The organism is Algibacter marinivivus (assembly GCF_003143755.1).
GTDB lineage: Bacteria > Bacteroidota > Bacteroidia > Flavobacteriales > Flavobacteriaceae > Algibacter_B > Algibacter_B marinivivus.
Genome location: NZ_QFRI01000001.1, coordinates 748,406 through 806,076 on the forward strand (window position 1 = coordinate 748,406; position 57,671 = coordinate 806,076).

The window sequence follows — 57,671 nt, forward strand, 5'->3', positions numbered from 1 at the left end:
AAAAAAGCATGTTGCGCTGCAAAAGAAGCATAACTTTAAGTTTAAATAAATTACCAAAAAAGGCTTCTCATATGATGAGAAGCCTTTTTATTTCCAAGTAATAGTTTCCATGATACGTTTTATATCCTTTTGCAAATAATTAGCAGCAGGCAGTATAGAATCATAATTAGGTTTAGCATGAAAATACAATGATCCTGTTAAAAAATGATTCAAACTATCAGTAACATAAAACTGGGCTGGAGATGCTACATTTCCTTTAACTTCTGATAGCATTCCGTAAACTTTTCTTTTAGAATCCTCAAAAGGATAAGCAGGAATCTCGTCTGCTTTTTTAGTATGTTCTAACGTGAATTTTTGAGCATCTCTTAAAAACGCTTTGAAATTTTTTTCATCTTTTTCTATAGCCTTATAAGTTAAAAAGATAGTCCCTTTTAAAGCTGGATATTCTAAATTTATACCAAAACTTTTAGTGGGAGATTTCAATTCTTTTGAAACGACTTTAGTTGCCAATAAATTTTTTTCAAAAGCAAATGGTAATTCTAAATTAGCATCAACATACTTAGCTCTTGGATATTCCAATCTCAATTCTGCTTTTGGCTTGGGTGTGTAATCTTCATTTCCACACGAAAAACAGAAAACAACTAGCAATAAAAGAAATAGATATTTCATCATTATTTTATAGTGAATTTTACAAGCTTGATACGTTTCTTATCCATAGCTTCAATAGTAAAAACGTAATTTTCAAAATTTATTTTACTATTAAGTTTCGGAAAACTACCAGAGATTTCTAAAACAAAACCAGCTATAGTTTCAGCTTCACCTTTATTTTCTTCAAAAATAGTGTCATCTTCAAGCCTAATAATTTTATAAAAGTCTTTCAATGCTGTTTTACCTTCAAACACATAATTATTATCATCAAGCTTAGAATATGTTAAATCTTCATCATCAAACTCATCACTAATATCACCTACAATTTCTTCAATAATATCTTCTAAAGAAATCAACCCCGAAGTACCACCATACTCATCAACAACAACAGCAAGATGCACTTTCTTTTCTTGAAATTCTGCCATTAAATCATCTAACTTTTTATTCTCAGGAACAAAAAATGGTTCTCGCAATAGAGTCGTCCAATCAAATTGTTTTCTATCAATATATGGCAGTAAATCTTTCACGTATAAAATCCCTTCAATAGTATCCATACTATCACGATAAACTGGGATTCTGGAATATCCGTTTTCAATAACTTGTGGCATAATTTCTAGATATTTCTGCTCAATATTCAATGCAAAAATATCTATCCTCGGACGCATCACTTGCTTAGTATCTGTATTTCCAAAAGACACAATACCTTGTAAAATTTTGTGTTCTTCTTTAGTGGTATCTTCCTCACTAGTAAGTTCTAGAGCTTGTGATAATTGATCGACACTAAGGTTAGATTTTTGTTTCCCTAACTTATTATGAATACCTATAGTTACACTACGCATTGGTAAACTTATAGGTGATAAAACAACGTCTAAAACCTTAAGCGGATAAGCCATAAATGTGGCGAACTTTAAATTGTTTCTACTGGCATAAATTTTAGGAAGAATTTCGCCAAAAAGCAGAATCAGAAACGTAACTACAACCACTTCAACTAAAAATTTAATTTTTGGGCTGTCTATGTTACCAAACATAAAGTCTCCTAAAAAGGCAAACAAAATAACTATAGCAATATTGATAAAATTATTAGCTACTAAAATAGTGGCAAGTAGTTTTTTAGGGCGCTCTAAAAGTTGTTCTAAAACTTCAATGCGCTTCGATTTTTGTTCTAAACCATCTTCAAGATCACCTCTATTTAATGAAAATAAAGCCACTTCAGCTCCAGAAATAAGTGCAGAACAAACCAAAAGCACAAAAAGCAATGCAAAACTTAAAACAACCGAAACATCAGTTGCTCCAATTAAAAGTATAAAACTCGCGGGATCAGGATCCAATTACAACTGGTTTAGTTAAACATAGAATTCTCGAAAAGTTATCGAGCATATTATTAAAATGGAAGATCATCATTGTCTTCTGCAATAGGTTGACTACTTGGTTGTGGATTTTCAGCAGGCTTTTGAGCTGCCGGTGATTCAGCATTTGATGCATTATTAGCACTTTCTTTTTTAGTTGAAAGGAAGGTAAAATCATTACATTGAATTTCAGTTGAATACCTATCATTCCCCTTATCATCTGTCCATTTTCTGGTTTTCAATCTGCCTTCAATATATACTTTATCGCCTTTGCTTAAATATTTTTCGCAAATTTCAGCACCTTTATTTCTAACTACTATATTATGCCATTCGGTATTTGTAATACGCTCATTAGTTTGCTTACTTGTATAAGTTTCACTGGTAGCTATTGGAAACCTACCAATACAGCCACCACCTTCAAAATAATGCATTTTAACATCATCACCTAAATTCCCTATAAGCATTACTTTATTTAACGATCCTGACATAATTTTTGTTTTTTAAGAAGAAGCAAAAGTAAAGAATTGCTTCGCATTTTTTTAAAATTAATAAAAAAATATGAGTGTTGGCATTAAACCACTAGAAATTAAACGATTCAATAAAATTTCCTATCAAAATAGGAACTGCAAAATCTCTTATTTTTTCAACCGAAACACCTTCTATTGGAAGTCTATTTGTATTAATAACCCAAAACTTGGTATACAAATGTTGGTGTGATAATTTGTGTACAATGTCTTCCTTATTATATAGTACCAACTCAAAATTTAAATCTTTCAATAAACTGTAATTATCAGCTTCTTCTTTAAAAGATTTATAAGTCATACTTTTACTAGTTTCAATCAAAGGAAACTGATACAAGTTTTGCCAAATACCCTTACGCTCTCTTTTTTCTAAAATTGTTTTTCCATCTTCAGAAATAAAAACTAAAAAATTGAAATACTTCTTTTTCGCTTTCGCGGATTTAATTTTTACTGGTAATTCGGAAATTCGGTTTTTATTAAAAGCTATACAACCATCCTTAAAAGGACATATATTACAATACGGATTTTTGGGTTTGCATTGCGTAGCACCAAATTCCATAATAGCTTGATTAAATTCAGCAGGCTCTTTTTTATCAATCAATTCTTGAGCAAGCGATTTAAACTCTTTGGCGCCTTGTGATGAATTTATAGGTGTATCCATTCCAAAATAACGAGACAATACTCTATACACATTGCCATCAACAACAGCAGCAACCTCGTTAAAACAAATAGAGGCTATAGCACTAGCCGTATAATCTCCAACTCCTTTAAGTTTTAGTAAGTCTTTATAATTATCAGGAAACTTCCCTCCCAACGCACTAACAACATATTTTGCAGAGGCATGTAAGTTTCTTGCACGGGAATAATACCCAAGTCCTTGCCATAATTTAAGCACATCGCTTTCATCTGCATTAGCCAAATCAAAAACGGTAGGATAATTACTAACAAAAGCTTCATAATAAGGTAAACCTTGTTTTACTTGGGTTTGCTGTAAAATAATTTCCGAAAGCCAAATATAATATGGGTTTTTGGTTTCACGCCACGGCAAATTTCTCTTATTGTTTGAGTACCAATGTGTTAAGGTTTTTGAAAATATCATGAATTCATTTAATCGAGGAAACAAAAATAAACGTTTATAATATTAAATTTTAGTGAATTAGGTTTGAAATATTGAATATTAAATGCATATATTTGCATCCCTTTTAGAATTTATAATAACATAAAAAATAATATATTAAAATGACGAAGGCTGATTTAGTAGCAAAGATTTCTGAGAAATTAGGAATTGAAAAAGGTGATGTTCAAGCAACTGTTGAGACATTTATGGAAGAAGTAAAAACTTCTTTAGAAGGTGGTGATAATGTTTACCTAAGAGGTTTTGGAAGCTTTATAATTAAAACTAGAGCTGAAAAAACTGGTAGAAACATTTCTAAAAACACAACTATCAAGATACCTGCTCATAATATCCCTGCATTTAAGCCTGCAAAAGTATTTGTAGAAGGCGTTAAAACAAATGTAGACGTTAAATAAAACATCAAAGTGCTGTCCCGATAGCTATCGGGATCAGTGTTAAAACGAATTATTAATTTAAAAAGACACTATTTATGCCAAGTGGTAAAAAACGTAAAAGACATAAGGTAGCGACGCACAAGCGAAAAAAACGTAGACGCGCTAACCGTCACAAAAAGAAAAAATAAATCAAAAAAGTAGTTAGATTAGCTACTTTTTTTGGTTTTAAAAACAACAAGTTCATTGAAATGAGTTCATTAATTTTTTAACACTTTAATAAGTGTTGTTTGAACTCCACGGATTAAAATCCTGTGAAAAAATAATGTTTAATCCATCCCGATTTATCGGGACAAAAATTAACTAAATGGATAAAGAATTGATCATTCGATCTAGTTCCGACAATGTTGATTTTGCCTTATTAAAAGATGGAAAACTTATTGAATTACAGAAAGATGAAGATAGTAACGACTTTGCTGTTGGTGATGTGTTTATAGCCAAAATCAGAAAAGCCGTTCCTGGACTAAATGCTGCATTTGTTAATGTAGGTTATGAGAAAGATGCATTTTTGCATTATCATGATTTAGGTCCAAAACTGCCTTCGCTTTTAAAATTCACAAAACGTGTAAGCACAGGTAAACTAAAAGATTTTTCTTTAAAAAATTTCCCATTTGAAAAAGATATTGATAAAGACGGTAAAATTACCGACGCATTAAAATCTAATCAATCGCTATTAGTACAAATTGTAAAAGAACCTATATCAACTAAAGGCCCTAGAATAAGCTCTGAGCTTTCTATTGCAGGTAGATATATTGTTTTAGTTCCTTTTTCTAGCAGAATTTCTATTTCTCAAAAAATAGAAGACCGCGAAGAAAAAGACCGATTAAAACGCTTGGTAAAGAGTATAACTCCCCAAGGTTTTGGCGTAATTGTACGTACCGTAGCACAAGGCAAAAAAGTAGCTGAACTAGATAAAGATTTACAAAATTTGCTTAGTCGTTGGACGGCAATGTGTAAAAAGCTACACAGAGCACATCATCCTAGTAAAGTATTAGGAGAAATGAATAAAGCCTCGTCAATTTTACGAGACATATTTAATGATTCCTTTACGGGAATTACAGTAGATGATGAAGAGCTCTATTACCAAATTAAAGATTACGTGCAAGAAATTGCACCACAAAAAGAATCAATAGTTAAACTGTATCAGTCTAAAAATCCAATTTTTGAAAAATTTGGAATTGAAAGACAAATAAAAACCTCCTTTGGAAAAACCGTATCTATGGCAAAAGGTGCCTATTTGGTTATCGAACATACCGAAGCCCTACATGTTATAGATGTAAATAGCGGAAATCGCTCAAACAAAGCAAATAACCAAGAGGATACAGCATTAGAGGTTAACTTAATTGCAGCTACAGAAATGGCGCGTCAGTTACGCTTGCGTGATATGGGCGGGATCATCGTAGTAGATTTTATAGACTTAACCAGTGCAGAAAACAGGCAAAAATTGTTCAATCACCTTCGAGATGAAATGAAGGACGACAGAGCAAAACACAAAATATTGCCTCCAAGTAAATTTGGATTGATACAAATAACAAGACAACGCACAAGACCAGAAATGAACATTAAAACGCGCGAGGAAAATCCAGACGCAATAATTAATGGCGCAGAGGTTGAAGCACCAATAGGGTTGATACAAAAAATCAATCAAGATCTTGAAAGACTAATTAAAAAAGACTATAAGAAGTTGACTTTAAACACACATCCTTTTATAGCAGCCTTTTTAACAAAAGGTGTTCCATCTATACGTTCTAAATGGTTATTAGAACATAAAAAATGGGTGAAAATTTTACCAAGAGATGCTTACACATACTTAGAATATCATTTTTTCGATAAAGATGGTAATCAAATTAAATAATTAAAAAACCCGCTACTTTTATAGTTAGCGGGTTTTTTGTTTTTATATGTCATTGCGAAACCTATAGGTTGTGGCAATCTCATTCAAACATCAACTACTCTTAATTTTTATTTGGCGTTACCAAAAGGGTCGGGCTATCCGTTACAAGTCCTCGCACCTCTACCGATAGCTATCGGGATCAGGCTATGGGCTTTTCTCTACTATCCCTAACGCGAATTTAGTACTTCCAAAAAACTTATTGAAAATGACACTTTTTCAACCATCATTATTGTTCTCCAGAATCAAAATATTCAAACTTCTTTACAATATCATTTTCAAAATACAATTTTAAATCTATTAAATTGAAGTCTGCCCATGATCTTCCAACTAACTTGTATTGAAAAATTTTCCCGTCTTCTAATACCATTTCGGGTTCGCCAAAAACATCATTAATCTTGTTTTTTGATTTCCCAATTAAGTATTCAGATTCAAGCAAATCATCTATCATCTTATGTCTTTCAGTTATATTTTCTTTCCAAACTATTTCATCAAATTTCTCCTTTGGTATTTTAGTTAAATTATTGAAAAATAAAACCGAAATAAAACTGTATATAAGTATTGCTGATAAAACTGAAATAATATTTTTAAAGCCCTTTTTTTCTTTAAAATAATTTAATTTATTTAAAATTAACTTTATAAAAATGAAGATTATTGTAATCTCTATTATAAAGTATATTATACCTAAAATCATCTCTATATAAGTTTATTAATCTGTTGGAACTGATTGTCCTAAGTTATTAATATATTCCAATTCCCTCATCATTTAATGCTTGTATTATCGCAGTACAAATTACAGGATCTCTACTTAAAAAATTACTGTGGAAAACTAGTAAAATTTATATTTACAGCACTCGTTTGTAACGAGTGCTAGCAGCAAATTTAGTGTACAAATCATGATTAAGATAACTTGGAATCTTTAGCATAAAAGCTACCTCCAACTACCAAAGCCGCAGAAATTATCATTAAATTCTTAATAATATATTGGCCTTCCATAGTTGGTAGAAATAAATTATTGTTTTGATACACTACATCAGGCAAAAATATTAATGGCATAAAAGTACCTCCCATTTGTAAAAACAATAACCCTATGGCAATACGTGTCGTTTTTTTAAATAAAAATAAAATACCAATAACAACTTCCCACCAACCAATAATATGTACCCAAACATCTGCCTCTATAAATGGTAACCATGCTACTGTTGCTTTAAGTAAAGGGATTGCTGCTGATACTTCCAAAGGTTTTAAAATTCCAAACCAAAAAAAGATAATTGCAAAAGAAATTCTTAATGCATGAACACCCCATAATTTCATGAATTTGGCAATATTCTGGTCAATTTGTTCTAGTTTGGATTTCATTGCTATAATTTCAATATTTATGAATTATATTAACTAAAATTTATGGCGCTGGATTAGGCATTGCCTCATGTACCTCATCAATCTGCTCTAAAACTGCATCACTTAAAGTTACATTAATACTATCAATGTTTTCTTTTAGCTGTTCTAAGTTGGTAGCTCCAATAATGGTACTTGTAACAAAAGGTTGCTGGTTTACAAACGCTAAACTCATTTGAGCTAAAGTCATATTATTATCTTCAGCAATTTTTAAATAGCGTTTTGCAGCCTCTGAAGCTTTTTCACCGCTATATCTAGCAAACCTTGGAAATAATTTTAAACGGGCATTATCAGCTGCAGTGCCATTTACATACTTACCCGAAAGTACTCCAAATCCCATTGGAGAATAGGCTAATAAACCAACGTTTTCTCTTAACGCTACTTCTGCAATATCAGTTTCAAAAGTTCTAGTTAGCATTGAGTATGCATTTTGTATAGTTGCAACTCTCGGTAGATTATGGCTTTTTGATTCTTCTAAATAACGCATAGTTCCCCAAGAATTTTCGTTAGATAATCCTATATTTCTAATCCTACCAGCTTTGATTTCATTATCTAAACTATGTAGAATGTCATTAAAATTATCTTCCCATTTGGTGTCCAATTTAAAATTTCTAACACCAAATCTGTTAGTATCACGCTCTGGCCAATGCAGTTGATATAAATCTATATAATCGGTTTGTAGCCTTTTTAATTCTAAATCGATAGCTTCTTTAATGGAGGCTGGACTAAACCCTGTAGTTCTAATATGTGCTGTATAATCTCCTGTTCCAGCAATTTTTGATGCAATAATAACCTTATCTCTATTATTTGTTTTTTTCAACCAAGTACCTATTATTTTACTTGTTCTGCCACTTATTTCTGCTGTGGCTGGTACAGGATATAATTCGGCAGTATCAATAAAATTCACACCTTGGTCTATGGCGTAATCCATTTGTTTGTGGCCTTCTGCTTCAGTGTTTTGGTTTCCCCAAGTCATTGAGCCTAAACATATTTTACTAACTTTTATATCGGTATTTGGTAGTGTAGTGTATTTCATTAATTTTTCTTTTTTTTAGAAGTGTAAATATAAAAAACCTAAAATCGCTTTTTGAACTGAAACCCTTAAATATGTGTTAAGACCAATAAAAAAACCATTAAAAGTCAATAAGGCTTTTAATGGTTTTTTGCGTTAGGGATTAAGGCATTTGTTGAAGCTCCCCGACGAAGAAGGGAGCGACTGCCGAAAGCGCGACCCTTTTCGGGTAACGCCCTAATTATTTTACTCGCTTAACAATTTAGAAAGCTCATCTAACTTTGGTGTTAAAATAACTTCTATACGTCTGTTTTTTGCTTTACCTTCTGGGGTGCTGTTGGATGCCACAGGAGCAAACTCGCCACGACCAGCAGCTGTTAAATTTTCTGGATTGATGTTGTTATTTTGACGTAAAATATTAACGATTGCCGTGGCACGTTTGGTTGACAAATCCCAATTACTGGTTAATGTTCCGTTGCCTTTGTATGGCACATTATCGGTATGGCCTTCGATTAAAACGGCAATATCTGGATTGTCTCCAAGCACGTTACCGAGTTGCTTAACCGCTCTTGTACCCTCTGAACCTACCGCCCAACTTCCTGAGCTGAAAAGGAGTTTGTTTTCCATGGACACATAGACTTTTCCGTCGCGTTGCTCTACGGTTAAACCTTTGCCTTCAAAATCAGTTAAAGCTTTGGAAATGGCGTTTTTAAGCGCCGTCATAGCTGCATCTTTTGAGGCGATAACTTGCTCTAATTCTGCCACACGATTGGAACGATCTTCCAGCTCTTTTTTAAGTTTTGCAAGTCTTGCGTTTTCTTCGGCTAAGGCTTGTTCTTTAGCTTCTAATTGTGCTAACAACTCTCTGTTCTTTTTAGAATTGGCTGCAATAGCTGCAGAACTATTTTTCTCTAAAGCATCATACGAGGCTTTTAAGTTATCTAAATTGGATTTTGCTGCGTTGTATTCAGCTTGTAATTTATCGCGTTGTGCAACAGCTTCATCATAGACAGATTGCAATTGCTTTAATTCGTTTTCAGCTGCTGTTTTGGCACTTAACAATGCCTCGTTATCTATTGATAGTTTTTTGTTTTCTTGCTTTAAATCGGCATATTTAGCTTCAAGATCTTTATACACTTTTGGCGATACACAAGAGGCTAAAAGGACAAAAGTTAATAAGGTGAATAGACTTTTTTTAATCATGTTGTTTGGGTTCATTTATTATTTATTTTCTATTTCTACTAGTATAGGACAATGGTCACTATGTACTGCTTCGGATAGTATAACGGCTCTTTTTATGTTTTCTTGTAGGGGTTGAGAAACCATGGCGTAATCTAATCGCCAACCTTTGTTATTCGCTCGTGCATTAGCACGGTAACTCCACCAACTATATTGCTGTAATTCGGGGTTAATAAACCTGAACGAATCAATAAAACCACTATTAATAAAACTTCCAATCCATTCCCGCTCTACGGGCAAAAATCCTGAAACACCTTTCATTTTTGGGTTATGGATATCCATTTCTTCATGACAAATATTATAATCGCCACAGATAATTAGGTTTGGAATGTCTTTTTTGAGATTGTTGATATACTCTTGAAACAGGTCCATATATTCTAACTTATGGTTTAATCTGGCATCGTTTGTTCCTGATGGCAAATACAAACTCATTACAGAAAACCCATCATAATCAGCACGAATATTTCGGCCTTCAAAATCCATTGATTCTATGCTTGTACCATATTCAACATGCTTTGGCTCCGTTTTACTTAAAATAGCCACACCACTATAGCCCTTCTTTTGTGCACTAAACCAATAATTGTATTTGTAACCAGCTTCTTCAAAAAGACTTAAATCTAATTGCTCTTTCATGGCTTTAATTTCTTGCAAACAAACTACATCTGGATTTGCTGCTTTTAACCAATCGATAAAACCTTTATTAATGGCTGCTCGAATACCGTTTACGTTATAGGATATTATTTTCATTTGATTAAATAAGTATATCAGCTAAAATAAATAATGCGTTACTTTTACACTATAAAAAGTAGCAGGAGTTTTAACGAAGCTATTAACAAAATATTTTAAACGATTTACAGTTTAAGTATCTGATGAAGTTTTTTACATGCATTCTTATGGTTTTAATTGGTTTTTGTGCGTTTTCGCAGAATCCATCTTCGAACTATAAAACTAAAAAAGTAGCAGTAAATGACACCATTAAAATTGATAGCGTAAGTATTAATTCCAATTCGTTTTCCGTTAGAAAAAAAGATAACTCCATTATTGATTCTACTTATTATTCTGTTGATTTTGCAAAAGCTGTTTTAAGATTTAAAAAACCTATTGAAACAGACTCAATTATTATAAATTATCTGAAATTTCCCGAGTTCTTAACAAAAACCTATCAACAATTAGACGAAAACATTATTGTTGAAAACAACAGCACTAATCAAACACTTTATAAATTATCTCAACCCAATACAGATAGAAATTTCATTCCTTTTGATGGTTTAACCACTTCTGGTAGTATTTCTCGTGGTGTAACAGTTGGTAATAATCAAAACTCGGTTTTAAATAGTGAATTAGACCTTCAAATTACGGGGAAACTTAATGATAAAGTATCATTAAGAGCTTCTATTCAAGACGCCAATATCCCTTTACAAGAAAGTGGTTATAGCCAGCGTTTGGATGAATTTGACCAGGTGTTTATCGAACTATTTAGCGACCGCTGGAATGTGCGTGCTGGAGATATTGATTTACTAAATACCGAATCTTATTTTGCTAGTTTTTCTAAACGTGTGCAAGGATTAAACTTCAATTTAAAATTGGGAGAAGAAGATACTCGAACTAATTTATTTGCAGCAGGCGCCATTGTTCGTGGGCAGTTTACCACTAGTCAGTTTATTGCTCAAGAGGGTAACCAAGGGCCTTATAAACTTCAAGGACCTAATGGCGAATTGTTTGTACTTATTGTTTCGGGTAGTGAGACTGTTTATGTAAACGGAATTCCTGTAAAACGTGGTGAAGATCAAGATTATATTATTGATTATAATGCTGGTGAAATTATTTTCAATTCCACATTTCCAATCACTTCTGAAATGCGAATTACGGTAGATTATCAATTTAGCGACCGGAATTATTCAAGGTTTGTTGCTTATGGTGGTGGGAATTATACTAGTGAAAAGTTTAAAATTGGAGTTTCTGTATATTCTGAAAACGATGCTAAAAATCAACCCCTACAACAAAATTTGTCTGAAGAACAGGTTGATATTCTTACGAATGCTGGTGATGATAAATCTCAAATGGTAGCACCTTCTGAAATTAGAGATGAATTAAACGATAATAGAATTTTATATAAAAAAGAACTGATTAGTGGCGTTGAAGCGTTTGTGTTTTCAAATGATCCTGATGATGAATTGTATCGGGTTACTTTTACTTTAGTAGGAGAAAATCAAGGCGATTATACTTTAAGTAACATTAATGCTATTAATAATATTTATGAGTTTGTTGGAGTTAATCAAGGAAATTACGCGCCAGTTGTTCAGTTAGTAGCTCCTACTAAATTGCAAATTGCTGTTTTAAACGGAATTTATAAACCCTCGGATAAAACAAATATTAGTTTTGAAGCTTCTGGGAGTAAAAATGATTTAAACTTATTTTCTAATACTGACGATGATGATAATGATGGATTTGCTGGAAAAATAAATATGAATCAAGCGCTTATTAAAAGAGATAGCCTGTGGAATTTAGATGCTTATTTTGATAGTGATTATATCAGTTCTGATTATAGAAATATTGAAGGCTTATACAACCCAGAATTTAATCGTGATTGGAATTTAGACCAAAACAACATCAACGGTATTGGTTTAAATTTAGGAAACCAATGGCTCGTAAATTCTGGATTTAGACTTTTTCATCATAAAAAAGGGAGTTTAAATTATCAATTTGAGCATTTAAATTTCTCAGATGGGTTTAATGGAAATCGACATATAGCTTATGCTAATTTACTTTTAAATCGTTGGAACATTGTATCTTCCTCTAGTTTTTTAAATGCCGACTCTAACATCAATACTTCATCGTTTTTAAGGTCTTACAATCGTATTACTTATAGCATGAGGAAAAGTTGGATTGGTACTAGAATAAGTATTGAAGATAATGAGCAACGTAATAATTCAACACAAGAACTCACTCCTTTAAGCCAACGATTTAAATCTTACGAAGTGTTTTTTGGCGTTGGAGATAGCACTAAAATATTTACTGAAATAGGTTATAAAAACAGAGTAAATGATAGTATTAGAAATAACCAATTAGAAAAAGTAAACACCTCTAACACCTTTTATTTAGATTCTAGATTTATTCAAAACAAAAACACAAACTTGTCTTTATACGCTAACTACCGTACACTAAAAAATACAGATGATGCCATTGAAGATGAAAACTCTATAAACTCTAGATTACAGTTTAATCAGAAACTATTTAATCAAGTTATCCAATGGAATACCATTTTTGAAACCAATTCTGGACGACTACCTCAACAAGATTTTACTTATGTAGAAGTTGAAGCTGGACAAGGCACATACACATGGAATGACTATAATGAAAACGGGATTCAAGAGCTTGAAGAATTTGAAATTGCGCAGTTTCAAGATGAAGGCAGATTTATTCGGGTGCTTCTACCAAATCGTGTGTTTATAAAAACGCATCAAAATAGATTGAGTCAAACTTTTACTATTAATCCAGCACAGTGGTCGGTTTCAGAAAGTAAATCCAAAAAGTTCTGGTCTCATTTTTATAACCAAACCAGCTATTTAATTGATAGAAAGATTAAACGTGAAGGCAGTAAATTCAATTTAAATCCTTTTAATAATAATGAAGAGGACCAATTGGGATTACAATTAAACTTTAGAAATGTTCTGTTTTTTAATAGAGGAAAACAGCGTTACACCACATCATATACTTTTTTGGATAACATAACAAGAAATGTATTATCCGTTGGTTTTATTGAAAATAGCTTAAGAAGCCATCAGCTTAATTTTAATCATAAACTATCTGAAAATTGGTTAATTAATATGCTTTCTGCTTTTGATAATAACGAAAGTATTAGCGAGAATTTTGCTAGTAAAAACTTCAATTTTGATGAAACTAGATTTAACCCAAAACTATCCTATCTTTTTAATGATAATTCTAGTTTTGATGTCTTTTACCAATATGCTAGTAAAAATAATTCTGTTGGTGAGATGGAAACTTTAAAGCAACAGAATTACGGCGTGTCTTTTACTTTAGGAGGCAGTCAAAACAGTGCTATTAATGGAGAATTTAACTATTTTTCAAATGATTATACTGGGAACCCTAACACACCTGTAGCCTACCAAATACTTGAAGGTCTGCAACCTGGAAAAAACTTTACATGGAGTTTATTAGCTCAAAAAAAACTAACTAAATTTTTAGATTTAAACCTAAGCTATTTTGGAAGAAAAACAGAGACTAGTAGAGCTATTCACTCTGGATCTATTCAATTAAAGGCGTATTTTTAAAATTTGGAAGAAGAATCAATTTTTTCAAATACTGAAATAATTGTTTTAACAGCTTCAGTATAAAACTCTGGGTGAATATTTTCATAATCATCAGTAGGTTCATGATAATCTTTGTGGTCTTCTACTCCGAAATATAAAAACGGAATGCCTCTTTTATGAAAATTAGCGTGATCTGAAGAATATGTCCAATTATCTAATCCGTCATAACCATCATGACCTCTTACAAGTTTGATTTTACATGAATGATTAAAATCAGTGATTAGTTTTTTTAATCCCTTATTTTCAGATGTTCCAACAACATATAATTCTTTATTATCACTTCGGCTTATCATATCCATATTTAGATTAATGACAATATCTTTTGAATTAATGATCGAATTATTTACATAATATTTAGACCCTTGTAAACCAAGCTCTTCACCATCAAAAGCCGCTAAAATAACAGAATGCTTTGGTGGATGCTTTTTAAAATATTCGGCAAAAGCAAACAACGCACCTATTCCTGAAGCGTTATCATCGGCACCATTATATATTTTACCATATTTAACACCTTCATGATCGTAATGTGCACTTATAACTATATATTTTTTCGAGAATTCTGAGCCTTTAATAACACCCATAACATTTACCGCATTAAATGCTTTTCTTTTTTTTATAAATGAAAATGGTTGCTCAAAAGACTTTCCTAAAGGCTTTACCTTAAGAGTATGTAATTGATTAATTATATATTTTCTAGTTTTAGCAGCACCTTTTGTTCCGGTTCTTCTGCCTTCAAATGCATCAGAAGATAAAGACTTAACATGTTTCAATAAAGTCTTTTCATCAAATGTGGAACATGCTTTTGATTCTGTTTGAGCGAAAATTTCTTCACCTTGAAATGTTAGGAAGAAAACTATTAATAAGAGAAATCTTTTCATAAATGCTATTAGTCACTAAATATACTTAATTTATTTTATTCACTTCTTTAAATAACAAAGCCCATACCAAAAATGATACGGGCTTAAAGTATTATAGTTTTAAGCTTCTTATTTAATAGTAGCTTTCATTAATTCTCTGTTCATTCTTGCAATGTTATCTAACGAAATTCCTTTAGGGCATTCCACCTCACAAGCTCCTGTATTTGTACAATTACCAAAACCTTCTAAATCCATTTGAGCTACCATGTTTTGCACACGATCTGCTGCTTCTACTTGTCCTTGTGGCAATAAAGCATATTGAGACACTTTAGCACCTACAAATAACATAGCACTTGAGTTTTTACAAGTAGCGACACAAGCTCCACAACCTATACATGTTGCAGCATCCATAGCCTCATCTGCATCGTGCTTAGAAATAGGAATTGAATTCGCGTCTTGTGTATTACCAGATGTGTTTACAGAAATATAACCTCCTGCTTGCTGAATACGCTCAAAAGCAGTTCTATCAACTACTAAATCTTTTATTACTGGAAATGCAGCTGCTCTAAATGGTTCGATAGTAATAGTATCTCCATCATTAAACATACGCATGTGTAATTGACATGTTGTGATACCTCTATCTGGTCCGTGTGCTTCTCCGTTAATGTACATAGAACACATACCACAAATACCTTCACGACAATCATGATCAAAAGCTACTGGCTCTTCACCAGAGTTTACTAACTGTTCATTCAATACATCCATCATTTCAAGAAATGACATATGTTCTGAAATTTCAGTTACTTTATAATCGACCATTTGACCCTTTGCATTTGAGTCTTTTTGTCTCCAAATTTTAAGTGTTAAATTCATAGGTCTTTCTTATTTGTATGAACGTTGTTTAAGTTCAATATCTTTAAATTCTAATTGTTCTTTATGTAATACTGCATCTGCAGGTTCTCCTTTATATTCCCAAGCTGAAACAAACGCATAATCTTTATCATTACGTTTTGCTTCTCCTTTTTGTGGTCCAGATTCTTCAGCAGATTCTTCTCTAAAGTGCCCTCCACAAGATTCATTTCTTGTTAAAGCATCCTTAGCAAACAATTCTCCTAATTCTAAGAAATCAGCAACACGACCTGCTTTTTCAAGTTCAGGGTTCATTTCATTTGCTGTACCAGGAACTGAAACTTCTTTCCAAAATTCTTCACGAATGGCTTTAATTTCTACCATGGCTTCTTTTAAGCCTTTTTCGTTACGAGACATTCCGCACTTATCCCACATTATTTTACCAAGCTTCTTATGGAAATAGTCAACAGACTTTGTGCCTTTGTTAGTAACAAAGAAATCTATTTTAGCTTTCACTTCTTTTTCTGCCTCTTCAAATTCTTCAGTGTCCGTTGAAATTTTACCAGTTCTAATATCATCAGAAAGGTAATCTCCAATTGTATATGGCAACACAAAATAACCATCAGCTAAACCTTGCATTAAAGCAGAAGCTCCTAGTCTGTTCGCACCATGATCAGAGAAGTTAGCCTCACCTATACAGTACAATCCAGGAACAGTTGTCATTAGATTATAATCAACCCAAACACCTCCCATAGTGTAATGCACCGCTGGATAAATCATCATTGGTGTTTTGTATGGATTTTGATCTACAATTTTCTCATACATTTGGAATAAATTCCCGTATTTAGCCTCAACAATTTTCTGACCTAGTTCGTATATTTTTGCATCTGAAGCATTTTCAATATTATGAATCTTCGCTTGCTCTCTTCCGTAACGTTCAATTGCTGCAGCAAAATCTAAATACACAGCTTCACCTGTTGCATTAACACCATAGCCAGCATCACAACGTTCTTTAGCTGCACGAGATGCAACATCACGAGGCACCAAGTTACCAAAAGCTGGGTAACGACGCTCTAAGTAGTAATCTCTTTCGTCCTCAGATAAATCTGTAGGCTTTTTACGCCCCTCTCTAATTGCTTTTACATCGTCTAAACTTTTAGGTACCCATATACGTCCGTCATTACGTAATGATTCAGACATTAAGGTTAATTTAGATTGGTAATCGCCTGATCGCGGAATACACGTTGGATGAATTTGAGTATAGCAAGGATTTGCAAAATAAGCACCCTTTTTATGAATTTTCCATGCAGCAGTAACATTACTACCCATAGCGTTTGTTGACAAGAAATATACGTTTCCGTAACCACCAGTTGCAACCACCACAGCATGCGCAGAATGGCGCTCTATCTCTCCAGTAATTAAGTTTCTAGCAATAATACCTCTTGCTTTGCCATCAACCTTTACAACATCAAGCATTTCATGACGATTGAACATCTCAATCTTACCACGCGCAATTTGACGATTCATTGCTGAATAAGCGCCTAACAATAATTGCTGTCCCGTTTGGCCTTTAGCATAAAATGTTCTTGAAACTAATACACCTCCGAATGAACGGTTATCCAATAATCCACCATAATCACGAGCAAAAGGAACCCCTTGTGCTACACATTGGTCAATTATATTTGTAGACACCTCAGCTAAACGATATACATTAGCCTCTCGGGAACGATAATCACCTCCTTTTACAGTATCATAAAATAATCTATAGGTTGAATCACCATCTCCTTGATAGTTTTTTGCCGCATTAATTCCTCCTTGAGCAGCAATGGAGTGCGCACGACGTGGAGAATCTTGATAAGCAAATGCTTTTACGTTATATCCTAACTCCGCTAAAGTAGCAGCAGCAGAACCTCCTGCTAAACCTGTACCTACAACAATAATATCTATATGACGTTTATTAGCAGGATTTACTAAATCAATTTTATTTTTATAATCTGTCCATTTATCTTTAATTGGACCCTTTGGAACTCTTGAATCTAAAGCCATACTATATTAAGATTAATGGTTGTGTGTTAAATGATGAAAAAGCGCAATAACTATAAAACCTAGAGGCACAATAATTGAGTAAGCTTTACCAATAAGTTGTAAATTCTTTTTTCGTCCTGCAGTAGCTCCCATAGATTGGAAAGCAGATGTAAAACCATGTGCTAAATGTAATCCTAAAAGGATAAACGAAACAACATAAGCACCAACTCTTAAAGGACTATGAAATTTTTCAACTAATTCATGAAAGTATCTATATTCTCCATTATGCATTCCAGACATATCACCTACAATGTATTTAGTATTTATTTCTGGTATCCAAAAATCTATAAAATGTAGAACAATAAAGGCTAATACAACTAGACCGCTATAAATCATATTTCTACTCGTCCAAGTTGAATTAGCAGCTCCATTATTTTTAGCATAGGATACACCATTAGCTTTCTTATTTTTTAATTCAAGTATAAACCCCATTATAAAATGAAATACAACAGCAAAAATTAAAACTGGTTGCAAAGCAAATTGAACAAGTGGGTTTGTACCCATAAAATGTGATACTTCATTAAATGCTTCTGGACTAAAAACAGATAATAAATTTATAACTAAATGCTGAAGTAAGAAAAACATGAGAAAGAATGCAGAAAGCGCCATGGCCACTTTTCTTCCTATCGAAGACTTAAAAAATCCGCTCATTATTTTGAAGTTGTTATTAGGTTTTTAACAAAGGTAGTTATGGACACATTCTTAGGCAAATAACAAATGTCATGTTTTCATTATTTAGAATGATTTTAAAGACTAATCAAATTCTTATTTATTATTTAAAAAATTAAGAATTCATAAAATATTTTAACTCTTTTTTAAATAATTAATAAATATTTTGTTAATTTACGAATATTAACTAATTAAAATTTAATAAAATGGAAGAGTATTTACCTTTAATTATTCAACTAGTTAGTGGAGCAGTTGGCGGAAACATTGCTGGCTCTCTTATGAAAAACTCATCACTAGGAACATTATGGAATTCTGTAGCAGGAATTTTAGGCGGCGGACTTGGTGGCAGCTTACTTAGTATGATTGGCCTAGGAACAGATGGCGGTATGGACTTATCAGGTATTGTTGGAAGTATAGCTGGCGGTGGCGTTGGCGGTGGCGTAGTGATGGCTATAATTGGAATAATTAAAAAGGCTATGAACAAATAGTTATTTAATATCATAATAAAAAAGGAGGCATTTAAAAATGCCTCCTTTTTTATTGTTTTATCTTTTATCTAATTAATGATGAGTTTCTTAGTAATAAATCTTCCTTCAGAATATATATTAACAAAATAAACACCTTTAGAAGCATTATGCATATTAATGGTTTTTGTTCTAGCAGTTTCTGAAACATCAATATCAGAAACTAATCTACCGCTAATATCATATATTTCAACTTTATCTAAATTTAAATAAGCAGATTTAATAAAGAATTGTTGTTTAGCAGGGTTTGGAAATAAAGAAATCCCACCATCTAATTCATTATCTTCAACACTTAAACCACATGTGCCTGCGTAATCTGTCATGAGCCCTTTAATTGGGGTACCACAAATTTGATTAGTTGTACTTCTTGATTGCACATCATTTGCTCCAGCTATACTATTAACATCTAGCACAGAATTAGAAAAGTTTGGAGGAAGTGCATAATGCATAACATTACTTGAATTGATGACATGACCTAGTTGATGTCCATGACCTAACTCATGAAGCGCTACAGTTTCAAAATCAAACTCTCCTGAGTCAAATGTTTCTCCACTTTCACCAAAATACCAGTTTGTTCCACTATCGAAAACAATGTCTAAATCTGCAACCCACCATACAATAGCAGCACACCCTCTTCCAGAGTACCATGAATAACAAGTCCCTAATGTTCCTGAAGCCAATTCAGATCCATTATCAAATCTTATCACATTTTCTCCATCAGCATCTAACTCTCCATCAAAAGGAGCGACCAAATCAGCTACTCCAATTACATCTGTAGTTGTTGCTGTTCCACTTACTTCCCAGTTAACTTTAGTTTCACATCTCCAAGAATCAAATGCTCTCATAAAAGATGCTTTGGCTCCAGGATGCTCAGAATCATCAAAAAAGTCGGTTTGCATTTCCCAAGTATAGCCACCAGAAGCATTGTCATCATAATGCTGTACCTGATAACTCTCTATCCCACTACCAGGATTAAAAGGTAAATTAATTTGTGCATAACTTACCGTCAAAGACGCAGCTGATGTATTACTTCCACTTGAGGCATCTGTTACACGAATCGTACCATTTCCCGCATGACTGGGCACAGTAACTGTAATTTGCGTATCAGACCAAGTTAAAACTTCAGTATCTAAAGCATCTAGAAATGTAGCGCCTCCATCATCAGCATCTCTAAAACCCACCTTACCTTTTGTTGCTCCAAAACCAGTACCATTTATTGTTAATAAAGATTTAGTCCCAGCCGTAATTGTTGTTGGAGTAAATGTTATACTTGCTGGTGGTAATGAATTATTTTTTTGTGAAAATTTTCTTTGTTCATCTAAAACGTCAAAAGCAGATACTTCTTTGTAATTTACTTTAGTAATATTATTTATATCACTGTAGAGAGTATTTTGGATTCCTTTTCTTTGACTAAATTTGTTAATTACTGTGTTGTTATCTAAATCATATTCATAAAATCCCTGCACACCACTGTATGCTCTAAACTGTTTTTTATCTGTTATATCAACAGTAGCAATTGGAACATCATTATTATGCAAAGTAAATACACCTATATTCCCTTCATGAAGTTTTAATGCATGTGAAGATACTAAAGCTGTTAAACCAACTGTTCCTCCAACAGTTAGCACCTCTATAGTTTCAACAACATCTCCTTTAAAAACTTTGTATACTTCAACAGTGTTTGCTGTATAAATTAATTTATGGTCTGCATCCCAAAACGATCTTTGAGCTACAACTTTTCCTTCTGCAACCAAACTAGAATTATCAACCTGCTCTTTTAAAGATATTTCTCTTAAAGAAACTTGTGCAAAAATAGTAGGTATATTTATTAAAAAGGTTAATAATAAAAAGGTAAACTTTAATGGTAATTTTCTAATCATAATTTAGATTTTTCTTAATAAAATGTGACTGAGGGATTATCAAATATAGGAAATAAAAATCTACTTTTTATTTATACTTTTACATCAATCTTAAAAATTAACTTTAGTTAGCATGAAATATTTACAAATAGATAAGTCTCTTTTCATAAAAAACAGAAAAAAATTCATGACAAACATAGCGCCTAAAAGTTTGGCTGTTTTTAATTCTAATGATGTTTATCCTATAAGTGCAGATAGCACCATGCCATTTGAGCAACACAGAGATATCTTCTATCTAAGTGGTGTTGATCAAGAAGAAAGCATCCTTGTTTTATTCCCAGATTGTCCAAAAGAAAAACACCGTGAGATTCTTTTTTTGAGAGAAACTAATGCGCATATTGCTGTTTGGGAAGGCGAAAAGTTAACTAAAGAAAAAGCATTTGATGTTAGTGGTATTAAAACGGTTTATTGGCTACAAGACATGGAAAAAGTGATGTTCGAAATTATGACTCAATGTGAAACTGTATATATTAATACTAACGAACATTATCGTGCAAATGTAGAAACTGAAACACGTGAAGATCGTTTCACAAAATGGTTAAAAAATAAATACCCTGCGCACAATGTAGCCAAAAGCAATCCAATAATGCAGCATTTACGTTCTGTAAAAGAAACTAAAGAGATTGATTTGATTCAAAAAGCATGTGATATAACAGAAAAAGGTTTTCGAAGAGTTTTAGAATTTGTTAAACCTGGCGTTTGGGAGTTTGAAATTGAAGCTGAATTTATGCACGAGTTTTTACGAAATCGTTCTAAAAAATTTGCTTACACACCTATTGTTGCTTCAGGGAATAATGCCAATGTTCTCCATTATATAGAAAACAACCAACAATGTAAATCAGGCGATTTAATACTTATGGATGTGGGAGCTGAATATGCCAATTACTCTAGTGATATGACTAGAACTATTCCTGTTTCTGGTAGATTTTCTCAAAGACAAAAAGACGTTTATAATGCTGTACTTAATGTTAAAAATGAGGCAACAAAAATGCTTATTCCAGGTACAGATTGGGCAGAATACCACGTTGAAGTTGGAAAAATAATGACGAGTGAGTTACTTAATTTAGGTTTACTTGATAAAGCTGATATTAAAAATGAAAATCCAGATTGGCCAGCTTATAAAAAATACTTTATGCATGGTACAAGTCATCATATGGGATTAGACACACATGATTATGGTATTTTAACTGAACCCATGCAAGCCAATATGGTATTTACTGTAGAACCAGGAATTTATATTCCTGATGAAGGTTTTGGAATTAGACTTGAAGATGATGTTGTTATACAGAAATCGGGATCACCATTTAATTTGATGAAAAATATTCCTATTGAAGTAGATGACATTGAAGATATAATGAATTCATAAAATATAAAAGGGTCGTTAAAAAACGACCCTTTTTGCCATAAATACTAATATTATAATTATAGAGTGACTAATTCAAATAAATAATCGTTTAGTTTTTGTAGCGTATTAATTTTATCCTGCGAGTCAATTAACAGAGATATATTGTTTTTACTTCCTCCATAAGAAATCATTCTAATTTTAACATCTTGTAAGATTTGAAATAATTTATATGTGTCTTGGTGATTTACTACTGAATGTCCAACCAAACAAACAATACTTTGGTTTTTATCAACTTCAATTGAAGCAATTTTTTCTAATTCAGTTATTATTTGCTCAAGATTCTTATCATCATCAATAGTTAAAGATACAGCAACCTCAGAAGTTGTAATCATATCTATTGATGTTTGATACGTCTCAAAAATTTCAAAAACTTTCTTTAAAAAACCATGAGCTTGTAACATTCTAGCCGACTTTATTTTTATAGCTATAATATTATCTTTAGCAGCAATAGCTTTTATACCATTTTCAGAAGTACTATCAGAAATTAATGTTCCGTGAGCTTCTGGTTTCATAGTGTTTTTTAAACGCACAGGAATACTATCTTTTCTAACAGGAGTAACTGTTTGCGGGTGCAATATTTTAGCTCCAAAATAAGCTAACTCAGCAGCCTCTTCAAAAGATAGATTAGAAATTGCTGAAGTATTTTCTACATATCTTGGGTCATTATTATGCATCCCATCAATATCAGTCCATATTTGAACTTCTTCAGCTTTTATCGCTGCTCCAATTATAGTTGCTGTATAATCACTTCCGCCACGTTGAAGATTTGAAACATTATTCTTATCATCTAAACAAATAAAACCTTGAGTAATATATATTTCTGAATCTTCAGCAGCATTTAAAACACTTTCAAAATTGTTTTTTATATAATCTAAATCTGGTTCTTTAAAAGCATCAATTCTCATAAAATCTAAAGCAGGAAGCAATGTTGCTTTAATTCCTTCTTGTTTCAAATAACCAGTAAACATATAAGTTGAAAGCAATTCACCTTGAGCCAAAATTTGGTTTTCTACTATTTCAGAAAAGTCTTTATTTGTTAATTCAACTAAAATCTCAAAAATACTAGAAACATAATTTTTTACATCACTATTTAATAACGAGTTACTTAATAACTCATCAATAGTATTAAAGTAAGTTTGATGTAATTTATTAATCTTATCAATAGCATCATTTGAATTTCCTAAACTAATATCTTGAGCTATTGATACCAATTTATTTGTAGTACCAGACATTGCAGAAAGCACTACAACTTTTTTGGCCCCATCATTTATAATATGCTTAACATTACACATATTTTTAACAGACCCGACCGATGTACCTCCAAACTTTAATACTTTCATTATCATTAATTTGAAGGACAAAATTATAATTCATTTGTCTAACTACTATGTTTTTATTAAAAAAGAGTTATTTTTACACAAATTGTTAAATATTTAACATTAAGTAATTATAGAAATGAAAACGGTATCAAATTGTGTTGAAGATATCTTAATAACACAGCCATATTTAGAAGAAGCACTATCTAGAAACATTATAAATTTTAGCGCTCTAGCTATCGAGCTTGTAGAGCCAATTAGTAAAATGCTAAAAAAAGATGTAAAACCAGGTGCTATAATGATGGCATTAAGGCGCTATAATCCACCTGTTACATTAGGTAATTCTATAAAAATGAAACGGGTTATCCAAAACCTTGGAGATATAACGGTGCGTTCAAATTTAACCGATTTTACTGTAAAAAATTCAACAACTTTAATTGATAATCATGCCAAAATATTAGAGCGCATTAACAAAGAAGACAAACTATTTTACGCTTTTACAAGAGGTATTCACGAAAGTAATATTGTGGTATCAAGCAGTTTAAACGATTTTATTAACCAACATTTAGAAAACGAAACGTTTATTGCTGTACAAGAAAACTTATCAGCTATCAGTATAAATCTACCTCAAGATAACTCAAAAATAGCGGGTTTATATTATCATTTTTTTAAACGTTTAGCTTGGGAAGGTATTGTTTTATATGAAGTATTATCTACCACAAATGAATTTACTATACTTGTTGAAGATGAATTTGTTGATAAAGCTTTTACTGCAATTAAAAGAGTAAAATCTTAATGACTTGCTTTCAACTTTTCGAATAAATTTACCAATATAAAAGTAGTGACAGCAGGCAAAATCCACCCTAAATTTTGATTTGCTAAAGGAATTATTGATTTAATAGGCTCTAAATCTTCAGTAGATATCACAAATCCTAAAAAATCTGGAATACTAAAAACAAAGGCTATTAAAACAACCCATTTAAACACAAGTTCTGATGCAAATTTTTCCGGAATAACATTTAATAAAATAAGCACAATACACAGTGGATAAATAAACATTAAGGCTGGTAATGCTATGTCAATGATATATTCTACATTCATTTGCCCAACGCCAACACCAACTATACAGCAAAAAACAGCAGTTAATAAATACGCATTTTTAAAGGTCTTAAAATGAGCTTTAAAAAAATCTGCAAAACTAACAATAATAGCTACTGCCGTTGTAAAACATGCCACAGCTATTAGAATACTTAAAAAAGTTGAACCAATATTACCTAATGTTTTTACGGCTAATCCAGAGAGTAAATCGGTTCTGGATATATTTTCATAAAATTGTCCATTATAAAAAGCCCCAACAGCAATTAAACCTGAGTAAATAATCAATAATCCAAACATGGCAATTAAACCAGATTTTGCAACCATTATTTTTTTCTCAGTAAACGACATCTCATTTTTAGAATTATTAATGGACACTAACACAACACCACCCATAATAATTCCCGCCATAGCATCATAAGTCTGATACCCCTCCAACAAACCACTTATCATAGGTAATTCAAAACTTGATGGATTCATATCGATTGCTGGGGAAAGAACACCAATAGCAATTATAGTCAATACTATTAAAACAATTATTGGAGTTAAATATTTGCCTAGTATACTTAATACTTTATTTCTGTTCATTACAAAAACGAATACTAATACAAAATATACTACACTAGTAAGCAATGAACTTGTTCCAAAAAATGGAGCAACTGCCATTTCATGAGTAACTGCCGCAGTACGTGGACATGGTAAAGCAACCGTAATAGCAAATAGGCAAAAACAAAAGATTAAGCTAAAAATTGGTGACACTTTTTTTCCAAAATCAAACATCGTGCCTTGCAATCTAGCATGAGCAAAAATAGCTAACAAGGGAATTATAGTTGCAGATATTATAAATCCTATAGTTACCAACCACCAGTCTGCCCCAGATTCAAAACCGAGTAACGGCGGTAAAATCAAATTTCCAGCGCCAAAAAAGCCAGCAAATAATGCAAAACCAAACACAAAGGTTTCTTTAGTTTTATTCATAGTATGATGATATCTTTGCCTAAGATAAATTAAAAATGATTTTAGAGCACAAGGGCATCAATATTTTTTACACAGACGAAGGTAAAGGAGATGTCATCGTTTTGCTTCATGGTTTTTTAGAAAACGCCTCAATGTGGCGCCCTTTTATTCCAGAACTCAGTTTAAACAATCGTGTTATAGCATTGGATTTATTAGGGCATGGAAACACAGAATGTCTGGGTTATATCCACTCTATGGAGCTTATGGCAGAAGCTGTTGAAGCGGTTTTGAATCATTTGAAGATTAAAAGCGCAACCTTTATTGGGCATTCTATGGGTGGTTATGTGGCGCTCGCTTTCGCGGAAAGAAAGCCTAAAGTTGTTAATGGCTTATGTTTGATGAATTCTACTGCCAGCGATGATACACAAATAAAAAAAGAAAACAGGGATCGGGCTATTTTAGCTGTAAAACAAAATCATAAAACATTTATTAGAATGGCTGTTTCTAATTTATTTATGCCAAAAAATAGAACGGTTTTTACTAATGATATTAATAATACTATTGAAGAAGCTTTAAAAACCCCCCTACAAGGAATTATTGCTGCACTTGAGGGCATGAAAATTAGAAAAGATAGAGTAAACTTATTCCAGTCAGCGTTATTTAAAAAAATGCTAATTGTTGGTAAAAACGACCCTGTTTTAGATTATAATAAATTGCTTTCGCAAGTAAAAAACACCAACATTGAATGGGTTGAATTTCCTGATGGGCATATGAGTCATATTGAAAATAAAGATAAATTCCTACAATATATAATGTATTTCATCGAAAAATAATTACTTTTTGTCGAATTATATAATTTTTATTTATACTTTTAAGCTCCCAAATGATTATATCATGAAAAAACCTACTAACAAACCTACTCTTTTACCTAAAATGTATTGTAATCTTTTTGGACATGATTATGAGGTAACAAAACGAGTTACATATCATGTAAAAGAGTATACATGCAGACACTGCAAAAAAGAACTAACAACAAATAGCAACGGCAAATTGATAGAACTTACCCCTAAGTTCAAAGAGATAAATGCTATTTTAGAACGCATTCACACCTCAAGAAATGCACGTTTAAAGAAAAAAACTCTCGCTTCGTCGATTTATTAACTACTTGTTAACATAATACATTGAATTTTAATACTTTTAAGCTTCTCTCTTAAATTTATTAATATGCAAACAACATGAAAAGCATTCATTGTATAGTATTTGGTCATGACTTTAAAGTAACTAGACAGGTTACCTATCATGTTCAAGAATACACTTGTAAAAACTGTAAAAAAGAGCTTACCACTAGCAGTAACGGAAACCTAATAGAGCTTACTCCAAAATTCAAAGAGATAAATGACGTCCTTGAACGTATTCACCACAAGCGTCTTGTCAGAATTAACAAAAGAAGAAAGTTTAATAAAACTCAGAAAGAAGCAAAATTAATGATTGCCTAATCATTAAAATTCTTCCAGCCTTGTGCTTTTATTGGAATCCTTGTATCAGCTCTTGTTACAAGATGAATGCCTTCTTTTTCTTCTTTCATGAAACCTATAATGGATAAATTAGGATTTGCTTTTATTTTTGGAAAATCGTCCTGAGAAACTGTAAAAAGAAGCTCATAATCTTCACCGCCATTTAAAGCAACTGTTGTACTATCTATATTAAACTCTTCACAGGTTGAAATAACTTGAGGGTCTAGCGGAATTTTATTTTCATATAAATCACATCCAACTTTACTTTGTTTACATATATGTATAATCTCTGAAGATAATCCATCACTAACATCAATCATAGATGTAGGCTTCACATCTAAGTCTTCCAATAATTTAATAATATCTTTTCTTGCTTCTGGCTTTAATTGTCTTTCAATAATATATGAATATGCTTCTAAATCTGGTTGACTATTTGGATTAACCTTATAGACTTCTTTTTCACGTTCTAAAACTTGCAAGCCCATGTAAGCAGCTCCCAAGTCTCCAGAAACAACTAACAAATCATTTGGTTTTGCACCACTTCTATAAACTTCGTTTTTTGGTTCTATCTCTCCAATTGCTGTTACAGAAATCAATAAGCCTTTATTTGAAGAGGTGGTATCTCCACCAATAACATCAATACCGTAAATATTTGCTGCAGTTTCAATTCCAGCATACAAATCTTCCAAGGCTTCCAAAGGAAACCTATTAGACACAGCTATTGAAACAGTTACTTGAGTTGCTTTAGCATTCATAGCAAAGACATCAGATAAGTTTACAATAATAGCTTTATAACCTAAATGTTTTAAAGGCATATAACTCAAATCAAAATGCACTCCTTCAACAAGTAAATCAGTAGTAACTATTACTTGTTTATTATCAAAATTTAAAACAGCTGCATCATCTCCTATACCTTTAACAGTTGACTTTTGATTTAGCTTAAAATTTTTTGTTAAATGCTCAATTAAACCAAATTCTCCAAGATCATTTAATTGTGTTCTTTGTTGATTCTTATCTTCTATCATTTTGCAAAAATAAGAAGCTAATTTTGTTTTTACTATCTTTATACTAAAACTAAATCTTTTAAGTTATAACTATAAATCTTCCTATGAAATTTTCACGTCCTTTCTGCGCCATATTTTTGGCGACTTTTTTTGTTTTTACCATTCATTCTTGTGATGATGAACCTGTTGAAATAATACCAGTAGTTGATACTGACAGTGATGGTATTGAAGATAATGCTGACAACTGTCTTTCAATAGCAAATCCTAATCAAGAAGATAATGATAATGATGGTATAGGTGATTTATGTGACGATGATGATGATAATGATAATATCCTAGACACAGTAGATAATTGTCCATTAATTGCAAATCCAGACCAAGCAGATGATGATAATGATGGTATTGGTAACGTTTGTGATGATGATACTATTGACCCTAATGCTCCTTTAGCCGTTTGCGAAAATGGTTTTGCCGATATATACCCTTGTAATGATTACGATTTAATGGCGAATATCCCTTTAACAACTTTTGGCGCTGCTGAAGGAACTGATTGTTGGGGATGGACAGACAGCTCCACTGGAAGAGAATATGCTTTAATGGCAACTTCTCACAATACATCTTTTGTTGATATCACAAAACCTAACGAACCAATATATTTAGGAAACTTACCTACTGCTACTACAAGTAGCCCTTGGAGAGACGTAAAAGTTTATAAAGATCATGCCTTTATAGTTGCAGATTGTAGCCTTGGAAGAGATCCATCTTGTAATGATGATCATGGTATGCAGGTTTTTGATTTAACTCGTTTGAGAAATGTAACTAATCCTCCTGAGACATTTACTGCAGATACCCACTTTACTGAATTTGGAAAAGCGCACAATATCGTAATCAACGAAGATTCAGGTTACGCTTATGTAGTTGGAGCTAACCGAAGTTCTACTTATGCTGGCGGACCAATATTTATAAACATACAAGATCCAAAAAATCCAGTTTCTGAAGGCGGATTTCTTCAAGGAGGATATTCTCATGACGCTCAAGTAGTTACTTATAATGGTCCTGATGCAGATTATACTGGTAAAGAAATATTAATAGGTAGTAATGAAAATGAAGTTGTTATTGCTGATGTAACCGATAAAGCTAATCCAACAATTATTTCTACCATAAGTTATGATAATGTATGGTACGCGCATCAAGGTTGGTTTACTGAGGACATGAAATATTTTATACTTGGTGATGAAGTTGATGAGATAAGAGTTGGTGCTAATACAAGAACTATTGTTTTTGATTTTACAGACCTAGATAATCCTGCTTATCATTTTGACTATTTTGGAAACAGTGCAGCAATAGACCATAATGGTTATGTTCATAATAGCACATACTATTTTGCTAGTTACAGAGCTGGAGTTAGGATGATAAATATATCTCAGATAGCCGGAAAATCTTTTACTGAAGTTGGTTTCTTTGACACATATCCTGCAAACGACGCCACCGAATTTAATGGTGCTTGGAATGTTTATCCATATTTTGCTAGCGGAAATATAATTGTTAGTGATATTGACAGAGGGCTATTTATTATTAGAAAAAGTGGTACATAATTTTTTAAAATATTAACTCTTTTGAAGAAACTCACATTTGCCCTAAGTCTTGTTTCTGTTGTCCTTCTAGTTTTCAATTGTAATAAAAAAGATGACGATAATGGAGGTACTTCAAATTCTACAAGAGTCGATTTTGTTAAAACTTTAGGTGGCTCAAAAAACGAAAGTGCTCAAGCCATAGTTAATACTATAGATGATGGCTATGCTATTTTAGGTCATGCTCAGAGTTTGGATGGAGACATCTCAAATAAATCAAATGAATCTTTTGATTACTGGCTTCTTAAATTTGACCAGAACGATACTTTAGAATGGCAAAAGACTTATGGTGGAACTGATGATGACAGAGGAAATGACGTTCTCCAAACTTCAGATGGTGGTTATGCCATAATTGGTTTCAGTAAAAGCATTGATGGTAATGTAACAGAAAACAATGGCGCGCATGATTATTGGATCTCAAAACTAAATGCTTCTGGAACTATTTTATGGCAAAAGTCTTTTGGTTTTTTAGGTGCAGACATAGGTAACTCCATAATTCAAACCAACGATGGTGGTTTTCTATTAACTGGTGTTTTAGATGTTTCAGCTTCTAATGGAGAAGGAAATAGTAAAAGTTCTAAATCGAAATTTTCTAGTAGACATGCTGGAGGTGACTATTGGGTAATTAAAATAGATTCATCAGGAGAAAAGCAATGGAGCAGATTTTTTGGAGGCACATTTACAGATACACCTTATGATGCCATACAAACTAATGATAATGGATATTTAATAGTAGGTTCTTCTGATAGTAATGATGTAGATATTAAAAACAGTAAAGGCTCATATGATTTTTGGGTTATAAAAATTTCTGAAACTGGTAATTTAGTTTGGGAAAAATCTTTTGGAGGCTCTCAAACTGATGAAGCCAGAGCAATTGCAAAGTCAAACGACGGCAATTATATAATTGTAGGAGATACTAGAAGTAATGACTTAGACGTTAAAAATAACAAAGGTGCTGCCGATTTATGGGCTATTAAAATCTCACCTTTAGGTGAACTTATCTGGGAGAAAACTTTTGGAGGTAACAGTTTTGATGTAGCTCGGTCCATCTCAAAAACTCAAGAAGGTAGTTTTATCATTTCAGGAAGTTCTAGAAGTATTGATGGAAATTTAACAGATAATAATGGACAGAATGATGCTTGGGTTATAAAAATAGACAACAATGGTAATTTAAAATGGCAAAAATCAATAGGTGGTTCAGAGATTGATTTTGCATATGATGCTGTTGAACTCAATAATAAAGACATTATAGTTGTTGGTGATTCTAGCAGTTCGAATTTAGATGTTTCAAATAATAACGGATTCTCTGACTTACTTATTTTTAAAATAAAACAATGAAAAAAATAACGCCCATATTCTTAATTTTTCTATTATCAATAATATCTTGTTCAGAAGATAATGATGACAACGTTTCACAAATAACTACAACATTCAACTTTAGCCATAATTGGGATGGAACACCAGTAACAAATTCAGATTTCAATGCTATTAAATTTACTAATGCTAATGGTGAACAACTGAGTATTGAAAGATTAAGATACCTTGTTTCTAAAATTACTTTTACAACTAATAATGCTGAGAAACTGGTTTTAAATGGTTATAATTTAGTAGATGTAACTAATAATCAAAATTTATCTTTCTCTTCATCTACATTAATTCCTATAGGTTCATATAGCGATGTCACTTTCACTTTTGGTTTTAATAATGAAGACAATAGTGGCAACTACGAAGATTTAAATTCAACCTCATGGTTTGTTCCTGCCATGTTAGGCGGTGGTTATCATTATATGCAATTTGATGGTAAATTTTTAAATACTTCAGATACAGAACAAGGCTTTAATTACCATGCCATTAGAGCTGCAGATAACCCTGGAGATAATCCAACATTCCCTCAAGATACTTTTTTTAATGTTAGCCTTGGTGAGGTTATAATATCAAACAACGCTACTTTTAATATTGAAATGAATATTGCCGAATGGTTTAAAAATCCAAACACTTGGGATTTAAATGTTTTAAATCAAATGTTAATGCCAAACTCTGATGCTCAAATCATGATGTTTGAAAACGGGCAAAATGTTTTTAGCTTGAAATCAATTGACCAATAAATTCTATTTTTTGAAACCTTGGAAACTACATATTATATGTTTGTTTATTGTTTGTTTTTCATGTGAAAACGAAACTATAGAACAATATATAGCGACTCCAAGTCCTCTTGAAATTCCAAAACTTTTTAAAGACAACATATTAGCTCCAATAATTCCTGTTGATAACCCTCAAACCGAACAAGGTGTTACTTTAGGTAAAAAATTGTTTTTTGATCCTATTTTATCAATAGACAACTCAATTTCTTGTGCAGACTGTCATGCTCCAGAAAATGCTTTTTCAGATTCAGATAGATTCAGTGATGGTGTAGATGGAATTTTTGGAAACAGAAACTCTATGCCTTTGTTTAATTTAGCTTGGAATTATGATGAAAAATTCTTTTGGGATGGTAATACGTTTAGTTTAGAACACCAAGCTTTTGTTCCTGTTTCAGACCCTATTGAAATGAAAAGCAGCTGGGTAAATGTTGAGCAAAAGCTGCAACAAGACCCTGAATATCCTAATCTGTTTGAGCAAGCTTTTGGTACTTCAAAAATCGATTCTACTTTAATCACTAAAGCTATTGCTCAATTTGAGCGTACTTTAATTTCCTCAAATTCAAAATTTGATAAATTTTTATTAGGCGAAACTACACTTACTAATCAAGAGCTAAATGGGTTTAATATATTTATGGATGAAGCCAGAGGAGATTGTTTTCATTGCCATGGAAGCGATAAAAACCCACTTTGGACAGATAATATTTTTCATAATAACGGATTAGATGAAACCTTTTCTGATTTAGGCTTAGGAGCTGTAACAGGTGATCCCGCTGATAACGGAAAATTCAAATCGCCATCACTCAGAAACCTAGCGTTCACAGCGCCATATATGCACGATGGAAGATTTGCAACTTTAGAAGAAGTTATTAATCATTACAGTGAAGGTTTGAAAAATTCGTCAACAATTGACCCTTTAATGAAAAAAGTTTCAGAAGGTGGAGTTAATTTATCTGAGAATGATAAAACAGATTTAAAAGCTTTTCTTTTATCGCTTTCAGATTATGAATTTATAAATGATTCAAATTTTAAACAAGAATAATACTACATAGAAAATGTATTTCGTCGAAAAAAATATGATTTTTATCTGACATTTTATATTTTTATCTACATTAACCATCGAACCAATATATTTTATGTCTAGAACATTAACATCTAACCTTTTTTGCTCAACTTATGGGCATAATTATTTTCGTTTGAGTAAAGCAAATGATAATACTCCAGAGTTAGTATGTAAATGTTGCAAAGGTTATTTTAAATTTCAAAATAATGGTTCTATCACACCTGTTTCTCATAGAGAAAATGAAAGATTCTCTTCTATACTCTACAGAAAAAGAACTGCATAATACTTCTATTTCATACTTATTAAAAATAAAAACTACAGAGTAACTATCTACATCTGAGATATTAATCATTTCATAAGAAAAACCTATTAAACTATATGCTAATATAATGTTAGGTAATTCGATTTTAAGGGACTTATATTGTATATTTGTCCTCTATTTAGAAACTGTCTTAATAAAACACTAAGGACAAACCTAAATTTAATAAAAAAGATATATGATAAAAGTCTCTGAAACAGCTAAGAAGAAAGTAGTTGAGCTTATGACCGATGATGGTTATAATGCTACAACAGACTACGTTCGTGTGGGTGTGAAAAGTGGTGGTTGTTCTGGTTTATCTTACGATTTAAAGTTTGATAAAGAACAACAAGAAGGCGATAAAGTATTTGAGGATAACGACATAAAAATTATAGTTGACAAAAAAAGCTTTTTGTACTTAATTGGCACTACTCTAGAATATTCAGGTGGTTTAAACGGAACAGGTTTTGTGTTTAACAATCCTAACGCTAACCGAACTTGCGGTTGTGGCGAATCATTTTCATTATAAAATAAGAAAGTAATATGTCGAAGTATACCGAGGATGATTTACGGGAAGAATTAAAAACCAAGGAATATGAGTATGGATTCTATACGGATATAGATTCTGAAACATTTCCGAATGGTTTAAATGAAGATATTGTTCGTGCTATTTCTAAAAAGAAAGAAGAGCCTGAATGGATGACTGAATGGCGATTAGAAGCTTTTAAGGTTTGGAAAGAAATGGAAGAACCTGAATGGGCTAATGTAAATTACGAGAAGCCAGATTTTCAAGGCATTTCTTACTATTCTGCACCTAACAGTAAACCTAAATACGATAGTATTGATGAGGTTGACCCAGAATTATTGGCAACTTTTGAGAAATTAGGTATTTCTCTTGATGAGCAAAAAAAACTAGCTGGAGTTGCCATGGATGTGGTTGTAGATTCAGTTTCAGTAGCTACAACGTTCAAGAAAACTTTAGGTGAAAAGGGTATTATTTTTATGAGTATTTCTGAAGCTATTAAAGAGCATCCAGAACTTGTAAAAAAACATTTAGGAACTGTTGTTCCTCAGAAAGACAACTTTTATGCAGCTTTAAATTCTGCTGTTTTTAGTGATGGTTCTTTCTGTTATATTCCTAAAGGCGTAAGATGCCCAATGGAATTATCTACTTACTTTAGAATTAATCAAGCAGGAACAGGGCAATTTGAAAGAACTTTGGTAATTGCTGATGAAGGTAGTTATGTAAGTTATTTGGAAGGTTGTACAGCTCCTAGTCGTGATGAAAACCAATTACACGCTGCAGTTGTAGAGCTCATAGCTTTAGACGATGCTGAAATAAAATATTCAACAGTACAAAACTGGTATCCAGGAAATGCTGAAGGTAAAGGTGGTGTTTTTAACTTTGTAACCAAACGTGGATTGTGTGAGAAAAACGCAAAAATCTCTTGGACACAAGTGGAAACTGGTTCTGCAGTAACTTGGAAATATCCTAGTTGTGTATTAAAAGGTGATAATTCTGTAGGTGAATTTTATTCTATCGCTGTTACAAACAACTATCAGCAAGCCGATACTGGTACGAAAATGATTCACTTAGGAAAGAATACCAAATCGACTATCATTTCTAAAGGAATTTCAGCTGGAAAGTCTCAAAACAGTTACCGTGGTTTAGTTCAAGTAAATTCAAGAGCTGAAAATGCACGTAACTTTTCGCAGTGTGATAGTTTATTAATGGGTAATGAATGTGGAGCACACACGTTTCCATACATTGAAGCAAAAAACAAAACCGCAAAAATAGAACACGAAGCTACTACTAGTAAAATTGGTGAAGATCAGATTTTCTACTGCAACCAACGTGGTATTGATACAGAGAAAGCCATTGCATTAATTGTAAATGGTTTTAGTAAAGAAGTATTAAATAAACTACCCATGGAATTTGCTGTTGAAGCTCAAAAATTGCTAGAAATTAGTTTAGAAGGAAGTGTTGGATAAATTAAAAAAAAATGAAAAAAGTATTAATTCTATTGATATGTCTTTCAGCGTTTTTAAGCTGTAAAAAAGATGTAAAATCTCAAACATCAGAAGAAACTACCATTACAGATGACTCTGAAAGAACAGCTAAACAAAGTGATGGCTTAACACTTTTAAAAGGTGAGTTTGTATATTATGATGGCGCCGCCGTTTTACAAACACATGCTGAAATTTATGGTGTACTATTAACAGATAAGCTTGAAGAACTAAACGAAGAAGCTAAGAAATACAAAACGGAACCTACTGATATGGTTCAAGTAACCATACGAGGGAAAATTACAAACGATAAACACGAAACCATTCTTTGGGATAATAAAGTTGAAGTACACGAAATACTTAGCGTAAAGCCAAATCCGAAAGAAGAAAACAACGTTATAAAACTAGGAAATCAATAGTATGTTAAAAATAAACAACTTACACGCAAGTGTTGAAGATAAAAGTATCTTAAAAGGTATTAACCTTGAAGTAAAACCAGGGGAAGTTCATGCTATCATGGGACCAAATGGTTCTGGAAAAAGTACGTTAGCGTCAGTAGTTGCTGGTAAAGAAGAATATGAAGTTACTGAAGGTAATATCATTTTTGAAGGCGAAGATATTGAAGAATTAGCTGCTGAAGAACGCGCACATAAAGGTGTGTTTTTATCGTTTCAATATCCTGTTGAAATTCCTGGAGTATCAGTTACTAACTTCATGAAAACTGCGATTAATGAAACTCGCAAAGCAAAAGGATTAGAAGACATGCCAGCGAAAGACATGTTGAAATTAATCCGTGAAAAATCTGAACTTTTAGAAATTGATAGAAAGTTTTTATCACGTTCTTTAAACGAAGGGTTTTCTGGAGGAGAGAAAAAGCGAAACGAAATTTTCCAAATGGCTATGTTAGAGCCTAAATTAGCTATTCTTGATGAAACAGATTCTGGTTTAGATATTGACGCACTTCGTATTGTAGCCAATGGTGTAAACAAACTTAAAAGCAAAGACAATGCTGTTGTAGTTATTACACACTACCAGCGTTTGTTGGATTATATCGTTCCTGATTTTGTACATGTATTATACAATGGACGCATTGTGAAATCTGGTGGTAAAGAGCTAGCTCATCAGCTAGAAGAAAAGGGTTATGACTGGATTAAAGAAGAAGTGAACGCTTAATAACAAGCAATGGATTTAAAAGAAAAATTAGTATCATCATTTTTAGCATTCGAAAACAGAGTTGATATAGACAGCTATGTGCACGATGTGAGATCTGAAGCTATAAAAACATTCGAAGAAAAAGGATTTCCTTCTAAAAAAGAAGAGGCTTGGAAATATACTTCTTTAAACAGTATTTTAAAAGAAGACTATAGCGTATTCCCTAAGCAAGAAAACGCTTTGGAGTATCCTCAAGTGAAGAAGTATTTCATTCACGATATCGATACTTATAAAATCATCTTTATTGATGGGAAATACTCATCTCATTTATCTCAAACCACACATGATGGTATAGATGTATGTTTGATGTCTGCTGCTTTAAGCAAGCCAAAATATCAATTAGTTATTGAAAATTATTTCAATAAAGCCGCTGAAAAAGATAGCTTATCCTCTTTAAATACAGCATTTTCAAGTGAGGGTGCATATATTCATATTCCAAAAAATAAGATTGTAGAAAAACCTATTCAAATCATACACTTTTCAACTGGAAATGAGTCGGCAACTATGTTACAACCACGTAACTTGGTAGTTGTTGGAGAGAATTCTCATGTACAAATTATCGAACGCCATCAGAGTTTAACTAGTAATCCTGTTTTAACTAATAGCGTTACCGAAATTTTCGCAAGCAAACGTGCCATTGTTGATTATTACAAGATTCAAAACGATAACGAAAACGCATCTTTAATAGATAACACCTTCGTTAAACAAAGCAGAGAGAGTTTCGCTTCTGTACATACTTTTTCATTTGGTGGCAAGTTAATTCGTAACAATCTAAACTTTTACCAAAACGGAGAGCGTATAGATTCTACTCTAAAAGGTATTACGATTATTGGCGAAAAACAACACGTGGATCACAATACTTTGGTGCATCATATCGAGCCAAATTGCGAAAGTCATCAAGACTACAAAGGCATATTCTCAGACAGATCTACAGGCGTTTTTAATGGTAAAGTTGTTGTTGAAAAAGAAGCTCAAAAAACAAACGCGTTTCAGGCAAACAATAACATTTTAATAAGCGATAAAGCGTCCATAAACACCAAACCGCAATTAGAAATTTTTGCCGACGATGTAAAATGTTCTCACGGTTGTACTATTGGTCAACTCGACGAAAGTGCTATGTTTTATATGCGTTCGCGGGGAATTCCAGAGAAAGAAGCCAAAGCATTATTAATGTTTGCGTTTAGCAATAACGTATTGAGTTCAGTTAAAATTCCAGAATTAAAACAACGTATTACCAAAATTATCGCCAATAAATTGGGTGTAAATATTGGTTTCGATTTATAAAATTTTTATTTGAAGCTATTCCCCGCTATCCGCTATATCTTTTTTGCTTTTAATGGCAAAAAAGGTTAAGACTATAAAATAGTCGAACGGCGACTACGGGGCTAACCTATCCGCCATGTTCAATGTAGAAACCATACGAAAAGACTTCCCGATACTTTCCAGAAAAGTAAACGGTAAACCTTTAGTATATTTTGATAACGCCGCAACATCGCAAACGCCACAACAAGTTATAGATGTTATTGTAGATTATTATTCAAACTACAACGCCAACATACATCGAGGTGTACATACTTTAAGTCAAGAAGCCACCGATTTATACGAAGCTTCAAGACAAAAAATACAAGCACATTTTAATGCAAAGTACTCACACGAAATTATTTTTACTTCGGGAACAACACATGGTATTAACCTTGTCGCAAACGGTTTTTCATCCCTTTTAAAACAAGGTGATGAGATTATCGTTTCTGCTTTAGAGCATCATAGCAATATTGTGCCTTGGCAAATGCTGTGCGAACGTACTGGAGCCGCTTTAAAAGTCATTCCAATGAATGAAGATGGCGAACTTGTGATGTCAGAATTTGATAAACTACTATCAGAAAACACCAAACTAGTTTTTGTTAATCATATTTCAAATGCATTAGGCACCATAAATCCTATTGAATATATTATTGAAAAAGCACACGACGTAGGCGCTGCTGTTTTAATTGATGGCGCACAATCTGCACCACACATTAAACCAGATGTTCAAGCATTAGATGTAGATTTCTACGTGACCTCAGCTCACAAAATTTGTGGGCCAACTGGTGTCGGTATGCTTTACGGAAAAGAGGAATGGTTAAAAAAGTTACCACCTTACCAAGGCGGAGGAGAAATGATTGCCGAAGTTACTTTTGAAAAAACAACTTATGCAGATTTACCGCATAAATTTGAAGCTGGAACTCCTAATATCTGTGGCGGCATTGCTTTTGGAGCAGCCATAGATTATACGAATGCTATTGGTTTCGATAATATCGCCACCTACGAAAATGAGCTTCTTGAATATGGCACAAAAAAACTCCTAGAAATAGAAGGTTTAAAAATCTACGGGACTTCAAAACATAAAACATCTGTTATTTCATTTAATCTAGATGGGATTCATCCTTATGATGTTGGGACCATTTTAGATAAGCTAGGAATCGCTGTAAGAACTGGACACCATTGTGCCCAACCTATCATGGATTTCTATAAAATCCCTGGAACGGTAAGAGCTTCTTTTGCATTTTACAATACTAAATCAGAAATTGACGCTTTAGTTGAAGGTGTTAAGAAAGCTAAAATGATGCTGTCTTAATTTCAGTATAACTTCAAAATTTTATTAAATCTATTGTTATATAATTAACAATATATGGTTGTTTGTCGAATAATTAACAAATATTTTATGGATTTATAAGATAATTCGTAAAATAATTTTATCTTGAGCATCGACTAATTCAAATTAATATTAAAAATGAAAAAAATTCTTTTCAGTATGGCTGCGATAGCCTTACTATTCACAGCATGTGATGATGACAAAAATGAAATTAACGAGGAACAATCTGTTAAAGTTGATATGAGCGACTTTTATGTTTATACAGATACATCCGAAGACTTACTTTCAAAGGCTACAAACAAAAAAGAAAAAACTAAGTCGTGTCATACGATGAATGTATTAAATAGACAGCTTGACCAAAACCCCGGACTTGCAAAAAAGATGTATGATATAGAATATCACACACGTGCATTTATTGCAGGTAAAAAAGGTGGAAATGGAAATGGAAACGGCGGTGGTAACAACGGCGGCGGAGACGGTGGTGGAGATCCAACTCCTGACAATTTGGGCGTAATAAATATACCTGTTTACGTTCACGTAGTTTACAGCAATTCAAATGAAAATATTAGTAATGCCCAAATTACTTCTCAAATAAACATTTTGAATGATGATTTTAGAAAAACTAATAATGATGCTAATCAAATTCCTTCAGAGTTTTCAGGTGTAGCTGCTGATTCTGAAATTACATTTACATTAGCAGGAACTTTCAGGCATCCAGATTCAAGAACCTCTTGGGGAACAAATAATGCTGTAAAAAGTGATTATCCTCCAATAACTCCTCAAACGCATTTAAATATTTGGGTGTGTAATATAGGTGGAGGCATTTTAGGCTATGCTCAATTCCCTGGTGGGAATTCTGCAACTGACGGTGTAGTGGTTTCTCCTCAATATTTTGGCTCAACAGGTTATGTTGCTGCTCCTTTTGATGGAGGAAGAACAACAACTCACGAAGTAGGACATTACTTAAATCTACGCCATATTTGGGGAGACGGGAGATGTCGTCAAGATGATTTTGTTGCTGACACACCTAGCTCTGACAGACCAAATTATGGCTGTCCATCTTACCCAACAGCGCATTGTAGAAGTAATGATATGACAATGAATTATATGGATTATGTTGATGATGCATGTATGTACATGTTCTCAGAAGGGCAAAAAGCTAGAATGCGTGCAATATTTGCATCTGGTGGTGCTAGAGAAAGTATGTTGCCATAAAGATTTCTTTTTCTCTTAAAGATAATTTAAAAAGACGCCAAATTTGGCGTCTTTTTTGTATCATTATTATCAATAAAAATAAAATATATGAAACTTTTGCTCATACTTTTATCAATTACATTAGCCAAAGGATGTTATCCACAAGCAGAACAAGATAATTTATCATTAGAATATACGGCAAGCACCAGAGGTTCTTACTTGCAAATTATTATTAAAGACAAAACAATTTACTACAGTAAAGAAAGAGGAGCAAATTCAATTACAAAATCATGCCCTGATGAATTATGGGAGAAAATATTAAAAGAGTGTTATAGAGTTGATTTAGAAAAACTTCCAACCTTTACAGTGCCTTCGAAAAATCATCAATTGGATGGTGCTCTAAGAGCTTATTTAAAGATTATTACTAATGGTGAAATTCATCAATCTCAAAGTTTTGATCATGGAAACCCACCCAAAGAAATAGCTTCTTTAGTTAAAGAAATCTTATCAGTGGTTGAAAACATTGAATAGCATCTTTTGTTGTTGTATTTTTGCATAAAATTATAGTGTATGAGTATTGAAGACATTCAAAACGAAATTATAGACGAATTCTCAATGTTTGAAGATTGGGAAGAACGTTACCAATATATGATTGATTTAGGGAAAGATTTGCCTTTGATTAACGACCAATACAAAACTGACAGTAATATTATTAAAGGCTGCCAAAGCAAAGTATGGGTTCATGCTGAAATGAAAGATGATAAAATTGAATTTACTGCTGATAGTGATGCGATAATTACTAAAGGTATTATAGCCATTTTGATTCGTACGTTTTCAAACCAGCACCCTAAAGATATTATAGATGCCAATACTGATTTTATTGATAAAATTGGGTTAAAAGAGCATTTATCCCCAACACGTGCTAATGGTTTATTAAGTATGGTTAAGCAATTAAAAATGTATGCCATTGCATACCAAACACAGTTAAATTAGTTTAGTTGTTTGTTTTTTAGGCGTTAAGCTCTAAACGAATAAACAGATAAACACATAAACTTAAAAAAAATGAGTGAAGTTATAGATACAGCCGAATTAGGCGAAAAAATAGTAAATGTTCTTAAAACGATTTACGACCCAGAAATCCCAGTTGATATTTACGAACTAGGTTTAATCTACGACGTATTTGTAAATGAAGATTATGATGTAAAAATCTTAATGACGTTGACAACACCAAACTGCCCAGTTGCTGAAACTTTGCCTTTGGAAGTTGAAGAAAAAGTAAAGTCGTTAAATGATGTTAAAGATGCTGAAGTTGAAATTACTTTTGATCCACCTTGGACACAAGATTTAATGAGTGAAGAAGCTAAGTTGGAGTTGGGGATGCTTTGATTCAGTTGACAGTAAACAGTGGCAGTATTCAGTAACTTACTACTTTGAACTTTAAACTTTCACCATGGCAGACGAAATTATAAATCGCGTAGCGAATAGCAAACTAGTTACCATTGACCTCGAGGATTTTTACCCTAAAGGCAAACGTGCATTATTTGATATTAAAGACTGGCTTTTTGAAGGTTTTGTGCTTCGTGAAAAAGACTTCAGAACACAAGTTTCTGAATTCAACTGGAGTAAATATCAAGATAATTATGTAGCATTAACTTGCAGTACTGATGCCATTATCCCAGGTTGGGCTTACATGCTTTTAAGTATTCATTTAGAATCTTACGCTAAAAAGATTATTGTTGGAGATTTAGAACAACTAGAAACCTCTATTTATCAGGATATTATTAATAATCTTGATGTTAAAGAGTTTAAAGACAAGCCTATAATTGTTAAAGGGTGTTCTAACAAACCAGTTCCTCAAAATGCTTACATTATGCTTTCTAACAAATTAAAATCTGTAGCAAAGTCTATTATGTATGGTGAAGCCTGTTCTTCTGTTCCGCTATACAAAAAGAAATAATAAAAGTGACTTACTATTCTATTAAGGGTCTTAAAACAAGTAAAAAGGATTCTCCTTTTCATTTATATTAATTAACATTTGTTAAAAATTAACATATATTTGCTCAAAATTTTAAAACTAAAATTATTTAAAATGAAAAAAATACTTTTTTTAACGGTATTATGTTTTGGTGTTATAACAATGAATGCTCAAACAAAAGAAGAGTTAGAAACTCAAAAAGCTGAAAAACAAGCTATAGCTGATGCTGCTCAAGCAGAAGCTAACGCTTTACAAGCTCAAATTGACGCACTTCCAGGATGGAGAAAAGGTGCTTTTGGTACTATTGGTGGAAGTTTATCTAACTTTAGTAACTGGTATGCTCAAGGTACTCCAAATAATGCCTCAGGTAATATTGGATTTACTGTAAACGGATTTGCAAACTTAATTCAAGAAAAGTTTTTCTGGAGAAACAGTTTAACTACAAACTTAAACTGGGTAAAATTAGACAATAAAGATACTGATACAGATGATGACAGCTTTAACCCAACTACTGATGTATTTAACATTTCATCTTTATACGGTAGAAACATAGCTAAAAACTTAGCAGTTTCTGCATTAGCTGAATACAGAACAACAATACTAGACAACTTTAACGATCCTGGTTATTTAGATGTTGGTATTGGTGCAACATGGACACCTATTGAAAACTTAATAGTGGTTGTACACCCAATAAACTACAACTTTGTTTTTGCTGATAACGACAATATTTTTGAATCTTCTTTAGGTGCTAAAATAGTTGCTGACTATACTAAACAAATTGGAGCAATTGCTTTTAAAACTAATTTATCTTCATTCCAAAGTTACAAATCTGGAGATTTATCTAACTGGACTTGGACTAACTCATTTAGTTATACATTATGGAAAATGATTGGTGTTGGTTTTGATATTGGTTTAAGAAATAACAAACAAGAGGCTTTAAACTATTCTATTAATACTTTAGGAAATACAGGAGATACTTTTGATAGTGTTGATAATGATATACAATCTTACTATACTATTGGTTTAAGCTACAAGTTTTAATACGTTACTTTAGAACCATTAGAATAATTCTATAAAAAATGCGCTTCCTTAAAAGGAAGCGCATTTTTTTGCGTTAGGGATTGAACGGCATGTTTGAAATCCCCGACGCAGGAGGGATTGAGTAGTGAAAGCCCGACCCCTTTTTGGGGTAAAGCCCAAATACTACTTCATATCTTCATAATTATAATCTGGATACAAGAAATGATTGTAAGGGAAACGCGTAACATGAATCTCGCAAACCTCATCGTAAACACGCTTCTTAAAGTCTTCTAAATTTTGCTTGTTTAAGGCCGAAATAAACAAAGCGTTATTGCCTACTTTACTCATCCATGTGCTTTTCCACTCTTCTAAAGAGTAATGCTTTTCGGTGCGTTCTGTTTCTAGATCATCTTCATCTATATGTTCTGCTTCATAAGCATCAATTTTATTAAACACCATAATGGTTGGTTTGTCTCCGCTTTTAATTTCTCCAAGAATTTTTTCTACAGAAGCAATATGCTCTTCAAAATTAGGATGCGAAATATCTACAACATGTAATAATAAATCGGCTTCTCGAACCTCGTCTAGTGTACTTTTAAAACTATCTACTAATTGTGTTGGAAGCTTACGAATAAATCCAACTGTATCGCTTAATAAAAAAGGTAGGTTTTGAATAACCACTTTCCTGACCGTAGTATCTAAGGTTGCGAACAACTTATTTTCGGCAAAAACTTCACTCTTACTAACAACATTCATGAGTGTAGATTTACCCACATTTGTGTAACCTACTAGTGCTACACGCACCATTTTACCACGGTTTCCACGTTGTACCGCCATTTGTTTATCGATAGTTTTAATGCGCTTTTTTAATAAGGCAATTTTATCACGCACGATACGTCTATCTGTTTCTATTTCGGTTTCACCAGGACCACGCATTCCAATCCCACCTTTTTGCCTTTCAAGGTGTGTCCACATACCTCTTAAACGTGGTAGTAAATACTCGCATTGGGCTAGTTCTACTTGTGTTCTGGCATAACTAGTTTGCGCGCGTTGTGCAAAAATATCTAAGATTAAATTGGTTCTGTCTAATACTTTTACATCAAGTATTTTACTAATATTACGTTCTTGAGCTGCTGATAATTCATCATCAAAAATAGCAGTATCAATATCATTTTCTTTAATGAACTTACTAACATCTTCCATTTTACCAGATCCAATAAAGGTTTTGGCATTAGGCATATCCATTTTTTGAGTAAAACGCTTTACGGCATAACCACCTGCTGTGAAGGTTAAAAACTCCAGCTCGTCTAAATACTCTTTGAGTTTAGTTTCGTCTTGATCTTTGGTTATTATGCCTATTAAAACAGCCTTTTCTAATCCCATATATGCCTCCTGATTATAAAAAATATTATGCTGGCAAAGTTACATAATTACAGGCATTATTATTTTTATATTTTTAAGCCTATTTTTGATCTATGACAGAACCTTTTGAAGATATTCCCGTTCGCCACGATATGCAAACTTTGGCGTTTTACAATATTGAAAACTTATTCGATTTAGAAAATAATAGAAATACTAATGATAACGACTTTTTACCAGGCTCTGTTAAAAAATGGACCCTTAAACGTTATGATAATAAACTTAGAAAACTAGGTTTTGCTATTTCTAATATTGGGAGACGTGAAACTGGAAAGCATCCTGCAATAGTTGGTTTAGCAGAGGTTGAAAACGCTAAGGTTCTGCAAGATTTAATTGCTTCGAAGCACTTAGTAAATTATAATTATGATTATGTCCACTTTGATTCTTTAGATGAACGTGGTATTGACGTGGCAATGCTTTATGACTCCACAATTTTTGAAGTTTCGCATACTGAAACATTTACTATTACTTTAACTGATGAAGATGGGTCTCCTGATTACACTAGAGATATCTTATTGGTTTCTGGCGTTTTAGATGGTGAAAAGGTTCATGTTATTATTAATCATTGGTCGTCTAGACGTGAAGGTCAAAAAGAAACGGAATTTAAACGTTTAGCTTCTTCTAAAAAAGTTAGTGAGATTATTTCTTCTTTAAAAGTCGAAAATGAAGCTGCTAAAATTATGGTTTTAGGGGATTTTAATGATACGCCTCAAAATGATAGCTTAAAACGTTTAACGGATGAGTTTGGATTGTTTAATCCGTTTGAAACCCTTCGCTCATTTACCAGAGGAACCGTAAAACATAAACGCCAATGGTATATTTTTGATCAAATATTAATTTCCACTAATTATTTTAAGAGTTCTAAAGATGAATTTGAGTTTTTTAAAGCTGATATTTTTGATGAAGCTTTTTTAAAACTTTTTAATGGTCCTTTTAAAGGGGCGCCTTTTAGAACGTATGTTGGAAAAAAATACAAAGGTGGTTATAGCGACCATTTTCCTGTTTATGCTATTTTAAAGAAGTAATTAAATAGCTTGAAAAAGAATGTATGTTAAACACAAAATGCCAAAAGGTATTAACCAAAGTATCCAAATATTATAAGAACGCTTTTTCTTTTTAAGCATTTTTGCGCTAAGTAGATTTCGTTTTTTACCACTGTATTGCATCCAATTTTTAAAAAAAATAAAAACAACTACTAAAACAAATAAAGTCCATGCTTTACTAGAAGACATCGTGTCTACATGCATTTGTATAAAAAAGCCCGCAAAAAAAACACCTAGAAGTAGTAATAAGCTACATTGCAAAAAAGACACATAAAACGTAGCAATTTTAATTGCTTTTTTATTCTTTCTTGTTTTATAGTGTTGAAAAAAATTAAGAAAAAAGGTGTCGAATATAGTCATATAACTTATGTTATTACAAAGGTATAACTAATCCTTATAACCAATCTATAATGAAGCTATCTATTCGGAAAAAAATGGTCTACTCAAAAACAACCTCATCAATAAAAATATCTTGATAAGAACCATAACTACTTGAAAACAAGACTAAACCTGAACGAATACAACTCAAATCTAGCTTTTTAAGGTTAATAGTATATTTTTTCCATTTTGTACCTAGCTTAACTTCTATAACCCTTTTTGCTGTATCGGGATAAGGTTTATCTTTTCCTATTAAACCAAAACCAATTTTAGCAGTTACATTTTTTTTACTCGCCTTAGCCCAAAAACTAAATTTAGTTGCGCCAGTAAAGTTATATCCTCCTAGAATATCTCCCCAATCATTAGCTGGATCGACCAACCCAAGTCCATACCAATCATACTCTTGGTTGTAACTTATTTTTAAAGCCGCTGTCCCAGAATAAACTTCTGTTTTATTTTTAGTGTCAACTGACATAGCTTTATAATTTCCCATATGTGCAGATGGTGCAAAAGGATTCTCAATTCCATCTTTATACACGTAAAAAGGTAATGTAACTTTAGGTACTTTATATTTAATTTTCTTCGCTTCTTCATCAAACACCAAAATGGAAGTAGATGCTATACCAACATTATTATAAGTGTCTTTTACATTCACATATACTTTTATCGCACCATCTTCTTTTGGTAATTGAATCTCATACCCTTCTATTAAGTTTCCACGAAAATTAAGTGGATTAATTTGATCGCGACGTTTACGACTCCCAGTACGTTGATTATAGTTAAAACTTATGCTTAATTTTTCATTTTCTACATCAGAAGTTTTTAATGTAACTGGAATCCAAGTACCACTTTTTCTTGTAACATCTGGCAAAGTAAAAGTTTCTATAACTGGTACGTTATTTTTTGGTTCACTGCCAGTGTATGCTTTTCTTATTGCCCAATATTGAGGGCGATACATCTTTTTGTAATGAGTAAATAACCAAGGTGAAATAAATTTATCTCCATCAGCATAATGAAACACAAATACACCTATGTTTGCTGGTTTGCTAATAATCCAATCTTGATATCCTTTTGAGATGGACTCGTATTTTTGCTGATCATTAGGTTCAACTTTAATGCCATGCTTTTCATTTTTGATATCCCATTCTCCAGTAACTCCAAATTCGGTAATAACATATGGTTTATCAACACCTGTTTTTTCTAGCTCTGAAGCTAAATAACCTGCTCCGGCACCATAACTATTCAATCCATAAATATCGATTGAAGGCACATATTTTTGCCACCATTTAAAACCAAAAGTCCATGCTTCTACAGATGTAATAGGGTGATTTGGGTCTAAGGTTTTTATTTGACTACAAATACGCTCCAATAGTTTAGAATAGGCTTCTTTTTCTTCATCTGTTGCCATATTTAAATAAACCTCATTGCCAATACCCCAAGTTAATACTGCTGGATGATTTTTGTATTCTTCCACTGTATTAATAGCGTTAACATACATATCCTCTGCTCCTTCCTTATCTTCAAGATAGTTAAAACTATCATCGTCTTCCATCCCAGGTCTACCATGGCGCATCCAAATACCAACCATAACCTTAACATTATATTTGTGAGCCGCATCTAACAATTGCTTAGTATTTTCTCCCGTTGCCCAAGTTCTAATACAATTTACACCAAGGAAATTTAAGTCTTTAAAGTAAGTATCATAGTTTTCTACATCATCACCATAACCAAAGGTTGCTCCCTTTATCTCGAAAGGGCTACCATCAACTAGAATTGTCCAGTTGTTTTCTATTTTTTGAACAGTGGTTTGCGCTTGAGTCTCAGAAAAGCAAAAAACTGTAGTTAATACTAAGAAAAAATAATAGCTATGATTTTTGAACATTTAATTTGAAATTATACTTAAGTGACTAAGGTACATAATCTATACTAATCTCATCCAATTCATAAACACCATCAAAAGTAGATTGCCCACTTCCCGTATATTTAAATGCAATATGTATTGTTCCTGAAAGGCACGATAAATCTACATTACCAGAACTAAACCATTCGGCAAAAGAATCAGAATCTTTTACCACGTATGCATCCGCCAAAATTTGCCACGTAGCAACTGTAACACCAGCTTCAGTTCCATCCCAATCATCACTATAAAACACTTCCATGTAACTGCTATCAGCTAAACTATTAGAGGTTTTAAAGCGTAAGGATTCACCATCTTGGGCATCTAAATCTATAGCTGGTGTAATTAACCAGCCAATGTTACTTTCATCTCCAGAACTAGCCGATTGAAATCTACAAGAGCGCCCTAACGATGCATTTGATGATGTTGAAGAATATCCTTCCCAAGCTTCTGTTCCTGTTTCAATATAATTTGTCCATCCAGTTATTTCTATAGGCCTGTTATTTCTTTGAGGCTCAAAATCTTCATATAATAAATTTTCTGAACCTATTATTGAAGCAAGACCACAAGAAAACTCCAATGGGTCACAACGCGCTGCACTTTCAAAATTAATATCTGAAGAACTTTTTGGAAGAATTACACTAAAATCATCTCTAAAATCTCGACTAAAAATTCCAATAATACTCCCATTACCTTGAGGTACTAGTAGTGTTTTAAAATCTGAAAACGTACTGGTTTGCATAATAATTTGAATACCAGAATCACAACTTTCCATCAAACGTAATCCATCAAATTCATCAAAAGATTCACTAGCAAATGTAGCACCCAATTCAAAACGATTGAGTTGCATATTATTTAATTGAATTAAGGTGTTTTCATCAGCTTCAGTTAAATCTGCAATACCCACTTGTTTAGGTATTATATTTACAATTTCGTTATTTCGTAATACTATATCTTTATATTCAGCAGCTTGAATTTGTTTAACGCTAGCAGCATCACCTTTTCCAATGGTAATTACACCACTTGTTTCTCCTATAGTTAAACCTTCCATTTTTACATATACTTTTTGCCCAAATTGATACGTATCAGATAAACTGCTCACATTAATATCAATTTTAAAGCCCAACCTTGGGTCGTTATCAGGATTGCTATCATCTGTTTTATTTTGAATGATTAACTCTTCAAAAAAGTTACCTCCTTTATCAGAAGACACTACATAACCTTCAATATAGATATCATCTTCAATAACTACCGTTGAATTCCCTCCATTTACAGCTTGCTCATAAAGTGATTTAATAGCTTTAAAAGTGGTGCGTTTTTCTAAAGGAATATTTGGATCCTCATTTGAAATATTTGGAACTCCAAAATCATCATCTTCAACACAAGAAAAACATAGAAATAATATCCCTAATAAGGCTATTGCTGTTTTATTAATTGTTTTCATAGTTTATATTTTTAGATTCACTCAGGTTTCGATCGCGCTCAACCTGACAAATCATTTGTTTTTTAGAATCTATAATTCACATTTAAAAAATAAGTTGCCCCTCTACCATACCAATATTTAGACCCAAAAACTTGGGTATTAAGAGCTTTATCATCTCTTAACTGTCTAAAATTCGCATTTCTACCTTGTTCAAACCCTCCCGTTTTAAAGACGGCATCCAAAAGGTTATTTACACTTGCAAAAACGCTTATATACTTACTTCCTATTTTCCAAGATTTTCCTCCTACCAAATTCACAACCATATAATCATCAAAACGCTCTTGTTTTAATAATTCTCTTGCTAAATCCTCATCATAATCATTAAACACATTACCATCAAAATCTGTTGTGAAATTTGATGAGCGTGTTAATGGGCTTATATCAATATATGTATTTGTTAAAAAATTTGCTGTTGCTCCAAACCACCAGAAATCTGGATCTCGATATTCAAAACCAATAGAATATGCACGGTGAGGTCCTGCAGCAATTTTATAATCTTTAAGATTAGATTCTCCGAAATCTTTAAATCCATTAACAAAACCAGCGGCAATAGATTCTTCATCAGCTTCAGTAGTTAAATACAAATTTGGGTTATTAGCATAAGTAAATTGCCCTATAGAAGCCACACCTTTTAATTTTATAGTAGGGGTTACCTGAGCTTCAATACCCAATTCTCCTCCTATATGTTGTTTCTCTATACCTTGTAAAATTTCTTGAATAAAAGCTACATTATCACCTCCAATACCATCTGCGAAAAAGAATGAAATTTCATTAGCGTCTTTAATTTTGGTGTAATATCCTGTAAGTTTTGCTTTGATTATTGGCGAACGAAAAATATAACTTACATCAGTAGATAAAATCTTTTCATTAGTAATATTTGGGACGATATTATGATTTTCACGAGAATTGGAATAGGTGTTCCTGAGCGAAGGTGCTTTTGAAATGTATCCTCCGTTTGCATTTAGTAAATGCTTTCCTGAAATTTTATAAGTTAGACCTGTTTTTGCGCCAAATCCAGTAAAATTAATTTTTTTGGCTTTTCCAAAAGAGTTGTCAGGAAATGCTCCATTTTGATATAACCCTTCTCTTTGGTATTGTGTATTAGATAGACTCCAAGACATATGGAAGTCTAATTTATTAAAAGTGGCTTGCGCTTGAATAAATCCGTTTATCACATTTGCAAAAAAAATATAATTGTATTTGAATTTATCGCCTTCACCAACTAATCGATTTGGGTTTTGTAAGTCATTTTGCGCCTCGTCAATATCAGTTGCAAATTGATCTATATCCAAATAGGTTTCAGCTCCTAATAAATCTATAACCTCTGCAAAATTTTCAGATTTCAAGCTTTGGTAATTTATAGCAGCATTTAAAACTACATCATCATTCAGCTCAGTATTAAAAATGGAGTTAATAGTAAATTGTGTGTCATCTACTCGATCTTCATATAAGGCATAAGTAGCGTTTCCTCCATTTTGACTATTAGAAATATTGGCTTGATAAAGTGCACTCCAATCTATTTGACCATTATCTTGAAATTCCTGCAATGCTGTGTAAGCAAACTGTAAATCATTAGGAAAATTACGTTCAAAATAACTTGGCAGTTTTTGATAATAGGTAGGACTAGGGTTTGCTCCACCGCCTTCTGGAAAACCATTTATTAAATCTGTTCCGTTATTATCTAATCTACTATTCCCTTGTTTACCAAATTGGTAAGCAACATTTGTATTTAATCTGGTTTTTGAAGATATGTCCCAATAATGATTCAACATAAAAATAGGCTCTTCAACTTCTTTAATTCTAGAATTTCGTTTTTCACCATCTTGCCAACCCCAATATTCATTATATCTAATATCTTTTAAATCGAAAACCTCTTGGGTATTGGGAGACGATTTACCTCTACGATTAGGTGCATACATGCCTGTAAAATTCAAACTATGCTTTTCATTTAATTTCTTTTCAACCGAAAGAAAAAATGAATTAGCATCATAAATTGTAGCATCTTGATAACCTTCATTCCCCCATCGTCTTCCTAAAGAGATAGTATATGCCCAATTGTTTTGTAACAATCCTGAAGCATAAGTAGCCATTAATCTATTGGTATAACTTCTGTTAGATGATGAATATGTTATACGTCCGCCTTCCCTAGCTCTTGATGCTCTAACATTAATATTAGTAGTTCCTAAAATACCTCCAAAATTATAATCAGATGGTGCTAATCCAGAAGTTAATTCTTGATTTCGCATCACATCATTTAAACCACCCCAATTACTCCATTGTGGTCTGCCACTATAGAGTTTATTCATAGAAATTCCATTAATAAGTACAGAACCATTTTCAGAATCGAGACCTCTTAACCTGAAAAAAGATTGGCTAAACTCAAAAGCTGCTGTTCGCTGAAACACATCTAGAGATGATGATAGTAAGCCTGTTATATTATCAGCGCCACTAGCATCGTTATCTAATTCATCATCAGACAATGTAATGGTAAATAAATCTTGACTTTGAGATAAATCGCGCTCTAAAGTCATATCACTTATATCTATTGTTTGTCCTTCATTAACAATTATTGGAAAGCGTTTGCTGGTATATCCTGATTTAGAAATTTTTAAAAATTGTTCACCTAAAGGAATATTGGAAGAAAAAACAAACTCTCCTTGAACATCAGTTAATATAACTAAATCCGTGTTTTCTAACTCAACCGTAACATTTAAAACAGGCTGAAATGATACCGCATCCTTAACACTTCCTTTAACAATAGCTTGTTGAGAATTGAGGGACATGGAAAGAATTCCGAATAAAATAATGAGGGTTAATTTATTCATAGTTATCTTTAAGACACCAATTTTACAAAAAAGTAACTCATTGATTTTTAAAATTATAAATCAATACCATAACTTTGGCTTAGGTTTTGCATTGTAGCAAGCGTAAACTTTTATTAACTGGATGAATTTCTTAAAACTTATTTTTACAATCTTTTTTTTGAGTTTTTTTGTATCTACAAAAGCCCAAGATAAAAAATTCAAAATTCATACTATAGCTTTTTACAATTTAGAAAATCTATTTGACACTATAAATGACCCAGTAAAGTTCGATGATTATAGTCCAATTATGGAATTAAAAGCAAATCGTGAAGCAGCTTACAAACTGAAAATAGCTAATATGGCACGGGTTATTTCTGAGATTGGTAAAGACATCACAAATAATACGCCTGCAATTGTTGGGGTTTGTGAAGTTGAAAATAAACAGGTTTTAGAAGATCTAGTTAACGACTCATTATTAGTTGAAAAAAATTATGGCATTATCCACTATGATTCTCCTGATTCCAGAGGTATTGATGTTGCATTTTTATATCAAAAAAGTTTATTTACTCCTATAAGTTCAAATACACATGAGTTAAAAATTTATGATGACCAAGATGGAAAACGCATCACAACTCGAGACCAGTTATTAGTAAGCGGGAAATTAGAAAATGATTTAATCCATGTTATAGTTAACCATTGGCCTTCAAGACGTGGTGGAGAAGCTAGGAGTAGACCAAAACGTATTGCAGCAGCTAAATTGAGTAAACGTATTGTAGATTCACTTCAAACAGCCAATCCTTATGCTAAAGTGTTTATTATGGGAGATATGAATGATAACCCAAATAACGTAAGTTTAAAAGACGCTTTAAAAACCCAAAGAAAACGTAAGAGAGTTTCTTTTAAAGGTCTGTATAATCCTTTTGAAAATTATTTTCGAGATGGATTAGGCACAACAGCTTATCGAGATAACTGGAGTTTATTTGATCAAATAATTATCTCCAAACCTTTACTTGAAAAAGACTATTCCTCTTTTAGATATTATAAAGCAGGAATATTTAACAAAAATTATTTAATTACTACCAATGGTAAGTATAAAGGTTATCCGTTTAGAAGCTGGAATGATAGTGGTTTTAGCAATGGTTTTAGCGACCATTTCCCTGTTTACATGTATGTGATTAAGGAAGTAGAATAATAGCTTTACCCTAACCAAGCACTCCAAGGAATTCTTGACACTAATAACACTAAAGCTATCGTATAAAAAATAGCTATGGTCTTTAATTTTGGTGCAGATGTTAATTTCTTCTTATGTTTTGAATATCCAATGGTAATTAATGCTACAACAATAATATTTATTAAAGGGTGTTCTACAAGGTATAATCTATTTACGGCATCTTTCATAACGCCACCCATCCCTAATTCGCTAAACGCTGCAAATCTTGGAGACACAAAATAAAGTATAAACCCAATCAGTAATTGAATATGTGATACTATTAAAGTAAATAATGAAATTCTAAAATCTTTAGGACTATACTCTTTTCCACTAACTGATTTTGCAATAGCATTTACTACAGCAATAATTAAAATTATAAGCACTAAATAAGCCCAATAAGAGTGTAATACTTGAATAGTTTCGTACATGATTCTGAATTTTTAGAAGTTCAAAAATAAGGATTTAATTCATAAAAAAACCGCTTCAAGTAAAGAAGCGGTTTTAAAATATTAATTTATTATTGCCATTTATTCTCAGCATCATTACCTCCCCAAACTAATGTGGCTAAGTAAGGATTATCAATAAAGGGGTTTCTGTTACCTTGAGCTGCATAAATAACGTTATTTCTTTGCTCTTCAAAGGTAGACACTGGATCTTCAATATTCCATTTTAAAAATAGCTCTATAGTTCCTACTCTAGAAATCGTTTCATCATATCTCACATTCAAATACAAAATCATTCTTGCTACATCACCTTTCCATTCATCACCGGGGAACCATGTTTCTCCAATTAATTGATAGGATCCACTTCCATCAGTAAATGGATAATTTAATCGATTACTATTCACATCCGCATCACATGACCTTAAATGATGTAAATCTGTAACGGCACCATCTGTTCTAAGCAAAGATTGAGGAAAAACATGCTCAGTGTTAAAAGTTTGCGGAGAATAAGAATTTGAGCCAGAAGTATACTCTTCCCAATATCTACTTTCTCCAGAGTACATTAATATTACATTATCTGCATTACTTTCATCTTCATCTGCATTATATAAAAACTGATGCCTTTGTCCGTAAGATAAAATAGTTGTATGATTAGTTTGTGTATTATCTTCCAATTCAGAAAACATTAAATCAGAATCTTCAGAAAAAATAACACCATTATAATAATCTACTAATTCTGAAGGAATATTAAAACTTAACGGCTTTATAACTGTTATTGTAACTGTAGCTGTAGAGCATGAGTTATTTGGACTATCGTCGTCACAAATTGTATAAGTAAACGAATCTTCTCCTAAAAACCCATTTTGTGGTGTATACGATACTGTTTTATCACTGTTCAAAACAACTGTTCCTTGAGTTCCAGTATTATCAATTGAGGTTAAAACGGCATCATCAACTACAGTATCATTCTGTAAAAGATTAGAAATAACTTTTGTGCTATTTTCTAGAACGTTTAATGTATCATTTTCTGCAACTGGATTACCTTCATCAGTAACTGTAATAGTTACAGTAGCCGTAGAGCAATTAGCTGGATTATCATCGTCACAAAGCGTATACGTAAAGGTATCATTACCTACAAAACCCTGTTTAGGCGTATAAAGATAATTTGTTCTCTCATCTGAAACTGTTCCACCATTTGAGGTTGTAGCATCAAAAGCGGTTACTCTGGCATTATCAACAACAGTATCATTACCTAGTAAGTTACTTAAAGCTAGTTCTTCATCTTCAGGAGTTGTGGCTGAATCATTTACAGCTATAGGTTTGCCGTCATCTGTAGGTTCAGGATTTGTTGGTGGTGAATCATCACCTCCTCCTGAGCTACATCCACAGATAATTAAAACACTAAGTATTAAAATAAGTTTTTTCATAACCATATAAAGGTATTGAATTTTGAGGAAAAAAAACCACCTCTAACTGAGGTGGTTCTTATAATATTTAAAATTAAGTGCTTATTGGTATACCCAAACACCACCTTCTTTTATAACGCTTTTTGTTTCATTACCTGTTGAACCTGTATAAACTACAAACGTTAAAACATATTTTTGTCCATCTTCGGCACTAGGGTTTCTAGCATCTAGTAGTACATTGAATGCTTCTAGTAACATATCATCATTCCAGTAGTTAGAGCTTCCAGATCTTCTATCAAAACTACCAAAGAAACCAACATTATCAGCAGGTCCTTCATATATAGTTGCAAACGCATCAGATATTAAAGCAACGTCATCTGCAGTAAATGTATACTTGATTGTGTTGTCCGGAACCCAAGTAGTACCATCATGACCAAATTGTAATTGTTGGCTTAGTACGTCATTATATTCTGACCAATTTGCGCCATCAAAAATAAAGTACTTTACATAACTATATGTTGTTCTATCATCTGTACGACCATCCATATCAATGTCATCAACATCAGTAACAAATAACTTGTACATTGTACCTACAATATCGCCAGCAGCATATCCATCAAATTTAAGTTTATCTAATAATAAAATAGGTGTTTTTTCAGCAGCTTCATCTTCACTAGAAAAATTTGGAAAACCTTCACCCATAGTTTGATACTCTTCATTTGTAAAACCTATCATTTCTTCCCAAGATCCATCTATGTACAGATAACCATTGTTGAAAGTGTTTGTAGAACCACTATAAAAATCATAAGTTAATGACACTAATGTTCTATCTTCCGGAGAAGGGTATTTCCATTCTAAAAACTCAAAGATTTCAGATTCTCGGTCAAAATTTCCAAATCTGTGTCCTAAGTCATCATAATCTTCATCAGAAACCGTATACCTTACCAAGCTTCTTTCTTCTCTTTTTGGAGAATAAAGTGCATACGTTACTAAAGCACTCGAGTTATCCTTTAATGCTGGATATTTGTCAGTTAATAATCCCGGAATTAACTCTTTAGCTTGATCTTCTGAATTAAAGTTAGGAAAACTTAACTCTAAATCATCATAATCTTCATCAGTAAGTGTTAACTCAACATCCCCAGAAATAGGTGCTTTGTTAGCATCTATGTCATCATTAATGTCATCTAATGGGTTACACCCTACAAGAGTAACCGCAAGAATAAGCGTAATTGAATAAATTATTTTTTTCATTTTCAAAGTTTTTTAAAAATTAAGTTTTGCACCAATGCTAAACGTTCTACCAAACCCCATCCAAACAAGGGCTGTATCTGCAGTAGATCCTGATCCATCTTGAGCATCAGGAATATATTGTGTATCAAACACATTGTTCATTCTTCCTGTTAAAGTAGCATCAAATGGTCCGAATTTAAATCCATGGGTCATTACTACATCAAATAGCCCATAAGCTGGAGCTTTCCAAGCATCATTACCTGGTGCTCCTCTATCACTTGGGTCAAAATCAGCATAAAGATTATCGAAATAGTTGTAATCAATAACAATTCTTGTCTCTGGTGCAAATTTATAACTAGCACCTAATGCCATTGTTGTTTGTGCAGCATCTGCAACATGTAAATCCTCAATATACAAATCAACTGTTTGTACTAGATTTTGTTCTTCATCAAAAACATCAACCCCTAATACATTACTATCCCATCTCCAATCACCAAAAGATGCCATACCTGTAATATTTAATTTATCTGTTGGTCTATAAACAAAATCTAGCTCTATACCTTGGTGAATTGCGTTAACTCCTAAGATATTTGCAGAAGCTCTTGTTCCATCTGGTTGTTGAAATGTAGCAATTTCTGTTCTATCATTCCAAAGAGTTCTATATAAGTTAACATTTGCTGCTAATTTTTCGCTTCTGTAACCATAACCTAGCTCAAAACTTGTGATTTTTTGGTTTTCAGCATCTTCATTAATGTTATCGTTACTAAAATTTAAGAATACAGCATCAAAATCTGCTGCTCTTTCAAAATAACCAAAATTAGCAAATATGTTATGATTTCCATCAAGTCTATAGTTAGCACCTCCTTTAATACTTCCTCCTAAAAAGTTGTATCTATCTGTTTCTTGTAAATCATCTGAATTTAAGTAATTAAAGCGATCAACTCTTTTGTATGATGTGTTAGATACTGCTGCCGCAACAAATGTGTTAAAGTTTTCATTAACATCATATTCTAGTTGTCCAAATGCACCAATCCAACCCACATGA

At 32.5% G+C, this 57,671-nt stretch carries 55 protein-coding genes (2 of these 55 running past the window's edge); 29 read left to right on the top strand and 26 right to left on the bottom strand.

From position 1 onward, the window contains the following. Positions 1-33, top strand: partial view of a heavy-metal-associated domain-containing protein gene (locus DIS18_RS03610; protein ID WP_109351661.1) — the end only. It extends 519 nt beyond the left edge of the window; only the last 33 of its 552 coding nucleotides appear in the window; its start codon lies off the left edge, out of view; the stop codon is at positions 31-33. Positions 34-87: 54 nt separating this feature from the next. Here DIS18_RS03610 and gldD read toward each other — a convergent pair whose 3' ends face one another. The 4 genes from gldD to mutY all read right to left on the bottom strand — a co-directional run bounded on the left by gldD (position 88) and on the right by mutY (position 3,614). Beyond that, complete coding sequence (gldD, locus tag DIS18_RS03615; protein WP_109352573.1) at positions 88-669, bottom strand: gliding motility lipoprotein GldD; 582 nt, start codon at positions 667-669, stop codon at positions 88-90. 2 nt (positions 670-671) lie between these two features. Continuing rightward, positions 672-1,976, bottom strand: a complete 1,305-nt coding sequence (locus DIS18_RS03620; RefSeq protein WP_109351662.1) for a gliding motility-associated protein GldE — start codon at positions 1,974-1,976, stop codon at positions 672-674. Positions 1,977-2,029: 53 nt separating this feature from the next. Next, positions 2,030-2,482, bottom strand: a complete 453-nt coding sequence (locus DIS18_RS03625; RefSeq protein WP_109351663.1) for a single-stranded DNA-binding protein — start codon at positions 2,480-2,482, stop codon at positions 2,030-2,032. A gap of 91 nt (positions 2,483-2,573) precedes the next feature. After that, the gene (mutY, locus tag DIS18_RS03630; RefSeq protein WP_109351664.1) at positions 2,574-3,614 is read right to left on the bottom strand and encodes an A/G-specific adenine glycosylase; all 1,041 of its coding nucleotides are present in this window, start codon (positions 3,612-3,614) and stop codon (positions 2,574-2,576) included. Positions 3,615-3,754: 140 nt separating this feature from the next. Between mutY and DIS18_RS03635 the strand changes: the two genes are divergently transcribed. Together DIS18_RS03635 and DIS18_RS03640 are read left to right on the top strand one after the other, a co-directional pair. Further along, complete coding sequence (locus DIS18_RS03635; protein WP_055442767.1) at positions 3,755-4,045, top strand: HU family DNA-binding protein; 291 nt, start codon at positions 3,755-3,757, stop codon at positions 4,043-4,045. A 343-nt stretch (positions 4,046-4,388) separates the two neighbouring features. Next, positions 4,389-5,936, top strand: a complete 1,548-nt coding sequence (locus DIS18_RS03640) for an Rne/Rng family ribonuclease (RefSeq protein ID WP_109351665.1) — start codon at positions 4,389-4,391, stop codon at positions 5,934-5,936. 265 nt (positions 5,937-6,201) lie between these two features. Here DIS18_RS03640 and DIS18_RS03645 read toward each other — a convergent pair whose 3' ends face one another. From DIS18_RS03645 to DIS18_RS03665, 5 genes are all read right to left on the bottom strand, one after another. Further along, positions 6,202-6,666: a hypothetical protein gene (locus DIS18_RS03645; protein ID WP_109351666.1), complete on the bottom strand. Its 465-nt coding sequence runs from the start codon at positions 6,664-6,666 to the stop codon at positions 6,202-6,204. Positions 6,667-6,872: 206 nt separating this feature from the next. Next, entirely contained in the window at positions 6,873-7,331 is a 459-nt protein-coding gene (locus tag DIS18_RS03650; protein ID WP_109351667.1) for a hypothetical protein, read from the bottom strand. Positions 7,332-7,371: 40 nt separating this feature from the next. Then, positions 7,372-8,403, bottom strand: a complete 1,032-nt coding sequence (locus DIS18_RS03655; protein WP_109351668.1) for an aldo/keto reductase — start codon at positions 8,401-8,403, stop codon at positions 7,372-7,374. A gap of 222 nt (positions 8,404-8,625) precedes the next feature. Beyond that, positions 8,626-9,582, bottom strand: a complete 957-nt coding sequence (locus tag DIS18_RS03660; protein WP_109352574.1) for an OmpA/MotB family protein — start codon at positions 9,580-9,582, stop codon at positions 8,626-8,628. A gap of 18 nt (positions 9,583-9,600) precedes the next feature. Next, the gene (locus DIS18_RS03665; RefSeq protein ID WP_109351669.1) at positions 9,601-10,365 is read right to left on the bottom strand and encodes an exodeoxyribonuclease III; all 765 of its coding nucleotides are present in this window, start codon (positions 10,363-10,365) and stop codon (positions 9,601-9,603) included. A gap of 122 nt (positions 10,366-10,487) precedes the next feature. On the opposite strand from DIS18_RS03665, the gene DIS18_RS03670 reads away from it, so the two are divergent. Beyond that, entirely contained in the window at positions 10,488-13,910 is a 3,423-nt protein-coding gene (locus DIS18_RS03670; RefSeq protein WP_109351670.1) for a hypothetical protein, read from the top strand. Here DIS18_RS03670 and DIS18_RS03675 read toward each other — a convergent pair. The 4 genes from DIS18_RS03675 to DIS18_RS03690 form a co-directional block, all read right to left on the bottom strand. Further along, a complete protein-coding gene (locus DIS18_RS03675; RefSeq protein WP_109351671.1) occupies positions 13,907-14,827 on the bottom strand; it encodes a M28 family peptidase in 921 nt (306 codons plus the stop codon). The genes DIS18_RS03670 and DIS18_RS03675 overlap by 4 nt on opposite strands. Positions 14,828-14,935: 108 nt before the next feature. After that, positions 14,936-15,679, bottom strand: a complete 744-nt coding sequence (locus tag DIS18_RS03680) for a succinate dehydrogenase/fumarate reductase iron-sulfur subunit (RefSeq protein ID WP_109351672.1) — start codon at positions 15,677-15,679, stop codon at positions 14,936-14,938. Between the two features lie 9 nt (positions 15,680-15,688). Then, a complete protein-coding gene (locus DIS18_RS03685; protein ID WP_109351673.1) occupies positions 15,689-17,701 on the bottom strand; it encodes a fumarate reductase/succinate dehydrogenase flavoprotein subunit in 2,013 nt (670 codons plus the stop codon). A 12-nt stretch (positions 17,702-17,713) separates the two neighbouring features. Then, positions 17,714-18,391, bottom strand: coding sequence for a succinate dehydrogenase cytochrome b subunit (locus DIS18_RS03690; RefSeq protein ID WP_109351674.1), 678 nt, complete (start codon positions 18,389-18,391; stop codon positions 17,714-17,716). A gap of 224 nt (positions 18,392-18,615) precedes the next feature. Between DIS18_RS03690 and DIS18_RS03695 the strand changes: the two genes are divergently transcribed. Further along, on the top strand, positions 18,616-18,897 hold the full coding sequence (locus DIS18_RS03695; RefSeq protein WP_109351675.1) for a hypothetical protein: 282 nt from the start codon (positions 18,616-18,618) through the stop codon (positions 18,895-18,897). Between the two features lie 68 nt (positions 18,898-18,965). Here DIS18_RS03695 and DIS18_RS03700 read toward each other — a convergent pair whose 3' ends face one another. Next, on the bottom strand, positions 18,966-20,813 hold the full coding sequence (locus tag DIS18_RS03700) for a T9SS type A sorting domain-containing protein (protein WP_109351676.1): 1,848 nt from the start codon (positions 20,811-20,813) through the stop codon (positions 18,966-18,968). Between the two features lie 112 nt (positions 20,814-20,925). Between DIS18_RS03700 and DIS18_RS03705 the strand changes: the two genes are divergently transcribed. Next, the gene (locus DIS18_RS03705; protein ID WP_109351677.1) at positions 20,926-22,218 is read left to right on the top strand and encodes an aminopeptidase P family protein; all 1,293 of its coding nucleotides are present in this window, start codon (positions 20,926-20,928) and stop codon (positions 22,216-22,218) included. 56 nt (positions 22,219-22,274) lie between these two features. Here the strand turns inward: DIS18_RS03705 and DIS18_RS03710 are convergent, their stop codons facing one another. Beyond that, the gene (locus DIS18_RS03710; protein WP_109351678.1) at positions 22,275-23,597 is read right to left on the bottom strand and encodes an aspartate kinase; all 1,323 of its coding nucleotides are present in this window, start codon (positions 23,595-23,597) and stop codon (positions 22,275-22,277) included. Between the two features lie 115 nt (positions 23,598-23,712). Here DIS18_RS03710 and DIS18_RS03715 point away from each other — a divergent pair, with 115 nt between their 5' ends. Then, positions 23,713-24,369, top strand: coding sequence for a hypothetical protein (locus DIS18_RS03715; RefSeq protein ID WP_109351679.1), 657 nt, complete (start codon positions 23,713-23,715; stop codon positions 24,367-24,369). Here the strand turns inward: DIS18_RS03715 and brnQ are convergent. Continuing rightward, entirely contained in the window at positions 24,366-25,646 is a 1,281-nt protein-coding gene (gene brnQ, locus DIS18_RS03720) for a branched-chain amino acid transport system II carrier protein (RefSeq protein ID WP_109351680.1), read from the bottom strand. The two genes, DIS18_RS03715 and brnQ, sit on opposite strands and share 4 nt — an antisense overlap. Positions 25,647-25,681: 35 nt before the next feature. Here brnQ and DIS18_RS03725 point away from each other — a divergent pair, with 35 nt between their 5' ends. The 3 genes from DIS18_RS03725 (at position 25,682) to DIS18_RS03735 (ending at position 27,121) form a co-directional block, all read left to right on the top strand. Continuing rightward, the gene (locus DIS18_RS03725) at positions 25,682-26,458 is read left to right on the top strand and encodes an alpha/beta fold hydrolase (protein ID WP_109351681.1); all 777 of its coding nucleotides are present in this window, start codon (positions 25,682-25,684) and stop codon (positions 26,456-26,458) included. Positions 26,459-26,519: 61 nt separating this feature from the next. Further along, positions 26,520-26,786: a hypothetical protein gene (locus tag DIS18_RS03730; RefSeq protein WP_109351682.1), complete on the top strand. Its 267-nt coding sequence runs from the start codon at positions 26,520-26,522 to the stop codon at positions 26,784-26,786. 74 nt (positions 26,787-26,860) lie between these two features. Next, complete coding sequence (locus DIS18_RS03735) at positions 26,861-27,121, top strand: hypothetical protein (protein WP_109351683.1); 261 nt, start codon at positions 26,861-26,863, stop codon at positions 27,119-27,121. Here DIS18_RS03735 and thiL read toward each other — a convergent pair. After that, the gene (gene thiL, locus DIS18_RS03740; protein ID WP_109351684.1) at positions 27,118-28,164 is read right to left on the bottom strand and encodes a thiamine-phosphate kinase; all 1,047 of its coding nucleotides are present in this window, start codon (positions 28,162-28,164) and stop codon (positions 27,118-27,120) included. The two genes, DIS18_RS03735 and thiL, sit on opposite strands and share 4 nt — an antisense overlap. A gap of 83 nt (positions 28,165-28,247) precedes the next feature. Here thiL and DIS18_RS03745 point away from each other — a divergent pair, with 83 nt between their 5' ends. From DIS18_RS03745 to DIS18_RS03825, 17 genes are all read left to right on the top strand, one after another. After that, a complete protein-coding gene (locus DIS18_RS03745) occupies positions 28,248-29,738 on the top strand; it encodes a choice-of-anchor B family protein (protein WP_109351685.1) in 1,491 nt (496 codons plus the stop codon). Positions 29,739-29,759: 21 nt separating this feature from the next. Continuing rightward, positions 29,760-31,112: a hypothetical protein gene (locus DIS18_RS03750; protein ID WP_109351686.1), complete on the top strand. Its 1,353-nt coding sequence runs from the start codon at positions 29,760-29,762 to the stop codon at positions 31,110-31,112. Beyond that, complete coding sequence (locus tag DIS18_RS03755; protein ID WP_109351687.1) at positions 31,109-31,879, top strand: MbnP family protein; 771 nt, start codon at positions 31,109-31,111, stop codon at positions 31,877-31,879. Before DIS18_RS03750 ends, DIS18_RS03755 begins: the two co-directional genes overlap by 4 nt. A gap of 10 nt (positions 31,880-31,889) precedes the next feature. After that, a complete protein-coding gene (locus DIS18_RS03760) occupies positions 31,890-32,954 on the top strand; it encodes a cytochrome-c peroxidase (RefSeq protein ID WP_245925567.1) in 1,065 nt (354 codons plus the stop codon). Positions 32,955-33,048: 94 nt separating this feature from the next. Continuing rightward, entirely contained in the window at positions 33,049-33,258 is a 210-nt protein-coding gene (locus DIS18_RS03765; RefSeq protein WP_109351688.1) for a hypothetical protein, read from the top strand. 214 nt (positions 33,259-33,472) lie between these two features. Continuing rightward, on the top strand, positions 33,473-33,802 hold the full coding sequence (locus tag DIS18_RS03770) for a HesB/IscA family protein (RefSeq protein WP_109351689.1): 330 nt from the start codon (positions 33,473-33,475) through the stop codon (positions 33,800-33,802). Between the two features lie 14 nt (positions 33,803-33,816). Next, complete coding sequence (sufB, locus tag DIS18_RS03775; RefSeq protein ID WP_109351690.1) at positions 33,817-35,265, top strand: Fe-S cluster assembly protein SufB; 1,449 nt, start codon at positions 33,817-33,819, stop codon at positions 35,263-35,265. Between the two features lie 11 nt (positions 35,266-35,276). Continuing rightward, the gene (locus DIS18_RS03780) at positions 35,277-35,699 is read left to right on the top strand and encodes a hypothetical protein (RefSeq protein ID WP_109351691.1); all 423 of its coding nucleotides are present in this window, start codon (positions 35,277-35,279) and stop codon (positions 35,697-35,699) included. Position 35,700: 1 nt separating this feature from the next. Then, the gene (gene sufC / locus DIS18_RS03785) at positions 35,701-36,453 is read left to right on the top strand and encodes a Fe-S cluster assembly ATPase SufC (RefSeq protein WP_109351692.1); all 753 of its coding nucleotides are present in this window, start codon (positions 35,701-35,703) and stop codon (positions 36,451-36,453) included. A gap of 9 nt (positions 36,454-36,462) precedes the next feature. Beyond that, a complete protein-coding gene (sufD, locus tag DIS18_RS03790) occupies positions 36,463-37,776 on the top strand; it encodes a Fe-S cluster assembly protein SufD (RefSeq protein ID WP_109351693.1) in 1,314 nt (437 codons plus the stop codon). A 115-nt stretch (positions 37,777-37,891) separates the two neighbouring features. Next, positions 37,892-39,106, top strand: a complete 1,215-nt coding sequence (locus tag DIS18_RS03795; protein WP_109351694.1) for an aminotransferase class V-fold PLP-dependent enzyme — start codon at positions 37,892-37,894, stop codon at positions 39,104-39,106. 156 nt (positions 39,107-39,262) lie between these two features. Continuing rightward, complete coding sequence (locus DIS18_RS03800) at positions 39,263-40,339, top strand: zinc metalloprotease (RefSeq protein WP_109351695.1); 1,077 nt, start codon at positions 39,263-39,265, stop codon at positions 40,337-40,339. Positions 40,340-40,426: 87 nt separating this feature from the next. Next, positions 40,427-40,849, top strand: a complete 423-nt coding sequence (locus tag DIS18_RS03805; RefSeq protein ID WP_109351696.1) for a hypothetical protein — start codon at positions 40,427-40,429, stop codon at positions 40,847-40,849. Between the two features lie 39 nt (positions 40,850-40,888). Next, complete coding sequence (locus DIS18_RS03810) at positions 40,889-41,311, top strand: SufE family protein (RefSeq protein ID WP_109351697.1); 423 nt, start codon at positions 40,889-40,891, stop codon at positions 41,309-41,311. 69 nt (positions 41,312-41,380) lie between these two features. Further along, a complete protein-coding gene (locus DIS18_RS03815) occupies positions 41,381-41,704 on the top strand; it encodes an SUF system Fe-S cluster assembly protein (protein ID WP_109351698.1) in 324 nt (107 codons plus the stop codon). 64 nt (positions 41,705-41,768) lie between these two features. Further along, positions 41,769-42,275, top strand: a complete 507-nt coding sequence (locus tag DIS18_RS03820) for a DUF2480 family protein (protein ID WP_109351699.1) — start codon at positions 41,769-41,771, stop codon at positions 42,273-42,275. A gap of 132 nt (positions 42,276-42,407) precedes the next feature. Next, positions 42,408-43,334, top strand: a complete 927-nt coding sequence (locus DIS18_RS03825) for a DUF3078 domain-containing protein (RefSeq protein WP_109351700.1) — start codon at positions 42,408-42,410, stop codon at positions 43,332-43,334. A 162-nt stretch (positions 43,335-43,496) separates the two neighbouring features. On the opposite strand, the gene hflX is transcribed toward DIS18_RS03825, so the two are convergent. Next, entirely contained in the window at positions 43,497-44,696 is a 1,200-nt protein-coding gene (gene hflX, locus DIS18_RS03830; RefSeq protein ID WP_109351701.1) for a GTPase HflX, read from the bottom strand. Positions 44,697-44,788: 92 nt separating this feature from the next. Here hflX and DIS18_RS03835 point away from each other — a divergent pair, with 92 nt between their 5' ends. Further along, a complete protein-coding gene (locus tag DIS18_RS03835; protein WP_109351702.1) occupies positions 44,789-45,757 on the top strand; it encodes an endonuclease/exonuclease/phosphatase family protein in 969 nt (322 codons plus the stop codon). On the opposite strand, the gene DIS18_RS03840 is transcribed toward DIS18_RS03835, so the two are convergent. The 4 genes from DIS18_RS03840 to DIS18_RS03855 all read right to left on the bottom strand — a co-directional run bounded on the left by DIS18_RS03840 (position 45,758) and on the right by DIS18_RS03855 (position 52,358). After that, positions 45,758-46,135: a hypothetical protein gene (locus DIS18_RS03840; protein WP_109351703.1), complete on the bottom strand. Its 378-nt coding sequence runs from the start codon at positions 46,133-46,135 to the stop codon at positions 45,758-45,760. 79 nt (positions 46,136-46,214) lie between these two features. Beyond that, positions 46,215-48,035 (bottom strand): glycoside hydrolase family 2 TIM barrel-domain containing protein, encoded by a 1,821-nt coding sequence (locus DIS18_RS03845; protein ID WP_109351704.1) that lies wholly within the window; start codon positions 48,033-48,035, stop codon positions 46,215-46,217. Positions 48,036-48,060: 25 nt separating this feature from the next. Continuing rightward, positions 48,061-49,494 carry a DUF5689 domain-containing protein gene (locus DIS18_RS03850; protein WP_109351705.1) on the bottom strand — a complete coding sequence of 478 codons (1,434 nt, stop codon included), beginning with the start codon at positions 49,492-49,494 and terminating at the stop codon, positions 48,061-48,063. A gap of 62 nt (positions 49,495-49,556) precedes the next feature. After that, the gene (locus DIS18_RS03855; protein ID WP_109351706.1) at positions 49,557-52,358 is read right to left on the bottom strand and encodes a TonB-dependent receptor; all 2,802 of its coding nucleotides are present in this window, start codon (positions 52,356-52,358) and stop codon (positions 49,557-49,559) included. A 121-nt stretch (positions 52,359-52,479) separates the two neighbouring features. Between DIS18_RS03855 and DIS18_RS03860 the strand changes: the two genes are divergently transcribed. Further along, positions 52,480-53,529 carry an endonuclease/exonuclease/phosphatase family protein gene (locus tag DIS18_RS03860; RefSeq protein ID WP_109351707.1) on the top strand — a complete coding sequence of 350 codons (1,050 nt, stop codon included), beginning with the start codon at positions 52,480-52,482 and terminating at the stop codon, positions 53,527-53,529. Positions 53,530-53,534: 5 nt separating this feature from the next. On the opposite strand, the gene DIS18_RS03865 is transcribed toward DIS18_RS03860, so the two are convergent. The 4 genes from DIS18_RS03865 to DIS18_RS03880 all read right to left on the bottom strand — a co-directional run. Further along, positions 53,535-53,975 (bottom strand): hypothetical protein, encoded by a 441-nt coding sequence (locus DIS18_RS03865; protein WP_109351708.1) that lies wholly within the window; start codon positions 53,973-53,975, stop codon positions 53,535-53,537. Between the two features lie 89 nt (positions 53,976-54,064). Further along, on the bottom strand, positions 54,065-55,417 hold the full coding sequence (locus tag DIS18_RS03870) for an endonuclease (protein ID WP_109352576.1): 1,353 nt from the start codon (positions 55,415-55,417) through the stop codon (positions 54,065-54,067). Between the two features lie 81 nt (positions 55,418-55,498). Then, a complete protein-coding gene (locus tag DIS18_RS03875) occupies positions 55,499-56,647 on the bottom strand; it encodes a hypothetical protein (RefSeq protein ID WP_109351709.1) in 1,149 nt (382 codons plus the stop codon). Positions 56,648-56,659: 12 nt separating this feature from the next. Beyond that, on the bottom strand, positions 56,660-57,671 hold the end of the coding sequence (locus DIS18_RS03880) for a TonB-dependent receptor (RefSeq protein WP_109352577.1). The gene runs 1,538 nt beyond the window's last position; only the last 1,012 of its 2,550 coding nucleotides appear in the window; its start codon lies beyond the right edge, outside the window; the stop codon is at positions 56,660-56,662.

Excerpts from the sequence above, each read along its gene's own strand:
- gldD (WP_109352573.1), bottom strand. The coding sequence starts at position 669 with ATGAAATATCTATTTCTTTTATTGCTAGTTGTTTTCTGTTTTTCGTGT.
- DIS18_RS03625 (WP_109351663.1), bottom strand. The coding sequence starts at position 2,482 with ATGTCAGGATCGTTAAATAAAGTAATGCTTATAGGGAATTTAGGTGAT.
- mutY (WP_109351664.1), bottom strand. The coding sequence starts at position 3,614 with ATGATATTTTCAAAAACCTTAACACATTGGTACTCAAACAATAAGAGA.
- DIS18_RS03635 (WP_055442767.1), top strand. The coding sequence starts at position 3,755 with ATGACGAAGGCTGATTTAGTAGCAAAGATTTCTGAGAAATTAGGAATT.
- DIS18_RS03640 (WP_109351665.1), top strand. The coding sequence starts at position 4,389 with ATGGATAAAGAATTGATCATTCGATCTAGTTCCGACAATGTTGATTTT.
- DIS18_RS03645 (WP_109351666.1), bottom strand. The coding sequence starts at position 6,666 with ATGATTTTAGGTATAATATACTTTATAATAGAGATTACAATAATCTTC.
- DIS18_RS03650 (WP_109351667.1), bottom strand. The coding sequence starts at position 7,331 with ATGAAATCCAAACTAGAACAAATTGACCAGAATATTGCCAAATTCATG.
- DIS18_RS03655 (WP_109351668.1), bottom strand. The coding sequence starts at position 8,403 with ATGAAATACACTACACTACCAAATACCGATATAAAAGTTAGTAAAATA.
- DIS18_RS03660 (WP_109352574.1), bottom strand. The coding sequence starts at position 9,582 with ATGATTAAAAAAAGTCTATTCACCTTATTAACTTTTGTCCTTTTAGCC.
- DIS18_RS03665 (WP_109351669.1), bottom strand. The coding sequence starts at position 10,365 with ATGAAAATAATATCCTATAACGTAAACGGTATTCGAGCAGCCATTAAT.
- DIS18_RS03670 (WP_109351670.1), top strand. The coding sequence starts at position 10,488 with ATGAAGTTTTTTACATGCATTCTTATGGTTTTAATTGGTTTTTGTGCG.
- DIS18_RS03675 (WP_109351671.1), bottom strand. The coding sequence starts at position 14,827 with ATGAAAAGATTTCTCTTATTAATAGTTTTCTTCCTAACATTTCAAGGT.
- DIS18_RS03680 (WP_109351672.1), bottom strand. The coding sequence starts at position 15,679 with ATGAATTTAACACTTAAAATTTGGAGACAAAAAGACTCAAATGCAAAG.
- DIS18_RS03685 (WP_109351673.1), bottom strand. The coding sequence starts at position 17,701 with ATGGCTTTAGATTCAAGAGTTCCAAAGGGTCCAATTAAAGATAAATGG.
- DIS18_RS03690 (WP_109351674.1), bottom strand. The coding sequence starts at position 18,391 with ATGAGCGGATTTTTTAAGTCTTCGATAGGAAGAAAAGTGGCCATGGCG.
- DIS18_RS03695 (WP_109351675.1), top strand. The coding sequence starts at position 18,616 with ATGGAAGAGTATTTACCTTTAATTATTCAACTAGTTAGTGGAGCAGTT.
- DIS18_RS03700 (WP_109351676.1), bottom strand. The coding sequence starts at position 20,813 with ATGATTAGAAAATTACCATTAAAGTTTACCTTTTTATTATTAACCTTT.
- DIS18_RS03705 (WP_109351677.1), top strand. The coding sequence starts at position 20,926 with ATGAAATATTTACAAATAGATAAGTCTCTTTTCATAAAAAACAGAAAA.
- DIS18_RS03710 (WP_109351678.1), bottom strand. The coding sequence starts at position 23,597 with ATGAAAGTATTAAAGTTTGGAGGTACATCGGTCGGGTCTGTTAAAAAT.
- DIS18_RS03715 (WP_109351679.1), top strand. The coding sequence starts at position 23,713 with ATGAAAACGGTATCAAATTGTGTTGAAGATATCTTAATAACACAGCCA.
- brnQ (WP_109351680.1), bottom strand. The coding sequence starts at position 25,646 with ATGAATAAAACTAAAGAAACCTTTGTGTTTGGTTTTGCATTATTTGCT.
- DIS18_RS03725 (WP_109351681.1), top strand. The coding sequence starts at position 25,682 with ATGATTTTAGAGCACAAGGGCATCAATATTTTTTACACAGACGAAGGT.
- DIS18_RS03730 (WP_109351682.1), top strand. The coding sequence starts at position 26,520 with ATGAAAAAACCTACTAACAAACCTACTCTTTTACCTAAAATGTATTGT.
- DIS18_RS03735 (WP_109351683.1), top strand. The coding sequence starts at position 26,861 with ATGAAAAGCATTCATTGTATAGTATTTGGTCATGACTTTAAAGTAACT.
- thiL (WP_109351684.1), bottom strand. The coding sequence starts at position 28,164 with ATGATAGAAGATAAGAATCAACAAAGAACACAATTAAATGATCTTGGA.
- DIS18_RS03745 (WP_109351685.1), top strand. The coding sequence starts at position 28,248 with ATGAAATTTTCACGTCCTTTCTGCGCCATATTTTTGGCGACTTTTTTT.
- DIS18_RS03755 (WP_109351687.1), top strand. The coding sequence starts at position 31,109 with ATGAAAAAAATAACGCCCATATTCTTAATTTTTCTATTATCAATAATA.
- DIS18_RS03765 (WP_109351688.1), top strand. The coding sequence starts at position 33,049 with ATGTCTAGAACATTAACATCTAACCTTTTTTGCTCAACTTATGGGCAT.
- DIS18_RS03770 (WP_109351689.1), top strand. The coding sequence starts at position 33,473 with ATGATAAAAGTCTCTGAAACAGCTAAGAAGAAAGTAGTTGAGCTTATG.
- sufB (WP_109351690.1), top strand. The coding sequence starts at position 33,817 with ATGTCGAAGTATACCGAGGATGATTTACGGGAAGAATTAAAAACCAAG.
- DIS18_RS03780 (WP_109351691.1), top strand. The coding sequence starts at position 35,277 with ATGAAAAAAGTATTAATTCTATTGATATGTCTTTCAGCGTTTTTAAGC.
- sufC (WP_109351692.1), top strand. The coding sequence starts at position 35,701 with ATGTTAAAAATAAACAACTTACACGCAAGTGTTGAAGATAAAAGTATC.
- sufD (WP_109351693.1), top strand. The coding sequence starts at position 36,463 with ATGGATTTAAAAGAAAAATTAGTATCATCATTTTTAGCATTCGAAAAC.
- DIS18_RS03795 (WP_109351694.1), top strand. The coding sequence starts at position 37,892 with ATGTTCAATGTAGAAACCATACGAAAAGACTTCCCGATACTTTCCAGA.
- DIS18_RS03800 (WP_109351695.1), top strand. The coding sequence starts at position 39,263 with ATGAAAAAAATTCTTTTCAGTATGGCTGCGATAGCCTTACTATTCACA.
- DIS18_RS03805 (WP_109351696.1), top strand. The coding sequence starts at position 40,427 with ATGAAACTTTTGCTCATACTTTTATCAATTACATTAGCCAAAGGATGT.
- DIS18_RS03810 (WP_109351697.1), top strand. The coding sequence starts at position 40,889 with ATGAGTATTGAAGACATTCAAAACGAAATTATAGACGAATTCTCAATG.
- DIS18_RS03815 (WP_109351698.1), top strand. The coding sequence starts at position 41,381 with ATGAGTGAAGTTATAGATACAGCCGAATTAGGCGAAAAAATAGTAAAT.
- DIS18_RS03820 (WP_109351699.1), top strand. The coding sequence starts at position 41,769 with ATGGCAGACGAAATTATAAATCGCGTAGCGAATAGCAAACTAGTTACC.
- DIS18_RS03825 (WP_109351700.1), top strand. The coding sequence starts at position 42,408 with ATGAAAAAAATACTTTTTTTAACGGTATTATGTTTTGGTGTTATAACA.
- hflX (WP_109351701.1), bottom strand. The coding sequence starts at position 44,696 with ATGGGATTAGAAAAGGCTGTTTTAATAGGCATAATAACCAAAGATCAA.
- DIS18_RS03835 (WP_109351702.1), top strand. The coding sequence starts at position 44,789 with ATGACAGAACCTTTTGAAGATATTCCCGTTCGCCACGATATGCAAACT.
- DIS18_RS03840 (WP_109351703.1), bottom strand. The coding sequence starts at position 46,135 with ATGACTATATTCGACACCTTTTTTCTTAATTTTTTTCAACACTATAAA.
- DIS18_RS03845 (WP_109351704.1), bottom strand. The coding sequence starts at position 48,035 with ATGTTCAAAAATCATAGCTATTATTTTTTCTTAGTATTAACTACAGTT.
- DIS18_RS03850 (WP_109351705.1), bottom strand. The coding sequence starts at position 49,494 with ATGAAAACAATTAATAAAACAGCAATAGCCTTATTAGGGATATTATTT.
- DIS18_RS03855 (WP_109351706.1), bottom strand. The coding sequence starts at position 52,358 with ATGAATAAATTAACCCTCATTATTTTATTCGGAATTCTTTCCATGTCC.
- DIS18_RS03860 (WP_109351707.1), top strand. The coding sequence starts at position 52,480 with ATGAATTTCTTAAAACTTATTTTTACAATCTTTTTTTTGAGTTTTTTT.
- DIS18_RS03865 (WP_109351708.1), bottom strand. The coding sequence starts at position 53,975 with ATGTACGAAACTATTCAAGTATTACACTCTTATTGGGCTTATTTAGTG.
- DIS18_RS03870 (WP_109352576.1), bottom strand. The coding sequence starts at position 55,417 with ATGAAAAAACTTATTTTAATACTTAGTGTTTTAATTATCTGTGGATGT.
- DIS18_RS03875 (WP_109351709.1), bottom strand. The coding sequence starts at position 56,647 with ATGAAAAAAATAATTTATTCAATTACGCTTATTCTTGCGGTTACTCTT.